Origin of the sequence: Massilia suwonensis (assembly GCF_042655665.1) — a bacterium.
Lineage (GTDB): Bacteria > Pseudomonadota > Gammaproteobacteria > Burkholderiales > Burkholderiaceae_D > Telluria > Telluria suwonensis.
The window spans coordinates 57672-99151 of sequence record NZ_JBHSMR010000010.1 but is presented as its reverse complement, the minus strand read 5'-3'; the positions used below and the strand labels follow the sequence as shown (position 1 = coordinate 99151).

Here is a 41480-nt window from a genome sequence, read left to right as displayed (position 1 = left end):
TGTAGAGCTTTCTGTTCTTAAGTAGAAAATTCTACTTCTAACCGCGCTCTTTTTGTGGGGGGATTACCGAACCTGCCGTCACGATCGCCAGTCGATCCCTCGCGCAGCGTACCCCAAAATCGGTTTAGCGCTTGAGTTGGTGCCGACATGCTCCCTTTTCGGACTAGCTGGTACAGCTTATTTGCCGTGGGGGTGATGCCATGCCGGAAGAAAAGCAAGACGCAAACCTCGCGATAGAGGTCGAGTGTGTTTGGAAATTGCTTCCGCAACGAAGCAACGGCGCTGGCGATTTCCTCGTCCATTGCGGCTACTGATGCACTCATGGTCAGTCCTCAGATTATCCGGTAAGTAATATAACGTATTACGTAAAGAATTGAACGAATACTGCATTAAATATGACATTACGTCTATAATGTCAAAAATGGCGTGGACGTTGCGATCGCGTGTTCTCCGTTTGACAATGCTGCTTAAGTCGCCTTGGCGGAACTGTGCAACGCGCCGCGGCGGTTTGCATTTGAGACCTACCGAATCAGAATGAGGCGCAGGCATAGCAGCACCTCGCAAAAGTCAGGTAGGACGGCTAACGCTCACTGCGTTTCCTGCGCCTCTAGGTCAAGGCCGAACTGTAACGCAGCAATTCCGTATATCCGCCTCGCTTTCACAATCTGATAAACAAGGTCATGAGTGGTTTGGAACCCGAGTGAATCCTCGAAATTGCCCGCCGGGGTCTGGAAGCCGCGTCGCCAGTGGCCTGTCGGTCGACGACCCGCGCCATCCGCCACAGTGTCTCCCCCACAAACTCGCGCGTGACAACGCTATGCCTAAGCAAGTGGACTAGGTGCTGGCTGGTGAGGCGCCGTGTCCTCCGAGTTTTTCCGTTCCTGCTGGATCGCCAGCGCATCGGCATAATAGTAGTGCAGCGCGTGCAGAGCCGCTGCCATGGACGATGGAACCCAGACAGTATTCGCCCCCGATTTTGGTTGGGAGATCTTTGCCCGACCATTGCATGCACCAAGTCGGGCACGACCGACGTGCCTCGCCGATCGGCGCCCTCCTCCCGGCAAGCCGGCTGACAGGCCTACTAGCAAGTTGTTGCGCTTATACGCGGCAATTCACTACTCGACTTCATCTCGCCCTTGCGCATCATGGGGCCTGCTTCGATCCCGATGTGCTTGGGCCGTGGCACTGTTGCTCTGCCAATACGACTGCCACGTAGCGTCTCATGGCGGCTGCGGACGTCGGCTCCTCACCGAAAGCAGACATCACAACTGTTTGCGGCGTCTCTGCTCCAATAACGGCTGGCCCGGAGCACTGGTCCGACGGTAAACCGGATCGCCGGGCTTCCGGCATCGTCCCACGCGCACGGACGGGTGGCATGACATCGTGCCGGCTTCGGCACGCAAGCTTCGAGCTTCAACAGGGCGCACCTGCGTTATATGCCCAGCAATGCGGCCAGGGCATCCGACGCCAAAGGCTTGACCAGGTGTGCCGCAAATCCTGCGCCCGCGCTCCGCTGTTGATCGATCGCCTGCCCGAATCCGGTCAACGCGACATACCGAACGCTCGCGTTGTGTCCGGTGCCGCGCATCAGGTCGGCCAGCTCGTACCCGTCGGTCCCGGGCAATCCGATGTCGAGGATGGCAAGGTCCACGTGCCGCTGCATGAAGGCCTGTAAAGCATCCTCGGGCGTGTAGACGGCTGTGACGACGTGCCCATAAGCGCGCAGTATCTCGGCCAGGGTATCGGCCGCATCGATATTGTCGTCCACCACAAGGACGTGTTGTTGCTTGCGGAGGGACGGCGCGGGCGGCACGGCTGTTGCAGGCTCGGGCGCCATCGCTTCCGATGTCAAGGGCAGTCGCACGGTAAAGGTGCTGCCCTTGCCGATACCTGCGCTGCGCGCCGCCACGGAGCCGCCATGCAGCTCCGTCAGGTTCTTCACCAGCGCAAGGCCGATCCCGAGCCCGCCGACGGCACCATGCAGCGTGCGCTCACCCTGCGTGAAGGGCTCGAAGATCCGCGGCAGCAGGTCCGCCGACAAGCCCGTGCCGTTGTCGGATACCTCGATTTCCAGTTCGCCGTCCGCGACAGCGGTACGAACGACGATATCGGCTTCCGGCTGGCTGTAGCGGGAAGCATTGGTCAGCAGGTTGGAGACGATTTGCGCCAGGCGCGCCGGGTCGCCGTACCACTGTGCGGAGGCGATATCGACGTGCAGGCGCTGGTTTTTTTGAGCAATCAGGGGCGTTACCATGTCCACCGCCCGGGCCAGCACCTCGCGGACGTCCACCACTTCCTTCCGCAACTCGACTTTGCCACGCGTTATCCGTGAGACGTCGAGCAAATCGTCGACCAGGCGTGTCAAATGGGTGACTTGACGGGGGATGATGACCTGTTCGCGCTGTGTGGAACTGTCACGCATGCGCATCAATTCCAGCGCGGTGACGATCGGCGCAAGCGGGTTGCGCAGTTCATGCCCCAGCAGCGCCAGAAACTCATCCTTCGCCCTGGCCGCGGCCTGCAGCTCGACGTTCAGCTTCTCCACCTCGGCGCGCGAATCGACCTGGACAGTGATGTCGACGGCGATCACCATCAGCCCGTATACTTCGCCGGCGAGGGTGCGCAGCGGCGCCAGGTTATAGGTAAAGTAGCGGTCGTCGAGCGCGCCGCCATGACGGTGGATCTGTACCAGCGTCGGTTCCGAAACGTAGGGTTCTCCGGCGCGATACACCACCTTGAATTGCTCGTGCACGGGTGCTCCCTGCAGTTCAGGGAAGACCTCGACGAAAGGCCGGCCCACCATCGCACTTGCCGGCCGGCCGCTGACCATCGCGTAGATCGGGTTGACCAGGTGATAGACCAGCTCTTCGCCGATCATGACGGCTGCGCCGACCGGCGCATCGAGCAACAGCCGGTCACGCTCGGCTTCCACGGCCCTGCGTAGCGCTTCACTGTCGATGCGGTGGCGGGCAGTTGCCACCAGCAGCGTGAATTGTTCGAGAAAGAGCCGGTAATCTGCATTCGGCGCAACTTTCGGCGAGCGCCGGAAGACGATGCCAAGGTCGACATCGATGCCGACCTCGGGCGCCGTCACACACTCATGAAGTGGCGTCCGGGCTGTCCCCATCCCCACCGTGTGAAGCCCTGTGAGCTGCGCGCCGTGCAAATCGTCCCGGTTGGATCGAACTGCCGCATCGAGTGCGCCCCCCAGCGCATCGATGGTGTCAGCACTGGAAAGTTCATGCCGTAAAAAATCCAGTGTCCGCTGGCGGCGCCTTGTCAGGATACGCTCGGTCGTCTCGCTCGAGATCAGCAGTACGCCCTGGATCGCGCCACCATCATCGCGCACAGGGGTCAGCGAGTAGTTCCAGAACGTATCCTCGATCCTTCCGTCGCGCTCGATGCTCACCAGGAAATCCACGTAGCCTGTCGAGGGTTGGCCGGCCAATATGAGCTCGACCTGAGGACGCAGCAAGGCCCAGCCATGCTTCCAGCTCCGGGCGGCGGGCCGCCCGAGCGCGAGGACGCCGTCGCCGCTGTCGACCCGTGGCGCATACGCGTCGTTATAGATCTGAAGCGATTCGCGGCCCCACCAGACCACCATCGGCTCCGTCGAGTCCAGCATGAGCGCGACGATGACCTTCAGGCTGGCGGGCCATTGCGTCGTCGGGCCAAGCGGCGTCGCCGACCAGTCGTGGGTCTGCACCAGCTCGCGCATGCCGGGCCTGCCGCTGGGGCGATCGGCAGGAGCAGCGGCGCTGGACGACGTTGCTGGTGTTGGTGTTGGTGACATTATGGACATCGTGAGCGTGTTTACCTTCGATTCGGCGCGCGACTGGCCCCGGAGGACGGATTGTACCTATCCCAGCTGAAGCGCGCGTCGCGCACGCTATCCGGCAATCTCTCCCGGCCACCCTGCACACCCGCAAACCTGTGCTACCATTTTGATGGACATTTTTAGAATATTTGTCACATATTATTTTCGAGAAGGCGCACACGTGTCAGCGAACCACGAAGAGAATTTCACCTGGTCCGACCGCTTCCTGCTCGGTCATGGCGGCATGGATGCGACTCACCGCGAATTCGTGGACCTGGTCGGCGCCATGCTGTCGGCACCCAACAAGGAGCTAAGCCGTCTCCTGGATGCCTTCGCCGACCACGCCGGGCGCCACTTCGATGAAGAGCGCGAGTGGATGCTCTCGACCGGTTTCCCTGCTGCCGAATGTCATATCGACGAGCATAAGGCCGTACTGGCGTCAGTACATGAAGTGCAGACGCTGCTCGCCGGCGGCGGGCATGAGGCGACCTGCCGCGCACTCGCGCGCGAGCTGGCCCGTTGGTTTCCGGGCCATGCCGATTACATGGACGCGTCTCTTGCCCAATGGCTCGTCAAGAAGCGCATGGGCGGCATTCCCGTCGTGCTGCGCCGGGCGGGCGCGTCCGCTCCACCGCCCACGCCGCCCTAGTCTCCTTGTGGTGCAGATAGCGCACGCAAAATAAATCGGCGTCAGCGACATCCTTTTGTTGAACATAATTCTGATTTGTGTACAATTCAGAGGCAGTTAAAACAAAGGAGACGACGATGCACCAGAATGCCGAAACGAGACTGCGGGACGGGACCAGGATCTCGGACCTCATCAACCACGAGACCCGCGAAGTCAAGGTGCGGGCCCTGTCAGACCCCGAGCTGTACGAGCTCGAGATGGAACGGATTTTCGGAAAGACCTGGATCTTCCTGGGTCACGAGACCGAAATTCCGAACAAGGGCGACTTCATCACGCGCGACATGGGTTCGGACGCGGTCATCGTCGCCCGCGACCGCGATGGCGACATCCACGTTTCGCTCAACGTGTGCCCGCACCGGGCCATGAAAGTGCAGACCCACGACGCCGGCAACACCAACGTCCACATGTGCATCTACCACGGCTGGGCATTCAAGCCCAACGGCGACTTCATCGGCGCACCGGTCGAGAAGGAATGCATGCACGGCCACATGACCCCGAAAGACCAACTCGGCCTCAAGAAGGCGCGGGTTGCCCTGTACGGGGGCCTGATCTTCGCCACCTGGCGCATCGACGGCCCCAGCCTCGAAGAATTCTTCGGCGACGCCAAGTACTACTTCGACACCCTGTTCCTGCGCACCAAGGGCGGCCTGGAAGTGCTGGGCCCGCCGCAGCGCTTCCGCATCAACGCCAACTGGAAGACCGCGTGCGAGCAGTCGGCCGCCGACGGTTTCCATACGCTGACCCTGCATCGCTGGCTGGCCGAGGTCGGCCCCTACGCGAAAAAACCGGATGCCGAAGGCAAAGGCGCCGACCTGTCGCCGGAAATGTATGGCTGCGAAGTCTGGACCGACCAGGGCCACGCCCTGCGCTGCATCGACCTCGACCGCAAGATCGTGCGCCTGACCGGCAAGAACCCGGCCGAACTGACGGCGGTCGAGAAACTGACCGCCCTGCCGCCACCCGGGATCACTCCCGCGATGGTCCCGGAACTGCTGGAACGTTTCGACGACGGCCAGCTCCAGCTGATGTCCTGGCGTCCGCCCCAGGTCGGCGGCTTCTTCCCCAACGGCCTGTTCGAATTCATCTACCTGCCGCAGCCCGACGGCACCATCGTCGGCGCCTGCGCCCTGCACGCCTACATCCCGAAGGGCCCGAACCAGCTCGAGTTCATGAACTGGATCTTCGCCGAAAAGGACACGCCGCCGGAACTGAAGGCACGCATGCTGCGCCAGTCGGTCCAGATGCTGGGCACCTCGGGCATGGTCGAGATGGAAGACTCCGACACCTGGCCGCACCAGACCGAAGTGGCGAAAGGCGCCATGGCCAAGACCATCACGCTGAAGTACCAGGCCAAGTTCGACAAGGGCGCACCGGAAGGCTGGCCGGGTCCGGGGCATGTGGGCGACGGTTTTACCAAGGACGACACCCAGTGGGCATGGTGGAAGTACTGGCACGAGCTGATGACCGCAGAATGATAATCCAGCCGCCAGCATCCCGACAACACCACCAGGAGACGCACATGGAACACAACCCTCTCGAGCCGACGCCGCTGCCGCCTTCGATACGCGCCAACCGCGTTCCGGTCGGCAGCCAGGTCTACAACGACATCGTCGAGTTCATGTACGACGAAGCAGAGTACTTCGACACCCTGCGACTGCGGGACTGGATCGCGATGGTCGCCAAGGATATCGAATACACGGTTCCCTTGCGCCATACCCGCGCCACGCGCGACCAGGACAAATCGATCGTGCGCACGGTGCAGCACATGTTCGACGACTACCGCTCGATCATGCTGCGCGTGATGCGGGTGATGGACACCCGCAGTGCCTGGGGCGAAGACCCGCCCTCGCGCACCAAGCACATGGTGTCGAACATCCGCGTCTACCGCACCGAGAAGGAGAACGAGTTCAAGGTCCACAGCTACCTCCTGCTGACCCGTAACCGCTTCGACAACGACAAGTTCGACCTTGTCCCGTGCGAACGGCACGACGTGCTCCGCAAGACCGACGAAGGCTATCTGCTCGCACGCCGCGAGGTCATCATCGACCAGGCCGTGCTAGGCACGCCGAACCTCGGCATCTTCCTGTAAGCGGCCGCCTCCCGAGCCCGCCCGCCGCCGTCAGGCGCCTGGCGGGCTTTCCTTCGTCAGGCGCAGCGCGGCGAGCACGCCCACCCCGCCACACAGCCACAGGCCTGCCGCTCCCCATGCGAGCGAGACGAGCGAACCCCACATCAAGGGCGCCAGCACGGCCGCGAGGATGGCATTGAATCCGGTCTGGACGAACAACTGGACGGACGAGCCCATCCCGCGGCGCTCCGGCACGCAGTCCAGGCCCCGGATGGTGAGCGCCGGCATCGCCAGCGACATGCCGAGATTGAAGACGAACAGGTAGGCAACATGCCAGCCGGGCGCCGCCGGCGCGATCCAGGCCACGCAGAGGTTGTAGCCGGCCGCGGCGCCCATCAGCGCGAATCCGGCGACCAGGGTGCGCGCGACGGACCAGCGCACCGCGACGCGGCCGGCCAGCGCGGACCCCGCGACCAGTCCGGCCGTCGCCGGCCCGAACAGCCAGATGAAATCCGCTTCCCCGAGTCCGAGGTGCCGCATGACGAACACCGGCGCCGACAGTACATAGATGAAGAAGGCGCCGAACATCAGCGCGTACGCCAGCGTCCATGCTATGAAGCCCCGATTGCCGGAGAGCGTGAGGTAGCCGCGCCAGAGGTCGCCGACGTCGAACGGCCGGCGTGCGCCCGCCGGCAGCGTCTCGGGCAGGCGCAGCGCCACCGCCGCCAGCAGGCAGGCGGCGAGCAATGCCAGGAAAAGGAAGACGGAACGCCAGCCGAAGGCCACCTGCAGCGCCCCTCCCACCAGCGGCGCGATCGCGGGCGCGACGCCGAAGATCATCACCACTTGCGACATCATGCGCCGCGCCAGCGCGCCGTCGTACAGGTCGCGCACGATGGCGCGCCCGATGACGATGCCGGCACCGGCGGAAAATCCCTGCAGCGCGCGCATCACCCACACCTGCTCGACGCGGGTGGCCAACGCACAGCCCAACGAGGACAGGGCGTACACCACCAGCCCCGCCAGCACGACGCTGCGCCGCCCGAACGCATCGGACATCGCGCCATGCCAGAGCGACATGAAGGCAAACGCGAAGAAGTAGACCGAGATCGTCAGCTGCAGCGCCACCGCGTCCGTATCGAGGGCGGCGGCCATGTCATGGAACGAAGGCAGGTAGGCATTGATCGAAAACGGGCCGAGCATGGCCAGCCCGGCAAGGATCAGGGTAATGCCGAACCGGCCCGGCGCGCGCGCTGCAGCCGGCTGCGGCATCAGGCCTTCATGCCGAGCAGCTGCGAGATGTCGGCCGCCGGGTCGGCGTCGGCACCATAGCTGAAATCGCCTTCGCGCTGGCGCTGCGCCAGCCGTGCCATCAGCACCCGGTAGCGGTTGCCTGGCGCATCGAAGCGCGAACTCAGGTCGCGCCGCTGGTTTGCCTCGAAGTAGCGCGCGTTTTGCGGGCGCAGCACCGAGTTGTCCTGCGGCTGGATCACGTAGGAGATGCGCGGCATCAGCCAGCGGAACGGCGCAGGAGCGTGGACCGTGTAGTTGGTCTGGTCGACGCGCGAGCGGTGCCTGCCGACCGGGACGAAGGGTTGCACGTTCGGAATCGCGTAACCGGGCTCGAAGCTGGGATAGGAAATGCACAGGTTGTTGCGCAGGTGGACATGCAGCACCGCGCGCAAATCCTGGTATTGCGCGCGCACGCCGCCGATCCAGCGCATGACCGGCGCCACCGATTTTCGCGTGACGATGCGGGTGCGCGTCAGCGTCTCCGAGGTCGAGCTGAACTCGACCACGTCGCTCTCGGACTGGCCGTCGCCGATCGTGTTCGCGTGCAGGAAATCGGCATGGGTCAGGTCGATCAGGTTCTCGACCGACAAGGGGGATGCGGCATCGAAGCGCACCGAGCGCTGGGTGTAGCGCGGGATCCTGGTGCCATCGGCGGGCAGGAAGGGGATCCGCGGGATCAGTTCCTCGTGCGCGTGGTCCGGGTTGCCGTACCAGACCCACACGTAGCCGTAGCGCTCGTGGGCCGGATAGTGCCCCGATCCGCCGGTAAAGGCCGTCGGCCGGGAGCGCATCGCCCCAGCCGCGCCTGGGCGGAACTCGGCGGCGCGCACGCGCCCTCCCTCGCGCCACAGGTAGACGTCCTGCGCGTGCACGATCCGGCGCACCGGATGGGCCTTGACGTCGGCGCTGTAGGCCATCGGGAACCAGGTGTCGCGCAGGTCGAGGTTACCGGGGATCCAGTCGTGTTTCGGGTCGGGCGCGGCAAAGCGCGCTGCCTTGTCGTCGATGTTCATGGGACGTTCTCCTGTTGCGCACGGGCCCCATTGCATCCGGCCGCTGCGCTGATCGATACGATCGGTATGGTACGCGCTGCCGCGCCGCTGCGTTCGCGCGACGGCGCGGCCTCGACGAGGGCGACGGCACGCGCATCGATGGCCTGCGTGACGCTGAACGGCGCCCTGCCCGCAAGCCGGCGCAGGCGCCAGCCCAAGGGCCCGCCGGCAGCGCGCGCATGGGCGAAACCGCGCCAGGCGAGGCTGGTGGTGCCGCGCAGGTTGGCGCCGGCGGCGATGAACACCGTCACCAGCGGCTGCTCGTCGGCATCGAGCAGTTCGGCCGTGATGTTGCCGCCGGCCAGCGGCACGCGGGTGCGCAGCAGCAGCGGATGGTCGCGCACGAAGGCCGGGCCGATGCCCTTGCCCGCCCACACCGCCCCGCGGTCGAGCACGAGGTAGCCGTCGTCAAGGCGTGGATCGCCCATGAAAAAGTCGGTGACCGCGACCCCGGGGAAGCCGAGCAGGCACTGCGGCCCGTCGAGCATCAGGTCAAGGTAGTGCCCGAACCCGAGACCGACGACCGCCGTCCCGGTATATTCCCGGCCGCCCGCGCGGTAGGCAGCGCCCGGCAGCGTAGCACCCTCGCCCTCGCCCTCGCCCGCCAGCACGTGGATGAACCCGTTCAGTTCCGCGACCGGATAGGCCGCCACCGCCGCCGGAGGAATCTTTTCGTCGCGCCGCAGGTTGGGAATGTCGGTGCACCTGCCGCTGGCGCCATCGAAGGTCCAGCCGTGGTAGGGGCACTGCAGACCGTCATACCTGACCTGCCCCGGCGACAGCGGCACGCGCCGGTGCGGGCAACGGTCCTCCAGCGCGAAGGCTTCGCCCGCGCTGTTGCGGAACAGGGCCAGCTGCCGGCCGTTGCACACCGCCGCCAGGGTCTTGCCGGGGGCGAGTTGCTCCGACAAGGCCACGATCCACCATTGTCCGCTCGTCACGTAGCGGTCTCCTTCGAAGCCTGCTCGCCGCTGCGCACGCGTGCCGTGATCTTCGCGTGCGGCCCGCTCACCTGGGCCGCCCAGGCATCCGCGGCGTCCTCGAAGGCGAAATCGGCGTAGTCCACCTGGATAGCCTGTTCGCGCGCGATACGCAGCAGGCGCTCCCAGATGGCGCGGCGGTCGGCCGGGGGCCGCTGGCCGGTGCCGATGCAGGACAGGGTGCGAAACAGCAGGTCGGCGATATCGAGGTTCACCTGGCGGCCGGCACCGGTGCCGATCGTCATGATGCGCGCACCCCAGCGTGTCGCCTTGAGCGCATGGATCATCGGCTGGCCGCAGACCAGGTCGAGCACCACGTCGAAGCCCGCGCCGGCCGCCGCCTTGAGCGCGGCCGCATCGTCCGCACTGCCCAGCGCCACCACCTCGTCGGCAATGCCGCGCTCCTTCAGGCGCGCCAGGGCCTCGACAGAGCGCGCGGCGGCCACGACCCGGCCCGCCCCAAGGTGGCGCGCCAGCTGCAGCGCAATCTGCCCGAGCGTCCCGGTCGCGCCCAGCACCAGCACCTGTTCCCCGGGCTGAATGCGGGCCTGCTCGAGCGGCACCAGCGCCCCGGTGGCCGCAATGCCCATCGTGATCGCCGTGCGGTCGTCGACGTCGTCCGGCACGTCCCACACTTCCTCGGCCGGAACCAGGGTGCGCTCGGCCCAGGCGCCGTAGGGCAGCACGGAGCGTTCGCCGAAGTAGACGCGGCGTCCGTCCGGCGCGCGTCCGACCCCTTCGCCGCGGATCACGCACGGGTACTGCACCCCGAGCCGGTACGCGCCCAGCACGTCCCAGCCGCCCAGGCCCGCGGTATCGACCTCGATCAGGACGGCGCCGTCCTGCGCGATTGGCGCCGGGAATTCGCCGACGACGGGCGCGGCGCCGCGTTCATGGATGATGGCGGCCTTCATCACATCCCCTTTGCGCCGGTCTGCGCGAACAGTGCCTTCATCGCGACCAGCGACGGCGTATGGCTGCCGAAGCCGCCGTCGGCCACCAGCGTGGTGCCGGTCACAAAAGCCGACTCGTCCGATGCCAGGAAGGCGACCACGTCGGCAATCTGCCGCGGCGTTCCGAGTTCGGGCGTCAGGTGGTTCTCGCGCAGGATGTCGAGCAGCGGCGCCGGCATGCTCTTGTGCGCATTCTCGGCCGGCGCCAGGCCGATCTGCAGGGCGTTCGAGCGGATGCCCTGCTTGCCGTACTGGGCGGCCACCGAGCGGCTCAGCATGATCAGGGCCGCCTTCGATGCCGCGTACGCCGACAGCGACAGGTCGCCCTGCACGCCCAGGCCCGAGGTGACGAAGATGACCGAACCGCGGCCATGCTTGAGCATTTCCCGGATCGCGTATTTACTGCATAACATGGCGCCGCGCAGGTTGACCGCCATCGCACGGTCCCAGGCCTCGACATCCATGTTGATCACGTCGCGGTCGCGCTGTCGTTGTTCGACGCTCAGGACCGCCGCGTTGTTGTGCAGGATGTCGACGCGACCGAAGCGGCCGACAACAAGCTCCACCATATTGCGCACCTCGGCTTCGAGCGACACGTCGCAGCGTACCGCCAGCGCCTGCGCGCCCTGCCCTTCGATCTCCGCCGCCACGCGCTGCGCGGCCTCGCCGTCGATGTCCACGATCGCCACGTGCGCGCCGTGGGCAGCCAGCACCCGCGCCGCCTCGGCGCCCAGGCCGCCGCCGGCGCCGGTCAGGATGGCTACCCGGCCGGCCAGTTTTTTGTCACTCATGCTCTTGTCTCCTCGGGTACGGCGCTTAGCGGCCGGTAAAGTGGGGTGGCCGCTTTTCGCTGAATGCCAGCGCGGCTTCTCGTGCGTCTTCGCTCGGCTTGAGCATGGCGAACAGGTCGAGCTCCAGGTCCAGCCCCTGCTTCAGTTCGAGCTCGCCGGCGCTGCGTGCGGCGCGCTTGACCGACAGCGTGGCCGCCGGGGCACGCGCCGCGATGCGCAGCGCAAAGGCGCGCACCTCGTCCTGCAGCGTGCCCGATTCGCTCGCGATGCGCGTGACCAGCCCGATGTCGCGCGCGGCGCCCGCGCTCAGGCGCTCGCCGGTCAGCAGCAGGTCCATCGCCCGGCCCGGGCCGACCACGCGCGCCAGGCGCTGGGTGCCGCCGCCGCCGGGGATCAGGCCGAGCGCCGTCTCCGGCAGGCTGAACACCGCGTCGGGCGCCGCATAGCGGATGTCGCAGGCCAGCGCCAGTTCCAGGCCGCCGCCCATGCAGTAGCCATGCACCGCCGCGATCACCGGTTTTTGCACCGCGTCGATCGCCTCGATCCAGCGCGCCCCCTGCATGCGCCGCCGCACTTCGATCGCAGTCTCCGTCGCGCGCTTTTCCTTGATGTCGGCGCCGGCGCAAAAGCCGCGTTCCCCGGCGCCGCGGATCAGGATGACGCGGATGGCCGGGTCCGCGTCGAGTTCGCGCAGCGCCTGCGGCACCCCATGCCGGATGTCGTCGTTGATGGCATTGATCTGGCCGGGCCGGGTCAGTACCACCCAGCCGAGCCCTTCTTCGCGCTCAATGCTGACGGCGTCATTGACCACCGTCGTGTGCAGCGCCGCCGTGTCGTTCGGAGCTAGCCTGTCCATTCACGCCTCCTCGAACTCGACCAGCTGGCCGCGCAACTCGGCCGCGTCGATCCGGATCAGGGGACGGCCGCCCGCGCTTTCCGATTCCTCGACCCAGGTGAAGCGCGTGCCGCGCTCGCGCAGGTCCTCGGCTTTCGCGCGTAGGTCGTTCACCGCGATGCGGATGTAATACAGGCCCGGTCCCCAGTTGTTCAGGTAGTGCGCGGCCGGAGTGTCCCAGGCGGTCGGCTGGATCACGTGCAGCGCGGCGCTGTTGGCGACCGTGAACGGCATGACGGCGCGGCGCTGGCCCTCGCGGCCCAGCAGTTCGACGCCACCCTCCGGCTCCCAGTCCAGGTTTTTCGAGCAGCAGCGCAAGGTGTGGTCGAGGTCGCGCACCAGGAAGGCGCGCGCGCTCACGCGCACCATCTCGCCCGGCTTCGGGTCGCGCGGCCGGGCCGGCTCTGTGGCAAAGGTCTCGGCCGGCATTTGCAGCGGCTCGGTCGGCATCACCTCGATGCACAGGCCGCCGTCCACCTCGGGAGAGTAGCGCGGGCGTTCGGGCGTGGCGCCCAGCCAGAGCCGGTCGAAGGGCATCTCGGGAGTACGCTGGGCCATGCGGAAGGCCAGGCCGCGGCGCATCAGCTTGTCGACGAAGGCATCGAACTTCGGCCCCTGCAGCGCCAGCACCACCGAATGCGTCAGCATCGGGCGATGCCGTCCCTGGTAGTCCTTCAGGCTTTCCAGGAACTCGTGGAACATCGGGTCACCCGGATTATCGAAATCGAGATGCCACTGCGGCTCGAGGCGCGTCGGCGAGACTGCGAGCGACTTGTGCACGCGCAGGAAATGGGCGATGTACGGATGGTTGTCGAAGGCCTGGCGCCAGTTCGGGTGGCTGTGCACGCCGAGCTTGCGGACCAGCAGGTCGGTCATGCCGTCAGGATCGGGCAGCATCATGTCCGCGGAAAGCAGCAGGTCAAACATAAGTCTTCTCCAGGGTAGTGTTCACGCGTGCCTTGCCGCGTGCATTGTCGGGATTGAGCAGGAAGTACGAGAGCGCGGGCGTGAGCATCAGCGCGCCGAGCATGTTCCACAGGAACATGAAGGTCAGCAGGATGCCCATGTCCGCCTGGAATTTGATGGGCGACCAGGCCCAGGTGACCACGCCCGCCGCCATCGTCATGCCGACCAGCGCCACCACCTTGCCGGTGAAGTCGAGCGAACGGCGGTAGGCGGCGCGCAGGCTGTCGCCGCGGCGCTGGCAGGCGATCTGCACCGACAGCAGGTACAGCGCGTAGTCGACCCCGACGCCGACGCCGACCGCGATCACGGGCAGCGTGGCCACCTTCAGCCCGATGCCCAGCCAGACCATCAGGGCCTTGCAGAGAATGGTGGTGATCACCAGCGGAATCAGGGCGACGATGGTGGCGCGCAGGCTGCGGAAGGTGATCAGGCACAGCAGCGCGGTCGACCCGTACACCGCCAGGTACATCGTGATGATGCTCTTGCTGACCTCGATGTTGGTGGCCGCCTCGATGCCGGCGCTGCCGGCCGCCAGCAGGAATTGCACCGGTTCCTTGTCCCCTGCAGCCGTGTTGTTCGCCAGGGCGTACTGCTCGGAGGTCTTGAGGATGCGCGCGACCGTATCGGCCTTGTGGTCGGCCAGGTAGGCCACCAGCGGCGAGACCGAGCAGCTCTGGTTGGTGATGTCGGGCGTCGCGATGGCCGCGGCCGTCATGGCGCCGTTGGTGATCGACTGGTTGCGGCTGATGCTCATCCACTTGCCGCTGCCCTCCGTCATGGCCGCCGTCGTGAAGCGCACGGTCTCGGCCAGCGAGGTGGTGGTTTGCACCGCCGGATCTTCGCGCAGCAGCTGCGCCAGGCCATCCATCTTGTTCAGCGCCGAGTACAGCCGGCAGCCTTCGTCGGCCGTTTTCATGATGACCACGAACTGGTCGCTCGACAGGCCGTAATGCGAGGTGATGTAGGCGTTGTCGCGGTTGTAGCGCGAGTCGGGACGCAGCTCCGGCGCCCCGGCGTCGAGGTCGCCGATGCGCAGGTCCTGCATCACGAAGGCCGAGACGACGGTCACCGCCAGCGCCGCGCCGATCGCCGGGATCGCCCAGCGTCTTTCGGTCAGAGCGTCGAGCCGGCCCCAGATCCGGCCCAGCAGCGAGCGGCCCTGGGCCATTTCCTGGTCTTCTTCCAGCGCCCGTTGCGCCGCCTTGGCGCCGATGCCGATGTAGGACAGCGCCACCGGGATCAGGAACAGCTTGGTGAACACCAGTACCGACACGCCGATGCTGGTGGTGATGGCCAGGTCGCGGATCACCGGGATGTCGATGATGATCAGCACGGCGAAGCCGACGATATTGGCCAGCAGTGCGGTCACGCCCGCGACGAACAGGCGGCGGAAGGTGTAGCGCGCCGCCACGTACTTGTGGGTCCCGCGGCCGATGTCCTGGATGATGCCGTTCATTTTCTGGGCGCCGTGCGACAGGCCGATCGCAAAGATCAGGAAGGGCACCAGGATCGAGTACGGGTCGAGCTCGTAGCCGAGCAGCTGCATCAGGCCCAGCAGCCAGACCACGCCGAGCACCGCCGCCGTCACCAGCAGCGCGGTACTGCGCACGCAGCGCGTGTAGAGGTAGACGAAGACGGTGGCGATCGCGACAGAAACGGCGAAGAACAGCATCACCGACTTCAGGCCTTCGATCAGGTCGCCGACGATTTTTGCGAAGCCGACGATGTGGATGCCGATTTTGTCGCTCTCGTAGGCCCGAATTTTTTCTTCCAGCTTCTGCGAGAAGGCGCCGTAATCGAGGGGCTGGCCGGTCTTCGGGTCGGTGTCGAGCAGGGGCGCGACGATCATGCTCGACTTCATGTCGAGCGCCACGAGGCGTCCGACGATGCCGGCCTTGACGACGTTGTCGCGCAGTTTCGCCACCTCGGCGGCGCTGCCGTCGAACTGGGCCGGCATGACCGGGCCGCCGGTGATGCCGTCCTCCGTCACCTCGCGCCAGCGCACGATCGGCATCCAGATCGACTTCATCCAGGAGCGGTCCACGCCGTTGATCATGTACAGGTCGTCGTTCACCTTGCGCATGACCTCGAGGTAGGCCGGGTCATAGATGTCGCCGGTCTTGTTCTCGATGACCACGCGCACCGTGTTGCCCAGTCCCGGCAACTGGTCCTTGTACTCGAGGTAGTTCTGGATATACGGGCTGCCGAGCGGGATCATGCGCTCGAAGTTGGCATTGACCTTGATGCGCGTTGCCGAATAGCCGAGGAAGATGGTCGCCAGCAGGCAGGCCAGCAGGACCAGCACCCGGTTGTTGAAGATGACGCGTTCGAGCAGGTTGCCGGAACGGCGGTCGAAGTCTTGCACGTCCCGGATCACGGGCATGCGGGGTTGTTCGGTGTGCGCTGCCATGTCAGTTCTTTCCAATTGTCGGGGCAACCGCCCCGCAGCCCGGAATCCGGGCAATCCTGGCGCCGCCGGCGCCGGCCAGGGCGAGCTGCCCCGGTCCGGCAAGCGCCGCGCCGAACACTTCGCCGGCGCGCGCCAGCCCGGCATCAAGCACGCTGGCGCCCGCATCGCGGCTCAGCAGGACTTGGCCCGACTGGGTGACGAAGGCCAGTTCTCCGGGCGCGCAGGCGAGCGCCTGGACGACGGTCGCCTGGGTGCCCAGCGCCAGCTGCTTCCAGCTCGCGCCCTGGTCCGCGCTGAGGTAGGCGTTGCCGCGCAAGCCAAAGGCGATCAGGCCGGCTTCGCTCGCCTGCAAGCCGAAGAAGGTGCCGGCATACGGCGTCTCGAGGGTGACGAAGCGGCCGGCGGCCGCGTCGTAGCGGCGCACCAGGCCCTGCTCGCCGGCCAGGTAGAAGCTGCCGTCGGCGCCCTGCTCCAGCGCATACAGGTGCATGCGGCGGTCGTTTCCTGCCCGCTCGAGCCAGGGCTCCCAGCTCTTGCCGCCGTCCCGGGTGTGCAGCAGGAAGCCGAAGGCGCCGGCCAGAAAGCCCGTGCCGTCGGCGCCGATGCGGATATCGAGGAAGGGATAGGACAGCACGCCGGGCGTGGCCGATTGCTCGGCGGCGCCCGTCACCTCTTGCAGCACCGCGGCGGCGTCCGCGTTGCCGGAGGCCTGCAAGGCCCGGTAATGCTTCGTCAGGAGCGCCAGCAGGCTGCGCCCGTCCAGTACGCGCGTCCAGGTCAGGCCGCTGTCGGCGCTGCGCAGGACCACGCCGTCGTGGCCCAGGGCCCAGGCCTGATTCGGGGCGGTGAAACGCACCGTGGTCAGGTCGGCGCTGACCGGCGCGGCCACCTGCTTCCAGGTCGCGCCGGCGTCAGCCGAGACGAGGATGGTGCCGCGCATGCCGACCGCGACGGCACTGTTGCCCTGCACGGCAATGCCGGACATGGGGCGTTTCAGGGCGGCCGGCGAGACCGCCGAGGGCAGATCGAGGACGTCGGCGGTGTTGTTGGCTGCGGGGGCGCCGGCCAGCGCCGCCGCAGCGGCCAGCGCGCCGCACAGGGCCGCTGCACGTCGCACCGGCCATGATGAGGAAGGTGAAAAGCTGTTCAAGGCGAACTCCCGGATGCATGAAGACGATCGGCCGTCGCCGGGCCCGGCGCAGGCCGGGTCCAGGACAGGCCAGCCGGCGACGGCCGCTGCGGCCGCGCCAGGCGTACAGGCAGGTTCGCCCTTAACGCGCGGTTTCCTTGGCCACGATCGTTTCCGGGTTCAGGTCGCGGTTCGAGCGCGGCGTGGTCACCACCCCGTAGCCGCCGACCAGCCCGTCGTTCACCAGGGCGTACATGCCCTTGTTGAAGTCGAAGATCACGTTCTTGACGGTGTACGGCGCATTCACGTCGTACAGCTGGATCATCGAATTGAAGATCGATCGGTACAGCTGGCCGCTGCGGTCATAGGCGTCGTACAGCATCGCGCCGTAGGTGTCCTCGTCGATGTAATAGGTGCGCTTGGCGTAGGCGTGGCGGAAGCCCTGCTTGAGGGTGGCCTCGACCACCCACATGCGGTGCAGCTCCCAGCGCCAGCAGGCCGGGTTCGGGTATTTTTCCTTGAACTGCTCTTCGACGCCGCAGCCGAAGTACAGCTTGTAGGCGTTGTAGGGAACGTACATTTCCTTCTTGCCGACCAGCTTGAAGTCGAAGCGGTCCATCTGGCCCGAGAACACGAACAGCTCGTCGAACAGGGTCACGCCGCCCATGCTGGCGACGGGCGTATCGTAGGAAAACTCGGGAGCGAGCTTGATGCGGCGCTGGCCCGGCGCGTAGCTCCAGGCGCGGCGCGGCTTTTGGGTCGGGTCGAGGAAGTCGATCAGGCCGGTCACTTCCCCGGCCTTGCGGATCGGGGCGCTGTTGACCGAATAGGTGCGCCAGTACATCTGCTCGTCGCGTCCATCGAGGTTCGCGTGGTAGTACGGCGTTTCCTCGAAGGTCTGCTGCTGCGAGGTCATGACCGCCTTGCCGCTCGAATCGACCACCCATGAACGCGAGGAACGCGTCGTGGTGTCGGCCTTGTAGCGCAGCTGCTGGTTCCACATCATCTCGTGGCCGGACTTCGCGATCGGGAATGGAATGCCGCCGCGGCATGCCTGGTCGACGCCGAGTCCGCCCTTGGTGGTCTTGCAGGTAGTGGCGTTGCGCACGGTCTTGGCCAGCACGTCTTCCGGCACTGCCGCCGTCCGGTGGCTCGGGTACACATCCATGTAGAAGCCCGGGTTCTTCTTGAAGAGCTCTTTCTGGCCGTCGGACAGTTTGTCCGCATGCTGCTGCCAGTTCTTCGCGTCGATGCGCACCAACGGCGCCTCGTCCTTGAACGGGTCGGCCCAGACGCCGCTGCCCGCCTTGAAGCCTGGCGGCGCCTTGGTCAGCCCGCCGGTGTAGGCCGGAATGGTGCCTTCCTTGTTGCCGGCCTTGACGGCGCCGAGCTGGGTCAGCGTGGAGCCGAGCTGCTTGGCCTCGTCGGCGGTCACTTCGGCCTGGGCGCCGGTGGCGAGACCGGCCAGCAGTGCTGCAAGAATCGGATGCGTGATGCGATTGGTTTTCATGTCTTGTCTCCTGTTTGCGGCGCTTTAGAATGCCGTCTTGAAGGTAAAGGACAGCCAGCCGCGGTCGATGACGCCGACCGACGAATTGCTGTGTGCCGCGCCCCCGGTGATCCTGCCGTTCAGCTCCCGGACGGGCAGCTTGCGGTCGGCATACAGGAGCGAGAATTCATATTTCGATGCATACGTGGCGGTGGCGCCGATCGACCAGCGCAGCTCGCCCTCGGTCCCGCCGCCCGACGATGGCGCGTTGCCCGAGATGCCGTAGGTCGCACTGACGGGCAGTGCCAGGTCCCACGAAGGCAGGACGTTGAGGTATTGCGGGGTGAAGCGCAATGCCATCTGCCATGCGTCCTTGGTCGAGCAGCCGTCGTCCTTGGTGCCGGAGCCCGCCACGCCGGTACGCGAATCGACGCAGCTCGGCGCACCCACCGAGCGGTACAGCGCAGGGTTGGTGGTGACTTTGTCGAGGCGGTTGTAGGCCAGTTCCCCCACCAGGGTGCCGGTGGCCCACAAAGGCGTCGCAGGCAGCATGTAGATGCCGTTGACGACGGCGTGCCAGGTGTCGCCGCGCGCGCCGGTCGGGGTGAGGACCGAGGCAGGCGTGTTCAGCGCGCCGTTCTTGCGGTAGGACAGCTCGGTGCCCACCGCCACGGATTTGATCACCCGGCTGAAGCTCAGGCTGTACTGGTCGATCTTGTCCGGATAGAGGAAGCGCGCCTGGGTCGGCAACGGCCCCCTGAAATTGAGCAGCTGTACGCCCAGCTCAGGCGAGTAATCGTCGAAGCGGCGGTAGTAGGCGCCGAAATTCGATTCGATCGACTCGACGTTCAGGCGCGCGCCCACGCCCCAGTTGCCATGGTCGCCGGGCTTGCGCGCCTCGATCAGCTGCGCGGCCACGCCGGGAACCGGGAACACCAGGTTGTCCGACGACGGCGCGGTGTCCGCGCCCATCAGGTAGGTGCCTGCGTGCGGGATGCGGGTCGGCTTCCACTCGTAGTAATACTGGCCCACCAGGGTCAGCGCATCGGTGACCTGGGCGCTGAGATAGACCTGGCCGATCGGCAGGAATACTTCCTTGGTTTCGACGCCCGGGTTGATCGCGGCCTTGACCCCGTCTACAGGCGACTGCGCGTAGGAGATCGCATGGGCGCCCAGCAGCAGGCCCTCGCCCCAGACGTTGGTCTGGCGCCCGACCTTGATATTGACCGGCACCGGACCCAGGTCGACGTTCCCCCAGACGAAAGCATCGAGGATTTCGCCGGACGGGCCGTTAACGTAGCGCTTGACCTCGTTGTTGTAGGTGGCGTTGCGGTAGGCGGTCAGGAAGCCGGCGGGCGAGCGCACCGAATGGTCGTCATAGGCTTCGTCGTACCAGGCGGCAGCAGAGACGCGTGCGCCGATCTTGTTGCGCCAGCTGACGTCGAACTCGGTCAGCAGGTCGACACGGTTGGTCACCATGTCGTGCTTGTCGAACTTCGAATCGCCCTCGTCGTAGATGTAGTTGCGCAGCAGGCGCTGGTCCGGCTCTTCCATCCGGAAGCCACCCGTGTAGCGGACGGTGGCGTCGAGACGCATTTTGATGTCGGGGTTGGCGAGCACGATTTCGGTTGCCTGCGCGGGGAAGGCGCAGGCAAGCGCCGCTGCCGCTGCCGCTGCTGCCGGGATAGCGCGCAGCGCGAGGCCGGCGGGCGATGGGACACCGCTTCTTTGGTTCATGGAACTGTCTCCTGTTGTATCGGTTATGACCGCTTTTAGAAATCGTTCAGCACTGCTTGCAAGTCCTTCCAGTGAACCGTGCTGCTCGACTGTCTTCGGCCCAACGGATACAAGACTTTTACGACGTTTTGATTGTAGCCCTAATTCCCATGCAATTCTACAGTTTGCCGAAGATTCTGTATTGAGAATTGTCGGAGGGTAATCCAGTGGCTTTCGCGCCACGCATCAAGGGACGCCGGCAGCCAGATTGCGGGCCTGGACCATCTCGGTGAAGTCGCGCTTGAGCGTCGGGTAGTAGGCGATCTGCCCCTGCAGCCCGCCCGCGATGTCGATCGACGCGGCACTGATGAAGGAGGCGTAGTCGCTCGCCAGGAACAGCGCCATGCCGGCCACATCCTCGGGCTTGCCGAAGCGTCCGAGGGGCACGACCTTGAGCACCATCGCGTCGAATTCCTCGCGCGAGACACCTGGTCCCACTTCACGGTAGTGGCGGTCCCACTGGCCGGTATCGATCCAGCCCATGTTCAGCGAGTTGACGAGGATGTTGTCCTTCGCGAGCGACATGCCGAGCGATTTCGACAAGGCCAGGCAGGCGGCGCGGTTGATCACCGAAGGAATGCCGTCGGGTGTCGGAAATGCGCCGGCCAGCGCATTGATCTCGACGATACGGCCCCAGCGCTGGCGCCGCATGTGCGGTACCACCGCCTGCACGAAGCGAAAATGCCCCATTTGCAGGATGTTGGCGTGCTCGAGGATTTGTTCGGGCGTCAGGGTGTCGAGATTGCCCCCGCGTCCCTGGCCCGCGTTGTTGACCAGGACGTCGATGCCGCCCCAGCTCTCGGCCACTTCGGCGACGAAGGCCTGGACCCCGGCGGTGTCGGTGACGTCCACTTCGCGCGCGATGACCCAGTGCGTGCCGCCCGCCAGTTCGCGTGCTGCAGCCTGCAGCGCTTCGCCGCCGCGCGCGCAGATGGCGACGCGCGCGCCTTCCGCCGCGAAAGCACGGGCGATGGCCAGGCCGATGCCGCGCGAGGCGCCGGTGACGATCACCCGCTTGCCGCTCAGGTCGATATGCATTGCTGTCTCCTGTTATGTGTACTGCCTGTCGACGGCGGCCGGTTCTGGGCCGGTCCTGCCGCCCTGTCCTGCTACATGCGTTCGATGATGGTCGCCGTGCCCATGCCGCCGGCGCAGCAGATCGCCTGCAGGCCGTAGCGCGCGTTGCGCCGCTCCAGTTCGTGCAGCAGCGAGGTCATGATGCGTGCGCCGCTCGCGCCCAGCGGATGGCCGAGCGCGATCGCTCCGCCATTCACGTTCAGACGCTCCTGCCCGACTCCCAGCTCCTGCGCCCACATCAAGGGCACCGAAGCAAAGGCTTCGTTCACCTCGAACAAGTCGATGTCGCCCGCCTCCAGGCCGCTCATCGCCAGCACCTTGCGCGTGGCGGCCACCGGGCCGGTCAGCATCAGGGTCGGGTCGGAGCCGACCGTCGTGAAGGCGCGGATGCGTGCGCGCGGTCTGACGCCAAGGCGGTTGACCGCCGCGCCCGACATCAGCAGCAGTACGGCGGCGCCATCGGAAATCTGCGACGAATTACCGGCACTGAGCTTGCCGTTTTCGCGAAAGCTCGTCTTCAGCGTCCCCAGCTTTTCCGCATTCGTGCCCGGACGAATGGTTTCATCGTGGGCGAGCAGTTCGGGCACCGGCTCGGCATGGCCGCGCTCCATCAGGGCGGCCACCGGCACCGGCGCGATTTCGCGCTCGAAGTAGCCTGCTTGCGTGGCTGCCGCTGCGCGGCGGTGGCTCTCGACCGCGTAGGCATCCAGCTGAGCACGGCTGAGCTCCCACTTGTCGGCCACGCGCTCGGCCGCCTCGCCCTGGCTGGTCAGCTCCCACTTGTCCGACGCCATCCAGCCGAAGGCTTCGCCATAGATCTCGCGGTTGCCCCCCATCCGCACGCGGCTCATGTTTTCGGCGCCGCCGGCGACGACCACCTGGGCGGCGCCGGCGGCGATCATCCCTGCCGCCAGGTGCACCGCCACTTCGCCCGAGCCGCACTTGCGGTCGATCGCCAGGCCGGGAATCGACGCCGGCCAACCGGCGCCGAGCAAGGCGGTGCGCGCGATGTTGGCCGACTGCTCGCCGACCTGGGTCACGCAGCCGAAAATCACCTCGTCCACGTCGGCGGCCTCGATACCGGCGCGGCGCACGATGTCACCCAGCAGGTGCGCGCCCAGGTGGTCGGCACGGACGCCGGCCAGGCTGCCCTTGTATTTTCCGACGGGCGTGCGGACAGCTTCGACGATGTAGATGTCTTTCATAGATTGCTCGCCTTCAGGCCCGAGCCAGGCACGCGCTGGCCCGCCGCGTCGTACTGGTAGACGCCGTGGCCGGTCTTGCGCCCATGGCGTCCCGCCGCCACCATCTTGATGATCAGCGGGCATGGGCGGAATTTTTCGCCGAGCGTCGAATGCAGATAGCGCAGCACCGACAGGCGCGTGTCCCAGCCGGTCAGGTCGCCCAGTTCGAGCGGTCCCATCGGATGGTTGAAGCCCATACGCAGCGCGGTGTCGATGTCTTCGGCGCTGGCGGTGCCTTCCTGCAGCATCCACATCGCCTCGTTGCCGAGCATGGCGGACATGCGACTGGTCGTCAGGCCCGGCGATTCGTTGACCAGGATCGCGGTCTTGCCGATCGCGTCGACCCAGGCCCGGCTGCGCGCGACCGTCGCCTCGTCGGTGGCGATGCCGAGCACCAGCTCGACCAGCTTCATCTTGTGCACCGGATTGAAGAAGTGCATGCCGATCACGCGTTCCGGATGCGGCACCGAGGCCGCGATTTCGGTCACCGACAGCGCCGAGGTATTCGTCGCCAGCAGCGCGCCCTCGGACAGCAGCGGCGCCGCCTCGGCCAGGATCGCCTTTTTCAGCGCCAGGTTTTCCGACACCGTCTCGACCAGCAGATGCGCGCCGGCTGCGCCCTCGGCCAGCGCCGTATGCACGGTGAGGCGCGCCTTGGCCGCCTCGGCCGCCTCCGGCGCGAGCTTGCCCAGCCGGACTCCGCCGTCGAGGATAGAATGGATGGCATGCAGGGCCTTGTCCAGCGCTTGGCCGTTGCTGTCCACCAGGCGCGTCACGTAACCGCTGCCGGCAAAGGCGTGCGCGATGCCGGTGCCCATCAGGCCGGCGCCGACGACGACCACCACTTGGTTCTTGTCGCTCATTGTTCTTGTCTCCTCAAGCGCCGGGCTTCGGCCCGACTACGTTGCTGATGGTGCCGATCCCTTCCACGCTCGCTTCGACCACGTCGCCCGGCCTCAGGTACAGGCCGGTGCCCTGGCCGACGCCCGCCGGCGAACCGGTGAACATGATGTCGCCGGCGGCAAAGCTCGAACGCTGCTCGACGAAGCGCAGCAACTGCGCTACGTCCCAGGTCATTTCGGCCGTCGTGCTGTCCTGGCGGGTCTGGCCGTTGACTTTGAGCGTCAGGCGCAGCTGCGGGCTCCCGGCCGGGAACTCGTCGCGGGTGACGATCCAGGGGCCGACGCCGGTGCTGCGGTCCTGGCTCTTGGCCGCGAACAGGTCCATGCCGATGCCGGCCGGGCCGCTGCGCTGCAGGTCGCGTGCGGACACGTCGTTGCCGACCGTGTAGCCGAGCACCGCCGCCAGGGGGTTCTCCAGCGCGTCTTCCAGATTCGCCGGCGCATCGCCCAGCACCACGACCAGTTCGACTTCGTGGTCGAGTTCACTGGTGAGCGGTGGATAGCGGATCGGGTCGTTCGCGCCGATCAGCGCGCCATAGGCCTTCAGGAAAGCGATCGGCTGCGCGGGCGACTTCAGGCCGAAGTCGCCCGCCAGGTGCTTGGCGTAATTGGCCCCGGCTACCACCACCCGGTTGACCGGCTCGACCGGGGCCAGCAAGCGCACATCGGCCAGCTGGCGTATCGTGCCCGACAAGGGCAAGGCAGCCTGCCCTTCCCCGGCGCGGCCGGCGGTGATCGCACGCGTCAGCGCCGGTCCCCAGCTTGCGAAGGCGCCGGCGATCTCGCGCAGCGTCCCGGCCTCGCTGTCGACCAGCGCCCAGAAGGGGCTACCTCCGGCGGTGCAGCGCGCGATCTTCATGCTGCGATCGCCGCCGGTTTTGCCACCTCGACCAGGGTCGCCGGGTCGATGCGCAGCAGCTCGCAGGCGTTTTTCCAGCGGATCTTCTGCAGATCTTCGTCGGACAGGCGCAGGCCATCGGTCAGGTCATGGCGCACCGCGTCGCTGCCGCCGAAGTTCGAGCCGTAGACGACCCGATCGGCGCCGATGACTTCGATCATGGCCTGGCGCATCGGCAGCTCGTGCAGCTCGACGTCGAAGGTGAAGTTCTTCATGTAGTCCAGCACCGGCTTCTTGTTGTGCGAGACGTCCAGGTTCGGATTGGTCTGCGCCAGGCGCCCCAGCTGATAGGGAACAAAGCCGCCGCCGTGGGTGATGTAGATCTTCAGGTTCGGGAAACGGTCGAGCACACCGCCGTTGATGATGTTCCAGAAGCATTTGGTCTCGTCGTAATTCATGCCGACGATGGCGGTGGTCTCGTAGCGGTCGGTGTTGGCTTGCTCGCCCCAGGTCACCGACTGGTTATAGCCGTGCACAAACATCGGCAGGTCGACGTCGCAGAGGGCCTCCCACACCGGGTCCATCTCGGGCGAGTCGAACTCGAGGCCGCCGAAATTGGCGCCGCCCGCCACCAGGCCCTTGGCGCCGAGGGTGGTGCAGGCGCGGCGGATTTCCTTGGCCGCCTCGAGCGGCACGTTCAGCGGCGCATGGGCCCAGGCCATCAGGCGGTTCGGCGCGGCGGAGCAGTATTCCGCCATCACGTCGTTGACCTTCTGCGCGAAGGGCACGCCAAATTCCGGCTCCGCCCAGTACATGTAGCAATGCGAGGGCACCGAGACCACTTGCGCGCTCTGCCCGGCGGCATCCATGCCGGCCAGGCGGGTCTTCGGATCGGCCCAGCGCTCGAGGTACTGGTTGATGTCGAGGTCCTTGCCTTCGGCCTTGGCCTTCCTCAGTGCCGCCTTGCGTTCCGGCGAACCGAGCGAGAGGATCCAGTGGCCGACACGCAGCTTGATGTCGCCGTCCGGGCGCTTTTCGAAGAATGGGCCCCAGTGCGGGTGTTGGTCGTAGTAGTCCGGGTGCGGCGCGTGGGCGTGAAGATCGATGAGCATGGGGTGTCTCCCTGTGACGATTGGTTATCCCGACGCTGGGGCGCCATCGGCCGGACACATCGGACGGCCGTCACCAGCCTGCCCACAAGCTTCATGTCTCCATCCGGCGCACGCGGTCGGTGCTGTTGCAGCAGGACCCATCATGCCAAAGATAGACAGATTTGGCAATTCTGTTTAACTTTTATTTTTGCGGGCGATTCTGCAACAGCGCGCGCGCCTCGCAATCGACGATCGAATACAGGAAACTCACGATGCGCTGCACGCCGTCCTGCGGGCTCTTGTGCGGCACCACCAGCTCGCTCAGCACGCAGCGGATCATCAGCTCGCAGACAAGTTCGCGGTCGATGCGGATGCCCAGGCGTGCGTCCCAGGCATCGAACACGCTGCGCATGAGCTCCTCGATGCGTACCAGGGATTCGTTGAACAGGCGCCCGAACAGGCGCAGCGTGTACTCGGGCGCGGCGCCCAGCAGCAGCCGGGCCTGGCCGTGGGCGGCGTAGTTGTCGAGGTAACGCACCAGCGCATGAAAGCGCGCGGCCGGCTCCGCATGGGGCGTGACGGCGTCCGCCATCGCCTGCTGGAAGGAGGCGCGCTTGTGACGGGCAAAGGCGTCGAGCAGCTCGTCCTGGGAACTGAAATACCGGTAGAAGGTCCCGCGCGACACCCCGGCCAGCTGGCACACGTCGAGTATCGAAATACGTTCCGACCCTTCGCGCAGGACGATCTGCTCGGTCGCCGCCAGGATGGCGGCGACCGTGGCCTCGGCACGTCCAATGGTCTTTACGGGCGTGTCGCCAAGTGCGCCGGTGGGCGCCAAGGCTTGCATGGGGTTGGCGGCGCTCTCGAGTTCCACCTTGTCAGGCCTCCCTCACCGGCACGTGCGCGGGCCGGGAGTTGTAGCCCGGAAGGTGCAGGCCGCCGTCGACATGGAAGGACTCACCGGTGACGTAGCGCGACATGTCGCTCGCCAGGAAGACGACCACCGGGCCGATGTCCTCTTCCGGATCGCCGCAGCGGCCCAGTGGGCGCATCGCCGCCGCGCGCTCGGCGAAGCCCGGATTCTCGGCCGCCAGCTTGTGGAAAGTCGCCCCCATTGCGGTTGGCGCGATCGCGTTGACGGTGATATTGAAGCGCCCCCACTCGGCCGCCGCGCTGCGGGTCAGGCCGACGATGCCGGCCTTGGCGGTATTGTAGTCCGCATGCAGCCAGGCGCCGATCTCGACGTCGATCGAGTAGAAGTTGACGACCTTGCCGCCGCCGCGCTCGCGCATGTGCGGCAGCGCCGCACGCATTGCCCACCAGCTGGCCTTGATGGTGGAGGTCAGCGTCTGCTCCAGCATCTCGTCGGTCTTGTCCTCCAACAGCACGTTGGGGGTCGGCACGAAGGCATTGTTGACCAGGATGTCGAGGCCGCCGAAATGCGCGACCGCCGCCGCCACGGCCGCCTGCACCGATTCCTTGCGCAGCACGTCCGTATGCACGAACAGGGCCCGCCCGCCCAGCTCCTCGAGCTCGCGCGCGACCTGCGCCCCGCTCTCGCGGTCGATTTCGGCGATCACCACCGCCGCCCCTTCGCGCGCGAACCGGCGTGCCACGCCGCGTCCGATACCGCCGCCGGCGCCGGTGACCAGCGCTACCTTATCCTGCAGAAGTCCCATGCCCGCCTCCTCACTGTTGAACATTTTTTCTGTTATTGTACACATTCGTGCAAATAACCCCTATCGGGAAATTCAATATGCAATGCTTTCGCAGGCGGATCGAATTGATCGGGCAACACGGCGCAGCAGACGGCCTGAGGCAAGGACAGGTTCGAGCCGCACTCGAGGACGATTTTCATCACTTCCGGGTCGCGGTCGACTACCGTGACGGCGTGGTGACGGCCGTGCGCGGCGAAACGCCGCGCCATCCCTTCACCGCCTGCCCCGGCGCGGCGCCTGAACTGCAGAAGCTGGCCGGCATGCGCCTCGAGGGGGTCGCCAATTCGGTGACCCTGCACACCGACGCCACCCAGCAGTGCACCCACATGTTCGACCTTGCCGGCCTGGCGATTGCCGCGGCCAGCCGCGGCGACACGGCGCGCCGCTTCGATATCGAAATCCCGCGCCATGTAGATGGGCGTACCCATGCGCGCCTGATGCGCGACGGCGTTCTCGTGCTGGACTGGGAAGTCGAGGGCAGCGCCATCCTCGGCCCGGCGCCCTACGCCGGCGTCGACATGCGCCAGGGGATGGCGCGCTGGGCGCTCACGACCCTGCCGGTGGAAGAAGCGGAGGCGGCGCTGGTGCTGCGCCGCTGCGCCCTGATCTCGCTGGGGCGCCTGAAGGACATCGACAAGGAGCCGCATGCGCACCTGACCGGCCGCTGCTACGCGCAGCAGCCACAGCGCGCCCCCCAGGCGATCCGCATCGTCGGCTCGACCTGGGATTTCACGGCGCGCCCGGAAGCGCTGGCCTTCGACGACCGCGACTGGCTCGCCGACTTCGACCGCGCCCCTGCTCCTGGAGGCTGATCCAGAACCTCCACCCTCGCGCCTCGCTCAGGATGACTTGCAGTCCCAATTCTCCGCCTTGTTGACATCCAGGCCGCCTGGGTTTGCTACCCCACCCCGGAATACCGCGCGTTGCGGAGACGGGCAGAGCAGGAAGCTGCGTGTCGGCAGGGCGGCACCGGCTGCGCGGTTGCCAATCAGCCGAGTTGGCGCCTTTCCGTTTTCCACCCAGTCGACCAGCGCCGGCAGCGCTTGGGACGCCACGTCCTGCGCACCGATGCCGCCACCGCAGTGCTGCGTACCGGGCACTTCGAACAGCTGGGCCATCTGGGACAGCTTTGCCTGCCCACCCTGCACCGCGGCCAGGTCACCGTAAAAGCGCTGGGTGTCGGTCAAGGAGATGCCATTGTCGGCCGTGCCATGCCAGAACAGCATTTTGCCGCCGCGCTGGAAGAAGGGGTTCAGATTGGCCACCCTGATATTTCCCGATGCGGGATAGACGTTCTTGTACATCGCATTCCAGCCATTGACGTCCACGCTGTCGGCAAAGCTGAATTGCGTGGCGAAGTCGTAGGTCGGGCCGAACATGCCCCGCGACGTCGAATCGAAGACAAGGTAGCTGGCAGGCGGCAGGCGAGCGTCCGCCGGATTCATCGACCACGGCGGCGGCGTGGCACCGAACATGAAGGCAGTCCACCCGTTCGGGTTCCCCAGCGTGAAGCCGGGATAGGTCTGTCCAAAGTCGTTCATCCCGTCCACCACGATGCGCAGCAAGCCCTGCTGGGCCGGGGTGAACAAGGCCCACATCGACGCATCGATGGATACCTTTCCTGCGTCGGAGATCAGGCCGTCGACGGCGCCGTCGACCCCATCGAACTTCTGCAACAGTGCGGCGTCAAGTGCTTGCAGTTGCGTCGGCGATATCCAGGCATCGGGATGGTCGATCAGGTACTTGCTCACCTTGCCAAACATCACCTGGTTGTTCACGCTGAGGCCGGGCGCTCCCACCACGAAACCGTCGAAATCGTCCGGGTACGCGGAGGCTGCCACGAGACCCATGCGCCCGCCGCCCGAGCAACCATCGAAATAGCGGTACATCTTGCGGTTGGCGTTGGCGGCATCCTTCAGGCCATAGTAGGCGCTCACCAAGGATTGCGTGGTGGCGGAGCTGACATGCACGCCGCGCTGGTCATAATCCGTGGCCTTGGTCCGGTCAGCGGCGAACATCCAGTTCAGCCCGGGCGTTGGACTACCCGCATCGCTCCCGGCAAACGCGTAGCCCCCGGCCAGCAGTTTCTCATCGGGCGCAGGAATGAATCCGGCGGAACCGCCTTCGCCCGCAAAGAAGTAGCGCGCCTTGAACGACTGCGGCATCGCCACGATGAACCTGACCTGATTGCTGGTGGCCGCCGGGCCTTGCGTGGTGATGTGGCCGTCGACACGACAGTAAGAGGTGCCGTTCGATGCGGTGACCAAGGAAGCCGCAGTCAGGGTCGCGCCGACCGCGCCCGCCTGCAGGCTGCCGGTGCTGCAGGACAGGGCAGGTGCCAAAGCCTGAGTCGATGGCGCCTGCGCCACTGGCGCCTCCGGCACGGGCGGCTCCTTGCCATCGCCTCCGCAGGCCGACAACAGGGCCGCCAGCACGAGTGAACAAGGGATGCCCGGGACTTCCAACACGGATTTATTGCTCACGTTTGTCTCCACTTTCTCTCGTTGTTATTGAATAGTGTGATTCGACGAGCCTTCGGTCTGCCGCAGGGGCGGGCAAACAGCATTCATCAGCGGTTGGCCACCTCCCATTCCTTCAGGTCGAAGCCGGGCGCGGCCGCTACCGCCGGGGTGAGCGCGGGAGGCCGCGACAGGATCTTGCGCGCCGCCATGTGGTCGCCCGCGCGGCAGCACGACTCCACCGCCAGCAGCAGCTCGCCACGGAAGCACAGGACCGAGACCTGGCCGGCGGCGGCATCCCCGAGAACCACATGGTTGTCGGCACAAAGCGCCAGGCCGGCGATCTGGAGCTTCAGGCGGCCCTGGTCGGTCCAGAACCACGGCAAGGCGGTATACGGCGCAGGCTTGCCCACCAGTCGCGCGGCGATCAGCTTGCCCTGGTCGACGGCATTCTGCACCGACTCGAGGCGGGTCAGCTGCGACCCGTTCTGCAGGCAGGGGAAGGCGGCGACATCGCCAAGCGCGGAAATGTTCGGGTCGGAGGTCAGCAGACTGGCGCTCACCTTGATGCCGTTGTCGATGTTCAGCCCCGCCTCCAGCGCCAGCGACACGTTCGGGATCACGCCGATGCCGTAGACGACCAGGTCGGCCGGCAGCCGGCGGCCGTCGGCGGTGATGACGGCGACCGCCTTGCCGTTGTCTCCCTCGATCTCCGACACACCGCAGCGGAAGTTGAAGTGCACTCCCCAGGATTCGTGGGCTGCGCGGAACAGCGCGGACATCTGGGGCGACACTGCACGCGCCATCGGCCGCTCGCCCAGTTCCAGCACCTCGACCGCCGCGCCCTCGGCCGCCGCCACGGCGGCGAATTCGAGCCCGATGAAGCCGGCGCCGATGACGACCACGCGCTTCGCCGTTTTCAGGAGCGGCGCGATCGTTTCCGCATCGAGGCGGGTCTTGACGCCGAACACCCCGGCCAGCTCCGCCCCCGGCAGGTTCAGGGGACGGTTGTGGGCACCGGTGGCCAGCACCAGGTGATCGTAGTCGAGCGCTGCGCCGGAAGCCAGCACCAGCCGCCGGTTCTGGCGGTCGATGGCCGCACCCCGGTCGGCCACGAGTTCGATGCGCTGCTCCACATAGAAGGCGTCGCTGCGGAACTGCATCGCGGACGCATAGATCTTCCCCAGCAGGAAAGCTTTTGATAAAGGCGGGCGCTGGTAGGGGAGCCAGGGTTCGTCATTGACGAGTGCGATACGCCCGTCGAACCCTTCCTGGCGCAGCGACACGGCGACCTGCACGCCGGCGTGGCCGGCCCCTGCGATGACGACACTATTGAGCGACATGATGTTGTTTCCCGGTTTGGAGTGAACGTTCAGGCGCCGGCCACTTGCGGCCGGACCGCGGCCTGCGGGCTGCGTCCGAGCATCAGGAGCATGGCCGACCCGATCAGCGTGCTGGCCGCGCAATAGGTCAGCATCGTGGCGTAGCCGCCGGTCGCACTGAACATGGCCCCGAACATCAGGGGCGCCGCCGCCGAAGCGACCGTGATCAGCCCCTGGTGCAGGCCGAAGATGCGGCCATAGTCCTTCAGCCCGAAATAGCGCGCCATGAGGAAGGCGGCGATATCGAATTCGGCGCCTGCGCCCAGGCCCGCCAGCGCCGCAGCGCAAGAGAGCAGCGCGATGTCCGTGCTGCCAGACAGGAAAATGAAGGAGCCCGCAGCAGGCAACGCCAGGCTGATCGCGGCCACGGCAGGCGGCCAGAGACGGTCGAGCAGGTAGCCGACCACCAGGCGCCCGACCACGAGCGCGATGCCGAACCACGCGAACACCGCGGTGGCGCTGGCAGGCTCCAGCCCGCGGTCGCGCAGCATCGGCACCGTGCTGGTGACGACACCCATGACGGCCGAGACGACCAGGCACAGTGCGATATTGCAGACCCAGTATTTCGGCGAAGCCAGCGCCGCGCGGAAGCTCATGCCCTCGAGCGCGACCGGTTCGCCGCCCGCCGTTTTCGCCGCGGCGCGCACGTCCGGCAGGCGGAACCAGGCCAGCGTCAGCGGGAGTCCGATCACCACGTTGACGATCGCCAGGATCACGAATGGCGCCTGCCAGCCCCACTGCGCCACGCCCCAGGCGAACAGCGGCGGCGTCACCGCTGCGGTGATCCCGGTGCCGGACAGGCCGAGCGCCAGCGCCAAGCCCCGGTTGCGCACGAACCAGAGCGCAAGCAGCTGGGTCCAGGTGACGGCGAGCGCGCCCATTCCGACGATCGGCAGAAGGAAGAAGGCGGCATACAGGGTCCAGACCGAGCCGCCGATTTGCGTTGTGGCCAGGTAGCCGAGCGCCATCGTCAGCAGCGATACGACCGTGACGCGCTTGATCCCGTAGCGCAGGTTGAGCCAGCCGACCAGCTGCAGGCCGATCACGGCGCCGCCGAAGAGGAAGCTGATCGCCGCCTGCAGGGCGGGCCGGTCCCAGCCGAACTGGGTCTGCAGCGGAATCACGAGCACTCCGAAGCCGTACAGCAGCGCCGCATTAATGCTGATCATGACGCCGGCGATCGCCAGCAGCAGGACACGCCAGGCTTGCCTGAATTCGACGAAATCGATCGCCGCGCCGTTTTTTGTGCCGACCATGTTTGTCTCCTCGAAGGTCGTTTGGAATCGGCGCCCCTGGCTCTGCCGGCAGGTGGCGCCCTCGAATGCTTCAGTCAATGCTTCAGCCGTGCAGGTTCACAATTTGACGATCCGTGAGCGCAGGACCCCGATGCCCTCGACTTCGAGTTCGATCACGTCGTCCGGTTTCAGGTAGCGCAGCTGCTCCAGCCCGCAGCCGTTGCCGACCGTGCCGGAACCGAGCACTTCGCCCGGATACAGGGTTTCGGAGCGCGAGATATGGGCGATCAGGTCGTCGAACTGCCAGCGCATGTCGCGCGTGCTGCCCCTGCCCCACTCCTCGCCGTTGACGCGGGCGATCATGCTCAGGTCATAAGGGTCCGGCAATTCGTCGGCCGTCACCAGGCAGGGACCCATGACGTTGCCGGTATCGAAATCCTTGCTCTTGGCGGGGCCGAGCATGCCGGCCATTTCGAGCGCCTGGGTGTCGCGTGCACTCATGTCATTGAAGATGGTGTAGCCGACGATATGCTCGCGCGCCTTTTCGCGCGGTACGTCCTTCGCCTTGCGTCCGATATAGCAGGCGAATTCGAGCTCGAAGTCCATCGCGCGGCTGTAGGCTGGCCAGATCACGTCCTCGTCCGGGCCGATCACGGCGAAGCGGTTGCACTTGTAATAGATCGGCTGGCGGTTGAAGGTGGCGAGCACGCGCTCGTCGGCGCGCGTGTTCATCTGCGCCAGCGCTTCCTCGGGATCGGGCAAGTGCGCCACGCGTGCACGCCGGGCGGCGGCAAAGCTTTGCTTCAGGTGCAGCTCGAAGCAGGAACAATCGCGCATCTGCGGCGGCGGCTGGATCGGGGCGCACAACTTGACGCCGGCGCGTTCGATCACGGATCCGGACGGCGCACGTGCGACCAGGCGGCGCGCCTCGTCCAGTGCCTCGTCCCCGGCCTCGACCAGCGCCAGGATGCTGGTGAACGCCGGCCAGCGGCCGAGGCCGGCGTCCTGCGCCGCACTGGCCAGGTCGACGATGGCGCTGTCGGCTTCGATCAGGGCGCCCGGGCGCATCGCGCCGCGTTCGTCACGGTAGGTAACGAGTCTCATGTTCTGTGTCTCCGTTGCGGGGCGCATGCCGCTCTGTCACGGCTGCACCCTCTTCTGGATGGATCGGGCGCCCGTGCCCCGGGCGCGCAGTGGCGACTACACCCGGCCGCTCACGGGAATGCAGGCGCCGGTGATTGCCGCCGCCTCGTCGGACAGCAGGAAAGCGATCACCGCGGCCAGCTGGCCTGGCGCGACCCAGCGGCTGGCGTCGGCGTCCGGCATGTCGCTGCGGTTGGCCGGGGTATCGATGATGCTCGGCAGGACCGCGTTGACGGTGACGCCGCGATCCTTCAGTTCTTCGGCCAGCGCTTCGGTCAGGCGCGCCACGCCCGCCTTCGATGCGGCATAGGCGCCCATGCCCATGCCCGCCTTCTGCGCAGCGGCGGCGCCGACGTTGACGATGCGCCCGGCCCCGCGCGCCAGCAGGTGCGGCAGCGCCGCCCGGCAGCTGGACACGGCGGTGCGGACATTGGTCTCGTACATGCGGTCCCAGGAGGCCAGGGCGCCACTCTCGAGCGTCTCCCAGGTAAAACCGCCGGCGACGTTGACGACGCCGTCCACGCCGCCCAGCAATTCGCGGACCTGGGTGTAGGCCGCCTGGCAGGCGCCTTCGTCGCCGAGCTCGACGCTGCCGAGCGCCAGCGCCACCTGTGGCAGCCCCGACGCCGGCGCGGCAGCGCGGTCGAGCAGCACGACGCGCGCGCCCTCTTCAAGCAGGCGTTCGGCAAGGGCGCGGCCGAGGATGCCGAAGCCGCCGGTAACGACGATGATGCGGGAATCGAGTCTTGCGGTCATGGCTGGCTTTCGAGTGTAAAGCGGTTGAAACCGGGACAGCTTGGTGAAAACTTTAAACATATTTTCAATTTCTGTCTACATAGTTGTAGAATCTTCGCATCGACAGCCCACGCCGACGCGTGTTGAAAGGCCTCAGCATGACCAGAAAACTTCCTGCACTGACCCCCGAGAACCGCGCCTTCTGGCAGGGCGGCGCCGATAAGGAATTGCGCATGCACCACTGCGGCGAGTGCTCCCGGTTCTTCCATCCGCCCGCTCCCATCTGCCCGCGCTGCCTGTCGGAAGACGTGGCGCCAAAAGCGGTATCCGGGGCCGGCAAGGTCGTCACCTTTACCGTCAACCACCAGCCCTGGCACGCCGACCTGAAGGATCCTTACGTGGTGGCCATCGTCGAACTGGCGGAACAGGCCGGGCTGCGCTTCGTGACGAACATCGTCGGCATGGCGCCCGAGGACGTATTCATCGACATGCCGGTAAGTGTCTGCTTCGAGCAGGTCGAGGACGTCTGGCTCCCCCTCTTTGAAAAGGCCGCATGATGTTCGATCGACTCTACGAAAAAGACGTGGCGATTACCGGCATCGGCCAATCGGAAGTGGGCCGCCCGTCGAACAAGTCGGCCATGCGCCTGACGCTCGACGCCTGCCTGGAAGCCATCGCGGACGCCGGCCTGAGCCGCGACGACATCGATGGCGTATCTTGCTGGCCCGGCGACAATAACAACGGCGACGCCTTCTCGCCGGTCGGCCCGAATGCCCTGATCGGCACCCTCGGACTGAACGTGAACTGGTATGGCGGCGGCTACGAAGGCCCGGGACCGCTGGCCGGGGTGATCAATGGCGCGATGGCGATCGCCGCAGGCCTGTGCCGCCATGTGCTGGTGTTCCGCACGATCACCGAGGCGACGCGGCGCCAGACCGACAAGGGCGCCAGCGCGCTGACCAGCAAGACCGTCGGGCGCGATACGAGCGCCGCCTGGCAGTGGTACACGCCCTTCAACGTCCTCTCCGGCGTGAACCTGATGGCCATGTACGCGCAGCGCCACTTCCACGACTACGGCACCACGCCGGAGCAACTGGCGCAAATCGCCCTCACCTGCCGCGCCAACGCGGCGCTCAATCCGAAGGCGGTCTACCGCACACCGCTGAGCATGGACGACTACATGGCCTCGCGCATGATCTCCACGCCGCTGCGCATGCTCGACTGCGACGTCCATTGCGACGCCTCGACCGCCATCATCCTCTCGCGCGTCGATGCGGCGCAGGATGGGCCGAACCCGCCAGTACGCATCGAGGCCATCGGTGCGGCCCTGCACCAGCCCTGGTCCTGGGACCAGCTCGACCTCACCGCCATGGCCACGCGCGACTGCGGCGACATGATGTGGGCGCGCACCGATATCAAGCCTGCGGAAGTGGGCAATGCCCAGCTGTACGACGGCTTTTCGATCCTGACGATGATGTGGCTGGAGGGCCTGCGCCTGTGCCCACGCGGCGAGAGCGGCCCCTTCGTCGAGGGGGGGCGGCGCATCGCGCTGACGGGAGAACTGCCGGTGAACACCAACGGCGGCCAGCTGTCGGGCGGGCGCACCCATGGCCTCGGCTATGTCCACGAGGCCTGCAGCCAGCTCTGGGGCCGCGCCGGCGCGCGCCAGGTCGCGCCGCATAAGGTAGCGGTGGCGGCCTCGGGCGGCGGCCCGCTCGGGGGCAGTTTGCTGCTGGTCCGCGATTGAATCGCAACTGCCGCGTTCTCTCGGGGCGTGTGCGCTTGTCGGCAACCGATTCTGATATTAGAATTACATTTTAAATATCGACTCGATTGCGCACTGTCGCTCTGGTCGTTCACTGGAGCGCCGCATGGCCACCAACACCAACAAGGAAGAGCGGGCCGAGCTGGCCACCGGCGTCATCGTCAAACCGGTCGTGAACGCGATCCGCATCCTGCGCTTCCTGACCGCTTCCGGCTCGCCCGAGCGCGCGGCCGACATCGCGCGCGAGCTGGCGCTCAATCCCAGCACCTGCTTCAATACCTTGCGCACCCTGGTCGCCGAGGAAATGCTGGACTTCGATCCCCTCTCGAAAACCTATTCCACGGGCCTGGGCCTGGCCAAGCTGGTCGAGCACTTGGTGACGCAGGGCCAGCGGCTTGAGGTGGTGCGCCCGCTGATGCAGGAATTCGCGGCGGCCCACCATGTCACGGTGACCTTGTGGCGGCGCATGGGCAGCGATCGCATCGTGCTGGTGAGTTCGGAAACCAGCCCCGGCGACCTGCGCATCGACATGGCGATCGGGCAGCGCCTGCCCATGCTGATGGGCGCCAGCGGCCGCCTGTTTGCCGCGCACCTGGAACTCGACGAGGCGCGCCTGCGCGCAGCCTTCGACAAGATACGCTGGCCGCGCCCCTTGGGCTTCGAAGAATACCGCCAGCAAGTAGCCGATGCGCGCATCAAGGGCTGGGCCGTCGACGACGGCTATTTTTCGCCTGGCATCCTGGCGGTGGCGGCGCCCGTCGCCGACCGCGACGGCGCCATCGCCTATGCCGTGTCGGCGGTCACTTTCCGCGGCCAGCACGGCAGCGAGGAAATCGACAAACTCGGCGCGGCCTTGAGAAAAGTTGCCGGAAAGATCGGAAATATCCTGTTCTAAAAAACGCCAACCACAAAACGTGACAGATTTTCGATTTGTGTGCATAATCGTCTCACAGACCCCCGCGGTCGGATAATTATTAAAGAGACGAATCATGAGCGACCAACTTCTTCACCGCGTCATCATCGAACGCAGCAAGTGCTGCGGTTATGGCCTGTGCGCCGCCATCTGCCCTGAAGTCTACAAGCTCGACGAAGGCGGCATCGTCTACGTCGACAGCGACGTCGTCCCGGACGAACTGCTGGAGTCGGCGCGCGAAGGTGCCGCCGCCTGCCCGGCCGAGGCGATCGCCGTCCAGGCGCCGGCCTGACATTCCAACCTGGCGTGCGCGCCAGGCGCAGGGCCGACTTGCAGCCGGATCGAACGGTGCAAGGCGAGCCCGCGCATGGCTTGACGCCTACCTGCGGGAATAACCCATGAACAGACTAGCTGGAAAAGTCGCCCTGATCACGGGCACCGGCGGTGGCCAGGGCCGCGTCGCGGCCTTGTACTTCGCGCGCGAGGGTGCCATCGTCGTCGGCTGCGACGTCGATCGCGCCGCCCATGAAGAAACCGCGCGCCTGATGGCGGCCGAGGGATTCACCCTGCACGGCTTGGCGCCGGTCGACCTCGGCGATCATGAACAGGCCCGGCGCTGGGTCGAGTCCGCGGCGGAGGAACTCGGCCGCATCGACATCCTCTACAACAACGCCTCGGCCGCGAAATTCGGCGGCGTCGGCGAGATGTCGGTCGAGGACTGGCATTTCACGATCCGTAACGAACTCGATCTCATCTTCTTCACCACCAGATACGCCTGGCGCCACCTGTCGGTGCGCGGCGGCGTGGTCATCAATATCGCCTCGACGGCGGCCTGGGGCGGCTCGAAAGCGGCCGGCATCAGCGCCCACAGCGCGGCCAAGGGCGCAGTCGTCTCGTTCACCCGGCAGATAGCGGTCGAGGGCGCGCCGCTGGGCATCCGCGCGGTCAGCATCAGCCCGGGTTTTGTGAAGACCCCCGGTACCGCCGCTTTCGTCGACAATCCCGTCACGCGCCGCATCATCCTCGACGGCGTGCTGCAGGACCGTCCGGGCGAGCCGGAAGAAGTGGTGTCGCTGGCGCTGTATGTCGCCTCCGACGAGGCCCGCTTCATGACCGGTTCCGACCTGGTGGTCGACGGCGGCCTGCTCGCGATCTGAGTTACGTTAAAACAGGAGAATCAATGGACATCATCGGTATCGGCTACCTCGGTTTCGAGACCGCCAACCTGGACGCGTGGCGCGACTACGGCCCGCAAGTGATGGGCTTCCAGGTCGCCTCATCGCCGGAAGGCGATTCGGATTCGCTCTATTTCAAGATGGACGACCGGCGCCACCGGCTTGCCTTTCACCCGGGGAAGATCGACCGGATTGCCTACATCGGCTGGGAAGCGAAGGGCAAGCTCGAGTTTCACGCCGCCGTCGAGCGCTTTCGCGAACATGGCGTCGAGCTCACCTTTGCCGATGAATCCCTGCGCGAGCGCCGCGGCGTCAAGGAACTCGTCCGCTTCCGCGACCCGGTCGGCTACCAGCACGAACTGTTCTATGCCCAGAAATGGATGCCGCGCTCCTTCCAGCCGGGCCGTCCCCACGGCGGCTTTACCTGCGGCGAGCGCGGCGTCGGCCACGTGGTGCTGATCACGCCCGAATACACGCCCGAGCTCGAGCACTTCCTGACCACCGTCATGGGCATGCGCTACTACGGCGCCGGCGCCGGCAAGGGCAAGACGGGCTTCTTCCGTTCGAAGCTCAACACGCACACCAGCCATGACATCGCCTACGGTTTCGGCCCCGGCAAGGCCGGGGTGCAGCACATCGGCATCACCGTCAATTCGGTGCGCGACGTCGGCGAGACCTACGACCTGGTGCGCAAGAAAGGCCTGCAGATGATGATGACCCTGGGCCAGCATACGCAGGACCCGCACATGTCCTTCTACCACTTCACGCCCTCGGGCTTCGCGATCGAATGCATCGTCGAGCTCGAACCCTGGCATGACGACGGCTACGAGCTGAACCCGGAGAAGTTGTCCACCTGGGGACACGAGCTGGTCGGCCCGATCCTGGGCACCAGCGTGCGCTCGCCGGAGGAAGTGTTCGATCGTTGAACGTCATGTTGGCGAACGGCCCGATCGACATTGTCTTCTGCCGGCGGCAGTGCAACCGCCTGCCGGCGTCGCAGTATTGCCACGGCCGTGCTCCAGCATTTTCGCTCTGAATGAGGTCACCGGTGTTGCAATGAACGCGACATCCGAAAAGCATTGCCCTGAACCGGGGCCTATCCATGTCCCAGACCCCTCAAACGCAGACCGAACGCTTTGCCGCTGCCCTGCACGCGACCGCCCGCAGTTGGCGCCTCGCGCTCGATGCGCGCTTGAAAGATTTGGGCGTGGGCCAGGCGGGCTGGATGACGATCGCAATGATCGCCAAGGCCACAGAGCCGCCCTCGCAACGGATGCTGGCCGACCTGCTCGGCATCGAGGGACCGTCGTTGGTGTCGATGCTCGATCGCCTCGAACGCGACGGTCTCGTGAGGCGCACGCCCTGCTCGATCGACCGGCGCGTCAAGATTGCACAACTGACCGATGACGGCCGCGCACTGTATGCACGGGTGCGCAAAGAAGCTGATGCCTTCCGCCTTGCCATGGTCGACGGTTTGTCCGAAGAAGCTCTGACGAAGGCCGCCGAACTGCTGGAACAGCTGCGAACGCGCATCGAACGCGCTGAGTGAAACATGCAATCCGGATCGTCGATGGAGATTGCCCTTGCACCCGGACCGGCACGGCGGGTGAAAGTCGATGCTTTCGGCTTCATCACCCTGGCCGTCCGGCCACACTATGCCGATTACTGGCGGAGTTGCTCTGTCAGCTCAGGAACCAGCTCGAACAAGTCGCCCACGAGACCATAATCAGCCACCGAGAAGATCGGCGCTTCCGGATCCTTGTTGATGGCGACGATGGTCTTCGAGTCCTTCATGCCGGCCAGGTGCTGGATCGCGCCCGAGATGCCGACGGCGATGTACAGCGACGGGGCGACGATCTTGCCGGTCTGGCCGACCTGCCAGTCGTTCGGCACGTAGCCGGCGTCGACGGCGGCGCGCGAGGCGCCCATGGCCGCGCCCAGCTTGTCGGCCAGCGGTTCGAGCAGCTTGAAGTTGTCGCTAGAACCCATGCCGCGGCCACCGGAGACGATGATCCTGGCGGCGGTCAGTTCCGGACGGCTTGAGACGGCCAGCTCGCGGCCAACAAAAGAAGACTTGCCGAAATCGGCAGCGGCAGCGACCTGCTCCACCGAAGCCGAGCCACCGGTGCTTGCTGCGGCATCGAAGCCGGTGCCGCGCACGGTGATGACCTTGACGCTGTCGCTCGACTGCACGGTGGCGATGGCGTTGCCGGCGTAGATCGGACGCTCGAAGGTGTCAGGCGAGTCGACCTTGGTGATTTCCGAGATCTGGGCCACGTCCAGCCTGGCGGCGACGCGCGGCAGGATGTTCTTGCCGTAGGCGGTGGCAGGCGCCAGGATGTGCGAGTACGTGTCCGAGGAAGAGCGGGCAATGGCCAGGATCTGCTCGGCCACGTTTTCGGCCAGGCCGTCGGCGAAGTACGGCGCGTCGGCGACCAGCACTTTCGAGACGCCGGCTATTCTAGCAGCGGCTTCGGCGGCGGCGCCGCAGTTCGAGCCGGCGACCAGCACGTGGACCTCATTCCCAGACCCAGCGCCGCACTGGGCGGCCGCGGTCACGGTGTGGTGGGTGCTGCCTTTCAGCGAGCCATTGTCGTGTTCAGCAATAACGAGTGCGACCATGATTTTTTCCTATTTATTAGATGACTTTGGCCTCAAGGCGCAGCTTTTGCACCAGCGTGGCGACGTCCGGCACCTTGATGCCCGCCGAGCGCTTGGCCGGCTCGGCGACCTTCAGGGTCTTCAGGCGCGGAGCGACGTCGACGCCCAGGTCTTCAGGCTTGATCGTTGCCAAAGGCTTCTTCTTGGCCTTCATGATGTTCGGCAGCGTGACGTAGCGCGGCTCGTTCAGGCGCAGGTCGGTGGTGACGATGGCCGGCAGGGTCAGGGCCACGGTTTCCAGGCCGCCGTCGACTTCACGGGTCACGGTGACCTTGCCGTCTTCCAGCACGACCTTCGAGGCGAAGGTCGCTTGCGGCCAGCCCAGCAGGCTTGCTAACATCTGGCCGGTCTGGTTCGAATCGTCGTCGATCGCCTGCTTGCCCAGGATGATCAGCTGCGGCTGCTCCTTGTCGGCCAGCGCCTTCATGATCTTGGCCACGGCCAGCGGCTCGGTGTCGCCGGCGGTTTCCACCAGGATGCCGCGGTCGGCGCCGATCGCCATGCCGGTGCGCAGGGTTTCCTGGCACTGGGCCACGCCGACGGAGACGGCCACCACTTCGGTAACCTTGCCGGCTTCCTTCAAACGGGTCGCTTCTTCGAGCGCGATTTCGTCGAACGGGTTCATCGACATCTTGACGTTGGCGATATCCACGCCGCTGCCATCAAGCTTGACGCGGACCTTGACGTTATAGTCGACCACGCGTTTGACGGGTACCAGGACTTTCATCTTCATCTCCTCAGGCTTTCTGTAATCGGGTTGCAGGCGCATCGTAGAGCGCCATCAGCAGCGCGCGGCTTTCCTGCGCCGCGTCCATGGCTTTTTCCTTCACATGGC

Annotated in this window: 38 protein-coding genes and 1 pseudogene (1 of these 39 only partly in view); 11 read left to right on the top strand and 28 right to left on the bottom strand. The window is 66.1% G+C overall.

All coding sequences use genetic code 11. The annotated features are described in order from the left end of the window. Positions 1-92 precede the first annotated feature (92 nt). Both ACFPQ5_RS06630 and ACFPQ5_RS06625 read right to left on the bottom strand, forming a co-directional pair. A pseudogene (locus tag ACFPQ5_RS06630) lies at positions 93-302 on the bottom strand (DNA-binding protein); the annotation flags it as partial. A 1130-nt stretch (positions 303-1432) separates the two neighbouring features. Further along, the gene (locus ACFPQ5_RS06625; protein WP_379752573.1) at positions 1433-3718 is read right to left on the bottom strand and encodes a hybrid sensor histidine kinase/response regulator; all 2286 of its coding nucleotides are present in this window, start codon (positions 3716-3718) and stop codon (positions 1433-1435) included. Between the two features lie 280 nt (positions 3719-3998). Here ACFPQ5_RS06625 and ACFPQ5_RS06620 point away from each other — a divergent pair, with 280 nt between their 5' ends. The 3 genes from ACFPQ5_RS06620 to ACFPQ5_RS06610 all read left to right on the top strand — a co-directional run bounded on the left by ACFPQ5_RS06620 (position 3999) and on the right by ACFPQ5_RS06610 (position 6594). Beyond that, positions 3999-4466, top strand: coding sequence for a bacteriohemerythrin (locus ACFPQ5_RS06620; RefSeq protein ID WP_379752571.1), 468 nt, complete (start codon positions 3999-4001; stop codon positions 4464-4466). 116 nt (positions 4467-4582) lie between these two features. Then, entirely contained in the window at positions 4583-5980 is a 1398-nt protein-coding gene (locus ACFPQ5_RS06615; protein WP_379752569.1) for an aromatic ring-hydroxylating dioxygenase subunit alpha, read from the top strand. Positions 5981-6024: 44 nt separating this feature from the next. Then, positions 6025-6594, top strand: coding sequence for a 3-phenylpropionate/cinnamic acid dioxygenase subunit beta (locus ACFPQ5_RS06610; protein WP_379752567.1), 570 nt, complete (start codon positions 6025-6027; stop codon positions 6592-6594). A 30-nt stretch (positions 6595-6624) separates the two neighbouring features. Here the strand turns inward: ACFPQ5_RS06610 and ACFPQ5_RS06605 are convergent, their stop codons facing one another. From ACFPQ5_RS06605 to ACFPQ5_RS06520, 18 genes are all read right to left on the bottom strand, one after another. Beyond that, positions 6625-7845 (bottom strand): multidrug effflux MFS transporter, encoded by a 1221-nt coding sequence (locus ACFPQ5_RS06605; RefSeq protein WP_379752565.1) that lies wholly within the window; start codon positions 7843-7845, stop codon positions 6625-6627. Next, entirely contained in the window at positions 7845-8879 is a 1035-nt protein-coding gene (locus ACFPQ5_RS06600) for an oxygenase (protein WP_379752563.1), read from the bottom strand. The genes ACFPQ5_RS06605 and ACFPQ5_RS06600 overlap by 1 nt, the downstream gene beginning before the upstream one ends. Beyond that, the gene (locus tag ACFPQ5_RS06595) at positions 8876-9859 is read right to left on the bottom strand and encodes a Rieske 2Fe-2S domain-containing protein (protein WP_379752561.1); all 984 of its coding nucleotides are present in this window, start codon (positions 9857-9859) and stop codon (positions 8876-8878) included. Before ACFPQ5_RS06595 ends, ACFPQ5_RS06600 begins: the two co-directional genes overlap by 4 nt. Continuing rightward, positions 9856-10812, bottom strand: a complete 957-nt coding sequence (locus tag ACFPQ5_RS06590) for a quinone oxidoreductase family protein (protein WP_379752559.1) — start codon at positions 10810-10812, stop codon at positions 9856-9858. The genes ACFPQ5_RS06595 and ACFPQ5_RS06590 overlap by 4 nt, the downstream gene beginning before the upstream one ends. Beyond that, positions 10812-11642, bottom strand: a complete 831-nt coding sequence (locus ACFPQ5_RS06585; protein WP_379752557.1) for an SDR family NAD(P)-dependent oxidoreductase — start codon at positions 11640-11642, stop codon at positions 10812-10814. Before ACFPQ5_RS06585 ends, ACFPQ5_RS06590 begins: the two co-directional genes overlap by 1 nt. A 25-nt stretch (positions 11643-11667) precedes the next feature. Continuing rightward, positions 11668-12498 carry an enoyl-CoA hydratase/isomerase family protein gene (locus ACFPQ5_RS06580; protein WP_379752555.1) on the bottom strand — a complete coding sequence of 277 codons (831 nt, stop codon included), beginning with the start codon at positions 12496-12498 and terminating at the stop codon, positions 11668-11670. Next, the gene (locus tag ACFPQ5_RS06575; protein WP_379752553.1) at positions 12499-13464 is read right to left on the bottom strand and encodes a VOC family protein; all 966 of its coding nucleotides are present in this window, start codon (positions 13462-13464) and stop codon (positions 12499-12501) included. Further along, a complete protein-coding gene (locus tag ACFPQ5_RS06570; protein ID WP_379752551.1) occupies positions 13457-15913 on the bottom strand; it encodes an efflux RND transporter permease subunit in 2457 nt (818 codons plus the stop codon). The genes ACFPQ5_RS06575 and ACFPQ5_RS06570 overlap by 8 nt, the downstream gene beginning before the upstream one ends. 1 nt (position 15914) lies before the next feature. Continuing rightward, complete coding sequence (locus ACFPQ5_RS06565; RefSeq protein WP_379752549.1) at positions 15915-17063, bottom strand: WD40/YVTN/BNR-like repeat-containing protein; 1149 nt, start codon at positions 17061-17063, stop codon at positions 15915-15917. A gap of 121 nt (positions 17064-17184) precedes the next feature. Then, positions 17185-18552 (bottom strand): DUF1329 domain-containing protein, encoded by a 1368-nt coding sequence (locus ACFPQ5_RS06560; RefSeq protein ID WP_379752547.1) that lies wholly within the window; start codon positions 18550-18552, stop codon positions 17185-17187. 24 nt (positions 18553-18576) lie between these two features. Further along, complete coding sequence (locus tag ACFPQ5_RS06555) at positions 18577-20268, bottom strand: DUF1302 domain-containing protein (protein WP_379752545.1); 1692 nt, start codon at positions 20266-20268, stop codon at positions 18577-18579. A 225-nt stretch (positions 20269-20493) separates the two neighbouring features. Next, positions 20494-21345 (bottom strand): SDR family oxidoreductase, encoded by an 852-nt coding sequence (locus tag ACFPQ5_RS06550; RefSeq protein ID WP_379752543.1) that lies wholly within the window; start codon positions 21343-21345, stop codon positions 20494-20496. 71 nt (positions 21346-21416) lie between these two features. Then, positions 21417-22589 (bottom strand): thiolase family protein, encoded by a 1173-nt coding sequence (locus ACFPQ5_RS06545; RefSeq protein ID WP_379752541.1) that lies wholly within the window; start codon positions 22587-22589, stop codon positions 21417-21419. Beyond that, the gene (locus ACFPQ5_RS06540) at positions 22586-23491 is read right to left on the bottom strand and encodes a 3-hydroxyacyl-CoA dehydrogenase (protein ID WP_379752539.1); all 906 of its coding nucleotides are present in this window, start codon (positions 23489-23491) and stop codon (positions 22586-22588) included. Before ACFPQ5_RS06540 ends, ACFPQ5_RS06545 begins: the two co-directional genes overlap by 4 nt. 13 nt (positions 23492-23504) lie before the next feature. After that, complete coding sequence (locus ACFPQ5_RS06535; RefSeq protein ID WP_379752537.1) at positions 23505-24389, bottom strand: fumarylacetoacetate hydrolase family protein; 885 nt, start codon at positions 24387-24389, stop codon at positions 23505-23507. After that, positions 24386-25480: an amidohydrolase family protein gene (locus ACFPQ5_RS06530; RefSeq protein WP_379752535.1), complete on the bottom strand. Its 1095-nt coding sequence runs from the start codon at positions 25478-25480 to the stop codon at positions 24386-24388. Before ACFPQ5_RS06530 ends, ACFPQ5_RS06535 begins: the two co-directional genes overlap by 4 nt. 181 nt (positions 25481-25661) lie before the next feature. Further along, positions 25662-26333 (bottom strand): TetR/AcrR family transcriptional regulator, encoded by a 672-nt coding sequence (locus ACFPQ5_RS06525; protein ID WP_379752533.1) that lies wholly within the window; start codon positions 26331-26333, stop codon positions 25662-25664. Between the two features lie 4 nt (positions 26334-26337). After that, the gene (locus ACFPQ5_RS06520) at positions 26338-27138 is read right to left on the bottom strand and encodes an SDR family NAD(P)-dependent oxidoreductase (RefSeq protein ID WP_379752531.1); all 801 of its coding nucleotides are present in this window, start codon (positions 27136-27138) and stop codon (positions 26338-26340) included. Positions 27139-27242: 104 nt separating this feature from the next. Between ACFPQ5_RS06520 and ACFPQ5_RS06515 the strand changes: the two genes are divergently transcribed. After that, positions 27243-27989 (top strand): DUF2889 domain-containing protein, encoded by a 747-nt coding sequence (locus ACFPQ5_RS06515; RefSeq protein WP_379752529.1) that lies wholly within the window; start codon positions 27243-27245, stop codon positions 27987-27989. A gap of 27 nt (positions 27990-28016) precedes the next feature. Here the strand turns inward: ACFPQ5_RS06515 and ACFPQ5_RS06510 are convergent, their stop codons facing one another. The 5 genes from ACFPQ5_RS06510 to ACFPQ5_RS06490 form a co-directional block, all read right to left on the bottom strand. Continuing rightward, a complete protein-coding gene (locus ACFPQ5_RS06510) occupies positions 28017-29660 on the bottom strand; it encodes a tannase/feruloyl esterase family alpha/beta hydrolase (protein WP_379752527.1) in 1644 nt (547 codons plus the stop codon). 86 nt (positions 29661-29746) lie between these two features. Further along, entirely contained in the window at positions 29747-30979 is a 1233-nt protein-coding gene (locus ACFPQ5_RS06505; protein ID WP_379752525.1) for an NAD(P)/FAD-dependent oxidoreductase, read from the bottom strand. Between the two features lie 29 nt (positions 30980-31008). Continuing rightward, positions 31009-32274, bottom strand: coding sequence for an MFS transporter (locus ACFPQ5_RS06500; protein WP_379752523.1), 1266 nt, complete (start codon positions 32272-32274; stop codon positions 31009-31011). 96 nt (positions 32275-32370) lie between these two features. After that, a complete protein-coding gene (locus ACFPQ5_RS06495; protein WP_379752521.1) occupies positions 32371-33357 on the bottom strand; it encodes a fumarylacetoacetate hydrolase family protein in 987 nt (328 codons plus the stop codon). A gap of 96 nt (positions 33358-33453) precedes the next feature. Then, on the bottom strand, positions 33454-34152 hold the full coding sequence (locus ACFPQ5_RS06490) for an SDR family NAD(P)-dependent oxidoreductase (RefSeq protein ID WP_379752519.1): 699 nt from the start codon (positions 34150-34152) through the stop codon (positions 33454-33456). A 137-nt stretch (positions 34153-34289) separates the two neighbouring features. Between ACFPQ5_RS06490 and ACFPQ5_RS06485 the strand changes: the two genes are divergently transcribed. From ACFPQ5_RS06485 to ACFPQ5_RS06455, 7 genes are all read left to right on the top strand, one after another. Further along, entirely contained in the window at positions 34290-34688 is a 399-nt protein-coding gene (locus ACFPQ5_RS06485) for a Zn-ribbon domain-containing OB-fold protein (RefSeq protein ID WP_379752517.1), read from the top strand. After that, positions 34685-35878, top strand: coding sequence for a thiolase family protein (locus ACFPQ5_RS06480; RefSeq protein WP_379752515.1), 1194 nt, complete (start codon positions 34685-34687; stop codon positions 35876-35878). Before ACFPQ5_RS06485 ends, ACFPQ5_RS06480 begins: the two co-directional genes overlap by 4 nt. 124 nt (positions 35879-36002) lie before the next feature. Further along, entirely contained in the window at positions 36003-36791 is a 789-nt protein-coding gene (locus ACFPQ5_RS06475) for an IclR family transcriptional regulator (protein WP_379752513.1), read from the top strand. Between the two features lie 94 nt (positions 36792-36885). After that, on the top strand, positions 36886-37101 hold the full coding sequence (locus ACFPQ5_RS06470; protein WP_379752511.1) for a ferredoxin: 216 nt from the start codon (positions 36886-36888) through the stop codon (positions 37099-37101). 106 nt (positions 37102-37207) lie between these two features. Next, a complete protein-coding gene (locus ACFPQ5_RS06465) occupies positions 37208-37966 on the top strand; it encodes an SDR family NAD(P)-dependent oxidoreductase (RefSeq protein ID WP_379752509.1) in 759 nt (252 codons plus the stop codon). 23 nt (positions 37967-37989) lie between these two features. Further along, entirely contained in the window at positions 37990-38910 is a 921-nt protein-coding gene (locus ACFPQ5_RS06460; RefSeq protein ID WP_379752507.1) for a VOC family protein, read from the top strand. A 176-nt stretch (positions 38911-39086) separates the two neighbouring features. Beyond that, positions 39087-39533 (top strand): MarR family winged helix-turn-helix transcriptional regulator, encoded by a 447-nt coding sequence (locus ACFPQ5_RS06455; protein WP_379752505.1) that lies wholly within the window; start codon positions 39087-39089, stop codon positions 39531-39533. Between the two features lie 113 nt (positions 39534-39646). Here ACFPQ5_RS06455 and ACFPQ5_RS06450 read toward each other — a convergent pair whose 3' ends face one another. The 3 genes in view from ACFPQ5_RS06450 to ACFPQ5_RS06440 are tightly spaced (at most 16 nt apart) and all read right to left on the bottom strand, a layout consistent with a single transcriptional unit that may run on beyond the window. Continuing rightward, positions 39647-40606 carry an electron transfer flavoprotein subunit alpha/FixB family protein gene (locus ACFPQ5_RS06450; protein WP_379752503.1) on the bottom strand — a complete coding sequence of 320 codons (960 nt, stop codon included), beginning with the start codon at positions 40604-40606 and terminating at the stop codon, positions 39647-39649. Positions 40607-40622: 16 nt separating this feature from the next. Next, entirely contained in the window at positions 40623-41372 is a 750-nt protein-coding gene (locus ACFPQ5_RS06445) for an electron transfer flavoprotein subunit beta/FixA family protein (protein WP_379752501.1), read from the bottom strand. Between the two features lie 10 nt (positions 41373-41382). Further along, positions 41383-41480, bottom strand: partial view of an indolepyruvate ferredoxin oxidoreductase family protein gene (locus ACFPQ5_RS06440; RefSeq protein ID WP_379752499.1) — the final stretch only. Its footprint extends 3454 nt past the window's final position; 98 of the gene's 3552 nt are visible here — the last part of the coding sequence; its start codon lies beyond the right edge, outside the window — the gene reads right to left on this strand; it ends in the stop codon at positions 41383-41385.

Bases quoted from the DNA above. Each gene is read 5' to 3' on its own strand.
- ACFPQ5_RS06625 (WP_379752573.1), bottom strand. From the start codon at position 3,718: ATGCGCGAGCTGGTGCAGACCCACGACTGGTCGGCGACGCCGCTTGGC.
- ACFPQ5_RS06615 (WP_379752569.1), top strand. From the start codon at position 4,583: ATGCACCAGAATGCCGAAACGAGACTGCGGGACGGGACCAGGATCTCG.
- ACFPQ5_RS06610 (WP_379752567.1), top strand. From the start codon at position 6,025: ATGGAACACAACCCTCTCGAGCCGACGCCGCTGCCGCCTTCGATACGC.
- ACFPQ5_RS06605 (WP_379752565.1), bottom strand. From the start codon at position 7,845: ATGCCGCAGCCGGCTGCAGCGCGCGCGCCGGGCCGGTTCGGCATTACC.
- ACFPQ5_RS06600 (WP_379752563.1), bottom strand. From the start codon at position 8,879: ATGAACATCGACGACAAGGCAGCGCGCTTTGCCGCGCCCGACCCGAAA.
- ACFPQ5_RS06590 (WP_379752559.1), bottom strand. From the start codon at position 10,812: ATGAAGGCCGCCATCATCCATGAACGCGGCGCCGCGCCCGTCGTCGGC.
- ACFPQ5_RS06585 (WP_379752557.1), bottom strand. From the start codon at position 11,642: ATGAGTGACAAAAAACTGGCCGGCCGGGTAGCCATCCTGACCGGCGCC.
- ACFPQ5_RS06580 (WP_379752555.1), bottom strand. From the start codon at position 12,498: ATGGACAGGCTAGCTCCGAACGACACGGCGGCGCTGCACACGACGGTG.
- ACFPQ5_RS06575 (WP_379752553.1), bottom strand. From the start codon at position 13,464: ATGTTTGACCTGCTGCTTTCCGCGGACATGATGCTGCCCGATCCTGAC.
- ACFPQ5_RS06570 (WP_379752551.1), bottom strand. From the start codon at position 15,913: ATGGCAGCGCACACCGAACAACCCCGCATGCCCGTGATCCGGGACGTG.
- ACFPQ5_RS06560 (WP_379752547.1), bottom strand. From the start codon at position 18,552: ATGAAAACCAATCGCATCACGCATCCGATTCTTGCAGCACTGCTGGCC.
- ACFPQ5_RS06555 (WP_379752545.1), bottom strand. From the start codon at position 20,268: ATGAACCAAAGAAGCGGTGTCCCATCGCCCGCCGGCCTCGCGCTGCGC.
- ACFPQ5_RS06550 (WP_379752543.1), bottom strand. From the start codon at position 21,345: ATGCATATCGACCTGAGCGGCAAGCGGGTGATCGTCACCGGCGCCTCG.
- ACFPQ5_RS06545 (WP_379752541.1), bottom strand. From the start codon at position 22,589: ATGAAAGACATCTACATCGTCGAAGCTGTCCGCACGCCCGTCGGAAAA.
- ACFPQ5_RS06540 (WP_379752539.1), bottom strand. From the start codon at position 23,491: ATGAGCGACAAGAACCAAGTGGTGGTCGTCGTCGGCGCCGGCCTGATG.
- ACFPQ5_RS06535 (WP_379752537.1), bottom strand. From the start codon at position 24,389: ATGAAGATCGCGCGCTGCACCGCCGGAGGTAGCCCCTTCTGGGCGCTG.
- ACFPQ5_RS06530 (WP_379752535.1), bottom strand. From the start codon at position 25,480: ATGCTCATCGATCTTCACGCCCACGCGCCGCACCCGGACTACTACGAC.
- ACFPQ5_RS06520 (WP_379752531.1), bottom strand. From the start codon at position 27,138: ATGGGACTTCTGCAGGATAAGGTAGCGCTGGTCACCGGCGCCGGCGGC.
- ACFPQ5_RS06505 (WP_379752525.1), bottom strand. From the start codon at position 30,979: ATGTCGCTCAATAGTGTCGTCATCGCAGGGGCCGGCCACGCCGGCGTG.
- ACFPQ5_RS06500 (WP_379752523.1), bottom strand. From the start codon at position 32,274: ATGGTCGGCACAAAAAACGGCGCGGCGATCGATTTCGTCGAATTCAGG.
- ACFPQ5_RS06495 (WP_379752521.1), bottom strand. From the start codon at position 33,357: ATGAGACTCGTTACCTACCGTGACGAACGCGGCGCGATGCGCCCGGGC.
- ACFPQ5_RS06490 (WP_379752519.1), bottom strand. From the start codon at position 34,152: ATGACCGCAAGACTCGATTCCCGCATCATCGTCGTTACCGGCGGCTTC.
- ACFPQ5_RS06485 (WP_379752517.1), top strand. From the start codon at position 34,290: ATGACCAGAAAACTTCCTGCACTGACCCCCGAGAACCGCGCCTTCTGG.
- ACFPQ5_RS06480 (WP_379752515.1), top strand. From the start codon at position 34,685: ATGATGTTCGATCGACTCTACGAAAAAGACGTGGCGATTACCGGCATC.
- ACFPQ5_RS06475 (WP_379752513.1), top strand. From the start codon at position 36,003: ATGGCCACCAACACCAACAAGGAAGAGCGGGCCGAGCTGGCCACCGGC.
- ACFPQ5_RS06470 (WP_379752511.1), top strand. From the start codon at position 36,886: ATGAGCGACCAACTTCTTCACCGCGTCATCATCGAACGCAGCAAGTGC.
- ACFPQ5_RS06465 (WP_379752509.1), top strand. From the start codon at position 37,208: ATGAACAGACTAGCTGGAAAAGTCGCCCTGATCACGGGCACCGGCGGT.
- ACFPQ5_RS06460 (WP_379752507.1), top strand. From the start codon at position 37,990: ATGGACATCATCGGTATCGGCTACCTCGGTTTCGAGACCGCCAACCTG.
- ACFPQ5_RS06455 (WP_379752505.1), top strand. From the start codon at position 39,087: ATGTCCCAGACCCCTCAAACGCAGACCGAACGCTTTGCCGCTGCCCTG.
- ACFPQ5_RS06450 (WP_379752503.1), bottom strand. From the start codon at position 40,606: ATGGTCGCACTCGTTATTGCTGAACACGACAATGGCTCGCTGAAAGGC.
- ACFPQ5_RS06445 (WP_379752501.1), bottom strand. From the start codon at position 41,372: ATGAAAGTCCTGGTACCCGTCAAACGCGTGGTCGACTATAACGTCAAG.